At 63.6% G+C, this 57671-nt stretch carries 47 protein-coding genes (1 of these 47 running past the window's edge); 22 read left to right on the top strand and 25 right to left on the bottom strand.

The features are described 5' to 3' along the window. Window positions 1-524 carry the 3' portion of a LysR family transcriptional regulator gene (locus BCL93_RS09415; protein ID WP_112055030.1) on the top strand. Its footprint begins 370 nt before the window's first position, so 524 of the gene's 894 nt are visible here — the last part of the coding sequence; its start codon lies off the left edge, out of view; its stop codon occupies window positions 522-524. Between the two features lie 13 nt (window positions 525-537). Here the strand turns inward: BCL93_RS09415 and trmB are convergent, their stop codons facing one another. Continuing rightward, a complete protein-coding gene (trmB, locus tag BCL93_RS09410) occupies window positions 538-1224 on the bottom strand; it encodes a tRNA (guanine(46)-N(7))-methyltransferase TrmB (protein WP_112055029.1) in 687 nt (228 codons plus the stop codon). Between the two features lie 243 nt (window positions 1225-1467). Here trmB and BCL93_RS09405 point away from each other — a divergent pair, with 243 nt between their 5' ends. From BCL93_RS09405 to BCL93_RS09395, 3 genes are all read left to right on the top strand, one after another. Further along, window positions 1468-3384, top strand: coding sequence for a beta-ketoacyl synthase (locus tag BCL93_RS09405; RefSeq protein WP_112055183.1), 1917 nt, complete (start codon window positions 1468-1470; stop codon window positions 3382-3384). Between the two features lie 11 nt (window positions 3385-3395). Next, the gene (coaD, locus tag BCL93_RS09400) at window positions 3396-3875 is read left to right on the top strand and encodes a pantetheine-phosphate adenylyltransferase (RefSeq protein WP_112055028.1); all 480 of its coding nucleotides are present in this window, start codon (window positions 3396-3398) and stop codon (window positions 3873-3875) included. A gap of 67 nt (window positions 3876-3942) precedes the next feature. Beyond that, window positions 3943-4191 (top strand): YfhL family 4Fe-4S dicluster ferredoxin, encoded by a 249-nt coding sequence (locus BCL93_RS09395; protein WP_112055027.1) that lies wholly within the window; start codon window positions 3943-3945, stop codon window positions 4189-4191. Window positions 4192-4321: 130 nt separating this feature from the next. Here the strand turns inward: BCL93_RS09395 and BCL93_RS09390 are convergent, their stop codons facing one another. Further along, the gene (locus tag BCL93_RS09390) at window positions 4322-4660 is read right to left on the bottom strand and encodes a hypothetical protein (RefSeq protein ID WP_258396269.1); all 339 of its coding nucleotides are present in this window, start codon (window positions 4658-4660) and stop codon (window positions 4322-4324) included. Between the two features lie 181 nt (window positions 4661-4841). On the opposite strand from BCL93_RS09390, the gene BCL93_RS09385 reads away from it, so the two are divergent. The 3 genes from BCL93_RS09385 (at window position 4842) to BCL93_RS09375 (ending at window position 8312) form a co-directional block, all read left to right on the top strand. Continuing rightward, window positions 4842-6176, top strand: coding sequence for an MATE family efflux transporter (locus BCL93_RS09385; protein WP_258396268.1), 1335 nt, complete (start codon window positions 4842-4844; stop codon window positions 6174-6176). Window positions 6177-6293: 117 nt separating this feature from the next. Further along, window positions 6294-7604: a short-chain fatty acid transporter gene (locus tag BCL93_RS09380; protein ID WP_112055025.1), complete on the top strand. Its 1311-nt coding sequence runs from the start codon at window positions 6294-6296 to the stop codon at window positions 7602-7604. Between the two features lie 204 nt (window positions 7605-7808). Beyond that, on the top strand, window positions 7809-8312 hold the full coding sequence (locus tag BCL93_RS09375) for an acyl-CoA thioesterase (protein WP_112055024.1): 504 nt from the start codon (window positions 7809-7811) through the stop codon (window positions 8310-8312). A 120-nt stretch (window positions 8313-8432) separates the two neighbouring features. Here the strand turns inward: BCL93_RS09375 and BCL93_RS09370 are convergent, their stop codons facing one another. The 3 genes from BCL93_RS09370 to putA all read right to left on the bottom strand — a co-directional run bounded on the left by BCL93_RS09370 (window position 8433) and on the right by putA (window position 13432). Next, window positions 8433-8567: an entericidin A/B family lipoprotein gene (locus BCL93_RS09370; RefSeq protein WP_112055023.1), complete on the bottom strand. Its 135-nt coding sequence runs from the start codon at window positions 8565-8567 to the stop codon at window positions 8433-8435. A gap of 105 nt (window positions 8568-8672) precedes the next feature. Then, on the bottom strand, window positions 8673-9431 hold the full coding sequence (locus tag BCL93_RS09365) for a sulfite exporter TauE/SafE family protein (RefSeq protein WP_112055022.1): 759 nt from the start codon (window positions 9429-9431) through the stop codon (window positions 8673-8675). Window positions 9432-9766: 335 nt separating this feature from the next. Next, complete coding sequence (gene putA / locus BCL93_RS09360; protein ID WP_112055021.1) at window positions 9767-13432, bottom strand: bifunctional proline dehydrogenase/L-glutamate gamma-semialdehyde dehydrogenase PutA; 3666 nt, start codon at window positions 13430-13432, stop codon at window positions 9767-9769. Window positions 13433-13935: 503 nt separating this feature from the next. Between putA and BCL93_RS09355 the strand changes: the two genes are divergently transcribed. Next, complete coding sequence (locus tag BCL93_RS09355) at window positions 13936-14358, top strand: HIT domain-containing protein (protein WP_112055020.1); 423 nt, start codon at window positions 13936-13938, stop codon at window positions 14356-14358. Window positions 14359-14373: 15 nt separating this feature from the next. Here the strand turns inward: BCL93_RS09355 and BCL93_RS09350 are convergent, their stop codons facing one another. Next, on the bottom strand, window positions 14374-14919 hold the full coding sequence (locus tag BCL93_RS09350; RefSeq protein ID WP_112055019.1) for a hypothetical protein: 546 nt from the start codon (window positions 14917-14919) through the stop codon (window positions 14374-14376). Next, window positions 14916-15476: a hypothetical protein gene (locus BCL93_RS09345; RefSeq protein ID WP_146742481.1), complete on the bottom strand. Its 561-nt coding sequence runs from the start codon at window positions 15474-15476 to the stop codon at window positions 14916-14918. Before BCL93_RS09345 ends, BCL93_RS09350 begins: the two co-directional genes overlap by 4 nt. A gap of 234 nt (window positions 15477-15710) precedes the next feature. Between BCL93_RS09345 and BCL93_RS09340 the strand changes: the two genes are divergently transcribed. From BCL93_RS09340 to BCL93_RS17110, 3 genes are all read left to right on the top strand, one after another. Further along, window positions 15711-16865 carry a glycerate kinase gene (locus BCL93_RS09340; RefSeq protein WP_112055017.1) on the top strand — a complete coding sequence of 385 codons (1155 nt, stop codon included), beginning with the start codon at window positions 15711-15713 and terminating at the stop codon, window positions 16863-16865. A 200-nt stretch (window positions 16866-17065) separates the two neighbouring features. Further along, window positions 17066-17539 (top strand): Dps family protein, encoded by a 474-nt coding sequence (locus tag BCL93_RS09335; RefSeq protein ID WP_112055016.1) that lies wholly within the window; start codon window positions 17066-17068, stop codon window positions 17537-17539. A gap of 293 nt (window positions 17540-17832) precedes the next feature. After that, window positions 17833-18150, top strand: a complete 318-nt coding sequence (locus BCL93_RS17110; protein WP_146742480.1) for a hypothetical protein — start codon at window positions 17833-17835, stop codon at window positions 18148-18150. Window positions 18151-18349: 199 nt separating this feature from the next. Here BCL93_RS17110 and BCL93_RS09325 read toward each other — a convergent pair whose 3' ends face one another. Further along, window positions 18350-20764 (bottom strand): tRNA(Met) cytidine acetyltransferase TmcA, encoded by a 2415-nt coding sequence (locus tag BCL93_RS09325; RefSeq protein WP_258396264.1) that lies wholly within the window; start codon window positions 20762-20764, stop codon window positions 18350-18352. A gap of 23 nt (window positions 20765-20787) precedes the next feature. On the opposite strand from BCL93_RS09325, the gene BCL93_RS17470 reads away from it, so the two are divergent. Beyond that, on the top strand, window positions 20788-20916 hold the full coding sequence (locus BCL93_RS17470; protein ID WP_258396261.1) for a hypothetical protein: 129 nt from the start codon (window positions 20788-20790) through the stop codon (window positions 20914-20916). A gap of 238 nt (window positions 20917-21154) precedes the next feature. On the opposite strand, the gene BCL93_RS09320 is transcribed toward BCL93_RS17470, so the two are convergent. The 5 genes from BCL93_RS09320 to BCL93_RS09300 form a co-directional block, all read right to left on the bottom strand. Next, a complete protein-coding gene (locus BCL93_RS09320) occupies window positions 21155-21733 on the bottom strand; it encodes a Rossmann fold domain-containing protein (protein ID WP_112055014.1) in 579 nt (192 codons plus the stop codon). Between the two features lie 68 nt (window positions 21734-21801). Beyond that, on the bottom strand, window positions 21802-23154 hold the full coding sequence (locus tag BCL93_RS09315; RefSeq protein ID WP_112055013.1) for a TRAP transporter large permease: 1353 nt from the start codon (window positions 23152-23154) through the stop codon (window positions 21802-21804). After that, window positions 23147-23785: a TRAP transporter small permease subunit gene (locus BCL93_RS09310; RefSeq protein ID WP_112055012.1), complete on the bottom strand. Its 639-nt coding sequence runs from the start codon at window positions 23783-23785 to the stop codon at window positions 23147-23149. Before BCL93_RS09310 ends, BCL93_RS09315 begins: the two co-directional genes overlap by 8 nt. Then, window positions 23785-24870, bottom strand: a complete 1086-nt coding sequence (locus BCL93_RS09305; RefSeq protein WP_112055011.1) for a TRAP transporter substrate-binding protein — start codon at window positions 24868-24870, stop codon at window positions 23785-23787. Before BCL93_RS09305 ends, BCL93_RS09310 begins: the two co-directional genes overlap by 1 nt. A 287-nt stretch (window positions 24871-25157) precedes the next feature. After that, complete coding sequence (locus BCL93_RS09300; RefSeq protein ID WP_112055010.1) at window positions 25158-26552, bottom strand: sigma-54 interaction domain-containing protein; 1395 nt, start codon at window positions 26550-26552, stop codon at window positions 25158-25160. Between the two features lie 388 nt (window positions 26553-26940). Between BCL93_RS09300 and dauA the strand changes: the two genes are divergently transcribed. Together dauA and BCL93_RS09290 are read left to right on the top strand one after the other, a co-directional pair. Continuing rightward, window positions 26941-28689, top strand: a complete 1749-nt coding sequence (gene dauA, locus BCL93_RS09295; protein WP_112055009.1) for a C4-dicarboxylic acid transporter DauA — start codon at window positions 26941-26943, stop codon at window positions 28687-28689. Window positions 28690-28890: 201 nt separating this feature from the next. Further along, the gene (locus BCL93_RS09290; RefSeq protein ID WP_112055008.1) at window positions 28891-30600 is read left to right on the top strand and encodes an ABC transporter permease; all 1710 of its coding nucleotides are present in this window, start codon (window positions 28891-28893) and stop codon (window positions 30598-30600) included. On the opposite strand, the gene BCL93_RS09285 is transcribed toward BCL93_RS09290, so the two are convergent. Beyond that, entirely contained in the window at window positions 30553-31695 is a 1143-nt protein-coding gene (locus tag BCL93_RS09285; protein ID WP_112055007.1) for an ABC transporter ATP-binding protein, read from the bottom strand. The two genes, BCL93_RS09290 and BCL93_RS09285, sit on opposite strands and share 48 nt — an antisense overlap. 286 nt (window positions 31696-31981) lie before the next feature. Here BCL93_RS09285 and BCL93_RS09280 point away from each other — a divergent pair, with 286 nt between their 5' ends. After that, entirely contained in the window at window positions 31982-33010 is a 1029-nt protein-coding gene (locus BCL93_RS09280) for a Fe(3+) ABC transporter substrate-binding protein (RefSeq protein WP_112055006.1), read from the top strand. A gap of 291 nt (window positions 33011-33301) precedes the next feature. On the opposite strand, the gene BCL93_RS09275 is transcribed toward BCL93_RS09280, so the two are convergent. The 7 genes from BCL93_RS09275 to BCL93_RS09245 all read right to left on the bottom strand — a co-directional run bounded on the left by BCL93_RS09275 (window position 33302) and on the right by BCL93_RS09245 (window position 42402). Next, complete coding sequence (locus BCL93_RS09275; RefSeq protein WP_258396255.1) at window positions 33302-34459, bottom strand: HlyD family secretion protein; 1158 nt, start codon at window positions 34457-34459, stop codon at window positions 33302-33304. Between the two features lie 118 nt (window positions 34460-34577). Beyond that, entirely contained in the window at window positions 34578-36131 is a 1554-nt protein-coding gene (locus BCL93_RS09270) for a DHA2 family efflux MFS transporter permease subunit (RefSeq protein WP_112055004.1), read from the bottom strand. A gap of 600 nt (window positions 36132-36731) precedes the next feature. Next, window positions 36732-37058, bottom strand: coding sequence for a hypothetical protein (locus tag BCL93_RS09265; protein WP_112055003.1), 327 nt, complete (start codon window positions 37056-37058; stop codon window positions 36732-36734). A 384-nt stretch (window positions 37059-37442) separates the two neighbouring features. Further along, the gene (locus BCL93_RS09260) at window positions 37443-38147 is read right to left on the bottom strand and encodes a haloacid dehalogenase type II (protein WP_112055002.1); all 705 of its coding nucleotides are present in this window, start codon (window positions 38145-38147) and stop codon (window positions 37443-37445) included. A gap of 475 nt (window positions 38148-38622) precedes the next feature. Beyond that, window positions 38623-40158 (bottom strand): putative bifunctional diguanylate cyclase/phosphodiesterase, encoded by a 1536-nt coding sequence (locus tag BCL93_RS09255; RefSeq protein ID WP_181463071.1) that lies wholly within the window; start codon window positions 40156-40158, stop codon window positions 38623-38625. Continuing rightward, a complete protein-coding gene (locus BCL93_RS17105) occupies window positions 40139-40954 on the bottom strand; it encodes a hypothetical protein (protein WP_146742479.1) in 816 nt (271 codons plus the stop codon). The genes BCL93_RS09255 and BCL93_RS17105 overlap by 20 nt, the downstream gene beginning before the upstream one ends. Then, on the bottom strand, window positions 40951-42402 hold the full coding sequence (locus BCL93_RS09245; RefSeq protein WP_112054999.1) for an ATPase domain-containing protein: 1452 nt from the start codon (window positions 42400-42402) through the stop codon (window positions 40951-40953). Before BCL93_RS09245 ends, BCL93_RS17105 begins: the two co-directional genes overlap by 4 nt. A gap of 280 nt (window positions 42403-42682) precedes the next feature. On the opposite strand from BCL93_RS09245, the gene BCL93_RS09240 reads away from it, so the two are divergent. Continuing rightward, complete coding sequence (locus BCL93_RS09240) at window positions 42683-43213, top strand: helix-turn-helix domain containing protein (protein WP_258396252.1); 531 nt, start codon at window positions 42683-42685, stop codon at window positions 43211-43213. Between the two features lie 461 nt (window positions 43214-43674). Beyond that, window positions 43675-43968, top strand: coding sequence for a YkgJ family cysteine cluster protein (locus BCL93_RS09235; protein WP_112054997.1), 294 nt, complete (start codon window positions 43675-43677; stop codon window positions 43966-43968). Between the two features lie 99 nt (window positions 43969-44067). Here the strand turns inward: BCL93_RS09235 and polA are convergent, their stop codons facing one another. Beyond that, entirely contained in the window at window positions 44068-46857 is a 2790-nt protein-coding gene (polA, locus tag BCL93_RS09230; RefSeq protein WP_112054996.1) for a DNA polymerase I, read from the bottom strand. Window positions 46858-47038: 181 nt separating this feature from the next. Here polA and BCL93_RS09225 point away from each other — a divergent pair, with 181 nt between their 5' ends. From BCL93_RS09225 to speA, 4 genes are all read left to right on the top strand, one after another. Beyond that, the gene (locus tag BCL93_RS09225; protein ID WP_309251223.1) at window positions 47039-47392 is read left to right on the top strand and encodes a DUF2782 domain-containing protein; all 354 of its coding nucleotides are present in this window, start codon (window positions 47039-47041) and stop codon (window positions 47390-47392) included. Window positions 47393-47536: 144 nt separating this feature from the next. Further along, complete coding sequence (locus BCL93_RS09220) at window positions 47537-48484, top strand: homoserine kinase (protein WP_112054995.1); 948 nt, start codon at window positions 47537-47539, stop codon at window positions 48482-48484. A 258-nt stretch (window positions 48485-48742) separates the two neighbouring features. Beyond that, a complete protein-coding gene (locus BCL93_RS09215) occupies window positions 48743-50464 on the top strand; it encodes an ArnT family glycosyltransferase (protein WP_112054994.1) in 1722 nt (573 codons plus the stop codon). 76 nt (window positions 50465-50540) lie between these two features. Then, window positions 50541-52442, top strand: coding sequence for a biosynthetic arginine decarboxylase (gene speA, locus BCL93_RS09210; RefSeq protein ID WP_112054993.1), 1902 nt, complete (start codon window positions 50541-50543; stop codon window positions 52440-52442). Window positions 52443-52585: 143 nt separating this feature from the next. On the opposite strand, the gene BCL93_RS09205 is transcribed toward speA, so the two are convergent. The 3 genes from BCL93_RS09205 to thpD form a co-directional block, all read right to left on the bottom strand. Then, complete coding sequence (locus BCL93_RS09205) at window positions 52586-54559, bottom strand: acyl CoA:acetate/3-ketoacid CoA transferase (RefSeq protein ID WP_112054992.1); 1974 nt, start codon at window positions 54557-54559, stop codon at window positions 52586-52588. Between the two features lie 184 nt (window positions 54560-54743). Continuing rightward, entirely contained in the window at window positions 54744-55409 is a 666-nt protein-coding gene (locus BCL93_RS09200) for a fumarylacetoacetate hydrolase family protein (protein ID WP_112054991.1), read from the bottom strand. A 203-nt stretch (window positions 55410-55612) separates the two neighbouring features. Next, window positions 55613-56557, bottom strand: a complete 945-nt coding sequence (gene thpD, locus BCL93_RS09195) for an ectoine hydroxylase (protein ID WP_258396245.1) — start codon at window positions 56555-56557, stop codon at window positions 55613-55615. 853 nt (window positions 56558-57410) lie between these two features. Here thpD and BCL93_RS09190 point away from each other — a divergent pair. Then, window positions 57411-57671, top strand: a 261-nt coding sequence (locus tag BCL93_RS09190; protein WP_146742478.1) for a transposase, incomplete at its 3' end; no start/stop codon positions are given.

Raw genomic sequence — 57671 nt, 5'->3', positions numbered from 1 at the left:
AGCTGACGCTACTCTACGGCGCCCAGGGCGACATCGCCGGTTGGGTCGAGGATCGCACCGCCGACATCGGTATTCTGCTCAGCCAGCAGGCCCGAGGCCCGCTATTGGAAGGACAGCGCATCGCTCACCTGAAGCAGTTACTGGTGGTGGCCCGGGATCATCCGCTGGCCAGGCTGCCGGCGCCCGACCTCACTGACCTGGCAAGCCATCGCCAGCTGGTGATTGCCTCGCGCACCGGTAGCGCAGGGGGGCAAGCCACCAGCGCGAGGTTCTGGCGTCTGAACAGCTTTTACTCGATGGCGGAGCTCGCCACCCGCGGGCTCGGTTGGGCACTGGTACCGCAGCATATCGCCAGCTACCCGCCTTTTCGCGATCACCTGACCACATTGACCGGTGAGGCGCTTGGGGTAGCGCCGCGCATCGAGGTGGAGATGATCGCCCGCCGCGACAGCGCCCAGGGCCCAGTCGCGCGCTGGCTTCGTCAATCGCTGGGGCAGGGGTTTCGCGGGCGCGAGGACCGCTGAGTCAGCGGCGGTTTCAGGGTGTGGGCAGCAGCTCGAGAGCCAGCGGAAGCTCGACCTGAAGCCGCCAGAGCGACTGGCCACTGGCGTGATACTTGCGCTCGAAAGGCGTCAGGAAGTCACCGTCCGGCTGATGAACCTCAGCCTGCACGACCTCGCCGGTGGCCTGCTCGATGGCCAGCGCGAACTCCTCGACATACAGGCGCCAGTTGGAGCGCAGCTCGAGTCGTCCGCCAAGTGCCAGAATGGCCGGAAACACCGGGTGGCCGTGCCAGCGCATCTTGAGATGGGCGGCTTTGGGGTAGGGGTTCGGGTAGAGCAAGTAGTGGCGCGCTGGCTGCCAGCCCGACGCCAGCGCCAACCGCCAGAAGTCCACCAGATCGGCCCGTACCAGCAGAGCGTTGTCCGCTAGCTCGCCATGATCCCGCGACAGGCGATCGGAACTGCGATCGACACCGATCACCACATGATCGGGGAACTGTTCGGCCAGTTGACGAGTCGAGAGTCCCACGCCACAGCCCGCATCGAGAATCAGCGGCCGAGGCCGTGCTGACAGCCATGCGTCGGCCTCGGCGAAGGCGCTGCGCGTGTGCTCGGCAATCGGCTTCTTGAGCGGATGGGCAAGAGCACGGGAAACGCGGCGGGCGAGTTCCTGATGGGGGCCAGGCTGATTGGTAACGATGGCTCGGGAATTGGCGTGCATGGGCGTCCGGTAGCCGGGTGAACGAAGGAACCCGGTATTCTAGCAGGGCCGGTCGACCAGGCGCAGATTCAAACATCCGTTCATGACAAGAAGATGAAAACCACCGCCTGCGTAGCCAAGGCCCGCATGACGGGGTAGCGGCCGCGGTGATATTATCAACCGTAAATGAAGGAAACATGAGCGCCCAGGCGCCATCAGCACAATGAGGTAAGCGGCTTGTCACAGTTACCGGTGATCGTCGGCATGGGGGGAGTGAATGCTGCCGGCAGAACCTCGGGCCATCAGGCGTTTCGGCGCACGGTCCTTTCGGCCCTCGACGCGGACACCCAGGCCAGCACCCTGACCGGCTTGGCGGCGATGATGCGTCTGGTGAATACCGACGGCATTACGCCCTGGCAGGATACCAGCGGGCAGTCACTGGACGCCGATCAGATCGTCGCCCGCTACCAGCAGCAGGTCCTCGACCATACCCTGATCCGTCGCATCGAGGACCCGGTGTTCGGTGCCGATGGGATCCCAGCCAATCGCCAGGCCCAGCTGTCCATCGAGGCACCGCTGGTATTCCACGTGCGTCGCCGCCAGCTTCCCGAGCAGTTGCCCGAGACCTGGCAGGTGCGCGAGCTGGATCGTCGTCACGTCGAGGTCACGGTGCCGCCGGGCCAGTTCAACGTCATGCTGCCCGAGCGCCGCAGCGCTCAGGTGCGTGCCGCCGGCCAGCTGCCCAGCGGCTTCGAGCCCAGCAGCCTGTATCGCAGCGTCCACCATCCCCGCGGCTTATCGATGGCGATTTTCGGCGCATCGGACTGCCTCGGCCAGAGTGGCCTCGACTGGGAGACACTGCGCGACCGCCTCGACCCGGATCAGATCGCCGTCTACGCCGGCAACTCCATCGGCCAGCTCGACGATGCCGGCTGGGGCGGCCTGCTGAAAAGCTATGCCTCGGGCAATCGCGCCACCTCCAAGCAGATGCCGCTGGGCTACGGCCAGATGCCGGCCGACTTCCTCAACGCCTATGTGCTGGGCAGCGTCGGCGCGACTGGCGCCGTCCAGGGCGCCTGCGCGACCTTCCTGTACAACTTGCGTCTGGGCATCGAGGAAATCAAAAGCGGTCGCCGTCGCGTGGTGATGGTCGGCACCGCCGATGCGCCGATTACGCCCGAGATCATCGAAGGCTTTCGCACCATGGGCGCGCTTGCCGACGATGACAGTCTCAAGGCGCTGGACGCCCTGAGCCTGCTCACCGATGCCGACTACCAGCGCGCTTGTCGCCCCTTCGCCCGTAACTGCGGCTTCACCATCGCCGAGGCCAGCCAGTTCGTGCTGCTGATGGACGACGGCCTGGCGCTGGAAACCGGCGCCCAGGTGCTTGGCAGCGTGCCGGGAGTCTTCACCAATGCCGACGGCTGGAAGCGCTCGATTTCCGCACCCGGCATCGGCAACTACATCACCCTTGGCAAGGCCGTCAGCCTGGCGCGCGACATGCTCGGCGAGAAATCGCTGCGCACGCGCACCTTCCTGCATGCCCACGGCACCAGCACGCCGAAAAACCGCACCACCGAGTCCCATGTCTTCCATCAGGTGGCTACTGCCAACGGCATCACCTCCTGGCCGGTAGTCGCCGTCAAGGCCTTCGTCGGTCATTCTCAAGGCAGCGCCGCCGGCGATCAGATGGCCAGCGCCCTCGGCAGCTTCGCCCACGGCTGGCTGCCGGGCATTCCGACACTTGATGCCGTGGCCGACGACGTTCACGCCGAGCGCCTGCGCTTCTTCGCCGAACCGCAGGCCTTCGAGGCCGATGCCGCCTTCATCAATGCCAAGGGCTTCGGCGGCAACAATGCGACAGGCCTGGTGCTGTCGCCCGCGGTCACCGAGCGGCTGATGGTCAAGCGCCACGGCCAGGCCGCGGTCGATGCCTGGAAGGATCGCCGCGCGGCCATCCTCGAGGCCTCCCAACGCTACGAGGCGGGCGCCGACCAGGGCCACTTCCAGGCCCTGTATCGCTTTGGCCAGGGCGTGCTGGAAGGTCCCGAGCTCTCAGTTGAAGCCGGCCAGATCGGCATCCCCGGCTATACTCAGCCGGTGTCACTGGCCGTCGACAACCCCTTCGGCTCTCTCGACGACGCCCACCGCGACAATGACCATTCGGACATCAACAAATAGGTAGGCGCGCTATGAACATCGTGGTCTATCCCGGCACCTTCGACCCCATCACCAACGGTCACTTTGACCTGATCGAGCGTGGCGCCAGGATGTTCGACAAGGTGATCATCGCCATCGCAGCCAGCCCCGGCAAACAGCCGGCGCTGGATCTGGACACCCGGGTGGCATTGACCCGGGAGGTGGTGTCCAAGCTGCCCAACGTCGAGGTCACCGGATTCTCAGGCCTGCTCACCGAGTTCCTGGCCCAGCACCAGGCGCGAATCATCCTGCGCGGGCTGCGCGCTGTCTCGGATTTCGAGTACGAACTGCAGTTGGCCAACATGAACCGCGCCATGGCGCCGGATGTGGAAAGCGTCTTCCTCACGCCGGCACTCGAGAACTCCTACATCTCCTCGACAATGGTGCGCGAGATCGCCAAGCTCGGCGGCGATGTCTCGAAACTCGTTCACCCCAGGGTCGTCGAAGCCCTGAATGCTCGTTATAATAACTGAGCGTTTTACTCGGATATTAGCCGGCCCACGCTCCTGACCGAGCAGCCCCTTTCCTGGAGTAACCTTTATGTCCCTGATGATCACCGACGAGTGCATCAACTGCGACGTCTGCGAACCCGAATGTCCCAACGGCGCTATCTCGCCGGGGGAAGAGATCTACGTCATCGACCCCAGCCTGTGCACCGAATGCGTCGGCCACTTCGATGAGCCTCAATGCCAGCAGGTCTGTCCGGTCGACTGCATCCCGCTGGACCCGGCGCGCAAGGAAACCCAAGAGCAGTTGATGGACAAGTACCACACCATCACCGCCGCCTGAGCTTGCCCGAATTTATCTGACTTTCCCAAACGCCCTGCAGGCCCCGCCCTGCGGGGCGTTTGCGTTGTGGCAATGTGCCAAGGGCAATGCCCGGGGCGATGCCAGGGGCGATGCCAGGCTTCGTCACTGGCTAGAATTCGTCGCGCCGCTTGCTGATACGACACCCCAGACAGCGCCGGAAGGTCGCCTCGGCGGGCGTCAGTATCAGCGTCTTGGCCGCTTCATCCACGTTGCCGCCCAGCGCCGAAAACGGCAGCGACACCAGAAACACCGCGGCTCCGCCCACGGTGGCCACCGCCAGCAGCGGCCGGGCCACCAGCGCATCCGCGACCATCGCCCCGCCACTTGGCTGTTGCTCCAGGCGAGGCTCTACCGCCTGCGCCGCCTCGCTCCCAAGGATAGGGCCCAGCAGGAGTGCCAGGGCCATCACTGCGGGCATCACACCGGGTATCGTCCTGATCTTGTGCATGCTGAGTCGCTCCTCGTATCAGCCAGCGTTGCGAATGATAGAACCACCCGCAGTGTAGTACGGTTGCCCGCCTGACTAGCGGTCGAGATGGCCTGCTAACCACCAAGGTATGCTGTCAGGACTGAGGCATGCCAGCACCTGGGGTATGCTGCCGACCCACTGGTTCGATCGAGGAAACGGTTTGTCCACTCAACGCACCGCTGCGCCGCGCATCTGGCCCCTGGCCTGGCCGATCATCCTCTCCAACATCACCGTCCCGCTGCTGGGGCTGGTCGATACCGCAGTGGTCGGTCACCTGCCGGACTCCCGCTATCTGGCGGCGGTGACGCTGGGCGCCGCCCTGTTCAGCTTCCTTTACTGGGGCTTTGGCTTCCTGCGCATGGGCACCACCGGCATGACCTCCCAGGCGGTTGGCCGGGAAGACGATACCGAGGTGCGCACCCTGCTCGGCCAGTCACTGGTGATGGCCGCGGTGATCGGCGCGGGGCTGATCCTGTTCTCGACACCACTGATCAAGCTGGGCCTGATGCTGCTCGACGGCAGCGCCCAGGCCACCGCACTCGCCCACGAGTACGCGGGCATTCGCATCCTCTCCGCGCCTGCGGTGCTGGCCAACTACGCGATCCTTGGCTGGTTTCTCGGCCAGCAGAATTCGCGGGTCACCCTGATCCTGATGGTGCTGACCAACAGTGTAAATATCGCGCTCGACCTGTGGTTCGTGGTGGGGCTAGGCATGACCAGCGACGGCGTGGCCTGGGCCACGGTGATCGCCGACTACACGGCGCTGATCGCGGGCCTGTGGCTGGTGAGGGGCCAGCTCGGCGCCCTGGGCGGGCAGCTCGATCGTGCGCGGCTGGTCGCCCTCAGCGCCTATCAAGCGCTGTTCGCGGTCAATGCCCAGCTGTTTCTGCGCACGCTGGGCCTTTTGTTCGCGATGGCCTTCTTTACCGCCCAGGGCGCCAGCCAAGGGGATACGGTGCTGGCGGCCAATGCGGTCCTTTTGCAGTTCATCATGCTCACCTCCTACGGCCTGGATGGCTTCGCCCATGCCGCCGAGGCGCTTACCGGGCGTGCCGTAGGAAGGGCGCGCTGGGACGAGTTCGCCGCCGCGGTACGCAGCGCCGGGCGCTTTTCGCTGGCCATCGCCGCCGCTGCCATGCTGGCGTTCGCGCTGGGCGGCGAGGCACTAATCGCGCTCCTCACCGACCTGCCCGAGGTGCGGGCCACGGCGGCCACTTACCTTCCCTGGATGGTGCTGATGCCGCTGCTCGCAGTATGGAGCTATCTGCTGGATGGCGTTTTCATCGGCGCCACCGCCACCCGAGAGATGCGCAACAGCATCTTCGTCGGCCTCGCCGTCTACCTGCCGCTATGGTGGCTCACCCAGCCGATGGGCAATCACGGGCTATGGCTTGCCTTCAGTACCTTCATGCTGGTGCGCTCGGCCACTCTGGGCGCCTATTACCTGCATTACCGTCGCTATGTCTGGATCGCCGGGGGCGACCATAGTCGATAGTCCCTTCGCCGCCTAATCCGCTACCGTGGTGCACCTAATTCGCTAACTCACTGACTACACCCACTAACTGACTTCACCCACTAACTGACTACACCCACTAACAAGAAGACCACGATCATGCTCAAGTTTCTCTCGCGGCCGGCCGTCAAGCTGGTCGAGCGCTACCTGCCGGATCCGTATATCTTCGTGCTGCTGCTGACGCTGGTTGCCGCCGTAGCGGCCATCGCGGTCGAACGTCAGACACCTTTGGACGTGCTGCGCTTCTGGGGCGACGGCTTCTGGAACCTGCTGACCTTCTCGATGCAGATGCTGCTGGTACTGATCACCGGCTTCATGCTCGCCAACACGCCGCCGGTCAAGCGCGTACTGTCAGGGCTCGCCGGCAAGGCCAAGAACGCCGGCAGCGCCATCGTGCTGGTGACCGTGGTCTCGCTGCTGGCCAGCTGGATCAACTGGGGCTTCGGCCTGGTGGTGGGGGCGCTGTTCGCCAAGGAGCTGGCTCGCCAGGTCCGCGTCGACTACCGCCTGCTGGTGGCCAGTGCCTATTCGGGCTTTCTGATCTGGCACGCAGGGCTTGCCGGCTCGATCCCGCTGACCATCGCCACCGAAGGCCACTTCAGCGTCGAGCAGATCGGCGTCATCCCCACCTCCGAGACTATCTTCTCCTGGTTCAATCTGGCGATCGTCGCCGTGCTGCTGGTCAGCGTGCCGCTGGTCAACCGCCTGATGCTGCCAAGCGAAGACGAGAGCGTTTACGTCGACCCGGCGCTGCTGGAGGAAGAGCAGGAAACCCGCGTGCGCATCACTCGCCCGGCCGAGCGCCTCGAGAACAGCCGCGCCCTGGCCTGGCTGGTCGGCATTCCCGGGCTGCTGTTCCTGCTTGACCACTTCGTGCTGCGCGGCGGCGGCCTCAACCTCAACGTGGTCAACTTCCTGTTCCTGTTCCTGGCCATCGTGCTGCATCGCACGCCGCGCCGGCTGCTCGCCAGCCTTCAGGAAGCCATCAAGGGCGGCGCTGGCATCGTCATCCAGTTCCCCTTCTATGCGGGCATCATGGCGATCATGGTGCAGTCAGGCCTGGCCCAGACCCTGTCGGAAGCCTTCGTCTCCTTCGCCAGTGCCGAGACGCTGCCCTTCTGGTCGTTCATCAGCGCCGGCGTGGTCAACCTGTTCGTGCCTTCCGGCGGCGGCCAGTGGGCGGTTCAGGCACCGGTAATGCTGCCGGCAGCGGCGGCGCTTGGTGCTGATGTGCCGCGCATCGCCATGGCAGTGGCCTGGGGCGACGCCTGGACCAACCTGCTGCAGCCCTTCTGGGCGCTGCCGGTGCTGGCCATCGCCGGCCTCAAGGCCAAGGACATCATGGGCTACTGCCTGATCCAGCTGTTCATCAGCGGCGCCATCATCGCGCTGGGCCTCACCTACCTGTAGGAGCCACATAGGATCGCCACTCGCTAGGGCCCGCCCACCCTTGCCAAGGCCAAGGGCCAGGCTCGGTCGCTAGGCGTGCCAAGGGTGACCTACCTGTGCACGGGGGCAACACGCTATGATGGGAGGCAGAATAAGCATTCTGCCTCCCATCCCCTGGAGCCCACAGTGAGTCACAACGACCTACCCCGCCAGCACGAACTCTCGATGACCGTGCTGATGACCCCCGACATGGCCAACTTCAGCGGCAAGGTGCATGGCGGCGCCATCCTCAAGAAGCTCGACGAGGTCGCCTACGCCTGTGCCAGCCGCTATTCCGGCCACTATGTGGTGACCCTGTCGGTGGATCAGGTGAAGTTTTCCCAGCCGATCCACGTCGGCGAGCTGGTCACCTTCCTGGCGTCGGTCAACCACGTCGGCCGCTCCTCGATGGAAGTCGGCATCAAGGTGGTCGCAGAATCGATTCAGGAACGCCTGATCCGCCATACCAATAGCTGCTACCTGACCATGGTGGCCGTCGATGGCGACGGCAAGCCGGCCGAGGTACCGCCGCTACCGCTGGAAACCCCGATCCAGCAGCTGCGCTTCGAGAAGGCCGCACTGCGCAAGAAGCTGCGCAAGCAGGCCGAGGAAGAGGCACGCCAAACCCAGGAAAGCTATTACGCCGAGCGTCAGGCGGCCCTGAATGCTTCTCGTACGTCCGCTACGTAACCAGGTTTCCGATCCACACAACCAAGCGGGGCAGGTCCATGGCCTGCCCCGCTTGGTTGTCGCTCACCATGACGATCTCGCTCGCCGTCAGCGTCATGGCTATCGCTATCGATGCGTGGCCTAGCTTTCGGCCGCGTCCTCGATCGCCTGGCCACCCTGCTGGATGTCCTCGCCGGCACCGCGCATGGTGTTACAGCCGGCCAGCAGCGACACGGAAAACAGGGTCAGGAACGTCAGGGCAATCAATCGTGTCATCGTGATGTCCTCATCGAGTGGCATGGGTAAATTCGCAAGCTATCGCTACTACATTAGCACTCTTTGCAGCGCACGCCCCATACGACCGTGCTAGCCCCAACAGCGCTAACCAATCACCAGGCGCACAATGATGGCCCCGATCATCGCAAGCGTCAGCCAGCGGACCCATAGCGCCCCGCGAGGGCCCATGTTGACCCGCACCGCAAGCCAGGCACCACTCATGCTACCCACCGCCAACAGCAGGCCATAGCTCCAGCGCACCTGGTCGTGATACAGGAACAGCGCCAGCGCCGGCAGGGTGTAAATCAAGATAATGAAGACTTTGAAGACGTTGACCTGGGTCAGGTCGATCTTCAGCAGCCGGTAGAGCACGACGATGAACAGCACCCCCACCCCGACCTGGATGAAGCCGCCGTATACGCCGATCGCGAACATCGCCAGGTAGACCAGCGGCGTCAGACGTTCGCGGGTCAGTGGCCGGGTCTCGAGCTGCGGCTGGGGCAGCAGCATCATCAGGGCACTGGCCGCCATCACCGTGATCAGCACCGCCTCGAAGAGCGCATCGCTGACCTGCAGCGCCAGCCAGACGCCGAGCAGCGAGCCTACCACCGCAGGTACCGCCAGGCGCAGGCTGAGCCCTACCTGACTGGCCCCGGCGCGGCGAAAGTTGCCCACCGCCGAAAGACTCTGGAAGACGATCGACACCCGATTGGTGCCATTGGCGACCTGCGGCGGCAGCCCCAGGAACATCAGCAGCGGCAGCGTCAGCATCGAGCCGCCCGCCGAGAGCACGTTGATGAAACCGGCCAAACCGCCAAGGGCAATCAGGGCCAGGGCATCGTAAAGGCTTGGGAATGCCGTCATGTCACCTCCGCTGTGACGATCGCAGTGTCGTTAGGGGCTGTCCTGATGACATGTCTTGAGGAAAGGCCGTTAGGAATTATCGTCCCGAAATCTGGGCAAATGATGACACGAATCGACAAAGGAGCGTATCGCACTCAGACGATGCCGGCACCACCAGACAAACCGGCAGCGGTGGTCTGACCGGCGTGCTGAAACGCGTGCGTGGCAAGAGTGCCGGAGCCAGCAAGGCGCGCAAAAGCTCCCGTATGCGCCTTGGCGTCATACGGGAGCTTTTGGAAGGGAGAAATGCGTTGGGGGAAATGGGGCGACCCCAGCGGGCCGCCCCTGCTAGGTGGCTATTCGGCCGTCGCCAGCAGGCTGGCGTTACCGCCCGCAGCGGTGGTGTCGATGCACAGGTGGCGCTCCACCACGTAGCGTTCCGGCGCGATGGTCTGCGTCTCGAGCGTTACGATGGGGCCTTCACGCTGGGCAAGCGCAAGGCGCAGCTCGCGGTTCCAGTCGCTGGCACCGGTGGCGGCCACGGCCGCGATGCCCTTGACCTTGCTCAGCGTCTCGGCCGCGATGCTGCCGTCGAGCGCAGCGACGGGCACGCCGGCCTCTTTAAGCGCCTGCACGGCCTGCGTCGCGCCGGGTACCACGATCACCGCCGGACAGCCCACGCCGAGCGCCTGAACCGCCTGAGCGATGGCGATATCGAGGGTCGGCCCGAGACACAGCACCGGGCCCTTCGCATACATCGCCAGCCGGTTGCTCTCGCCTGTCGGCCCCGGCAGCGTCTGCGGGGTCATGTCCAGGGAAGCGGTCTCGGAGAGCGCCTTGCGGATCACGCCCCCCTTGCCGGAGAGCACCTTGCGCAGCACTTCGACCCGGTCGGGTCGCGCCGCCCAGTTACGCGCATCCAGGCCGTCGAGGGCCGACTGCAGCGCCCCGAGAGATACGGCCTCGCCCTTGGGTGCCTCAAGGCGCTCGGCGGCGGCCGTGCGGCGGAAGCGGTTGACATAGAGCGGGCCGCCGGCCTTGGGCCCAGTACCCGAGAGGCCTTCGCCCCCGAAGGGCTGGGAGCCGACGATGGCGCCGATCTGGTTGCGGTTGACGTAGACGTTACCGACCCGGATGCGCCCGACGATCTGCTGCACGCGGTCGTCGATGCGGGTATGCAGACCAAAGGTCAGCCCGTATCCCCGGTCGTTGATCGCGTCGACCACCTTGTCGATATCCCGCGCCTTGAACGTGGCCACGTGCAGGATCGGGCCGAAGATTTCGCGTTCGAGATCCTCGATGCCACCGACTTCGACGACCGCCGGGCTGACGAAGGTGCCATCGTTCGGCACCGGCAGCTTCTTGAGTACCTTGCCGGCCTTTTCCTGCGCGTCCAGATAACCGCCGATCTCGGCCTTGGCGTCGGCGTCGATCACCGGCGAGACGTCGGTGTCGGTGTTCCACGGGTCGCCGATAACCAGCGCATCCATGGCACCATCGAGCATCGACAAGAGCCGCTCTCGCGCCTCTTCCTGAACATAGAGCATCCTGAGCGCCGAACACCGCTGGCCGGCCGACTGGAAGGATGAAATCAGGATGTCGCGCACCGCCTGCTCGGTCAGCGCCGTCGAGTCGACGATCATCGCATTCAGGCCGCCGGTCTCGGCGATCAGCACCGCATCCGGGCCCGCGTTCTGCACCAGCGCCTTGTGGATAATCTGTGCCACTTCGGTCGAACCGGTGAAGCAAACGCCAGCGATCCGCGAGTCACTGGTCAGCGGCCCGCCGACCGTCGGCCCATCGCCCGGCAGCAGCTGTAGCGCCGCCTCCGGCAGGCCGGCCTCGCGCATCAGTTCGACGGCACGGGCGGCAATCAGGGGCGTCTGCTCGGCGGGCTTGGCCAGCACCGCGTTGCCAGCCGCCAGCGCTGCGGCGATCTGGCCGGTGAAGATGGCCAGCGGAAAGTTCCACGGGCTGATGCAGACGAAAATGCCACGTGCCTTGCCGGGCTCTTCCGCCTCCAGCCGTTCGCAGTCATTGGCATAGTAGCGCAGGAAATCCACCGCCTCGCGTACCTCGGCGATGCCATCGAAGATCATCTTGCCGGCTTCGCGGGTCGTGATGACGGTCAGCTCGGCGAAGTGTTCCTCGTAGAGATCGGCGGTACGGCGCAGCACGGCGGCGCGCTCGGAGGCCGGCCGCTCTGACCAGTCGCGGAAGCCGTCCTCAGCGGCGTCGAGAGCAGACGCCACCTCGTCCGGGGTCGCTTCATGCACCTGGCCGACCACACGCGACGCGTCGGCGGGGGACAGCGCATCGCGGCCAGGCCCCTGCGGCGCTGGACTGCCGGCAAGCATCGGCGCGGCGGTCCAGGTGGTATCGGCGAACGCCTCACGGCCCGCAATCAGCGACTGAATCGAGGCAGGCTCGTTGATGCGGAAGCCGCGTGAATTCTTGCGCTCGGGCGCAAAGAGTTCACCGGGTTGGCGAATCGACGGGCTGGCGATGGTCTCGCCCAGGCCCTGCATTTCGGCAACGGGGTCATTTGACACCTCGCTGGCGGGAATCGAGTCATCCACCACCTGGTTGACGAACGAGGAGTTGGCCCCGTTCTCAAGCAGGCGGCGCACCAGGTAGGCCAGGAGATCACGGTGGGCGCCGACCGGCGCATAGAGGCGGCAATGCGTGCCTTCCGACTGCTTGACGATGTGGTGCAGCGACTCGCCCATGCCATGCAGGCGCTGGAATTCGTAGCTATCCTTGTCGTCACCCGCCATGGCGACGATGGCGGCACAGGTATGCGCGTTGTGGGTGGCAAACTGCGGATAGATGCGGTCACGACGATCGAGCAGCAACTGAGCACAGGCCATGTAGCTGACATCGGTGTTGACCTTGCGGGTGAAGACCGGGAAGGTGTCGACGCCCATCTCCTGCGCCAGCTTGATCTCGGTATCCCAGTAGGCGCCCTTCACCAGTCGCACCATGATCTTGCGGTCGTAGCGCTCAGCCATCTCGTAGAGTGCTTCGATCACCGGCGCGGCACGACGCCCGTAGGCCTGCACCACGACCCCGAAGCCGTTCCAATCCTTGAGGCTCGGGTCGGCCAACAGCTCCTCGATCACATCCAGCGACAGGTCCAGGCGGTCCTGTTCCTCGGCGTCGATGTTGAAGCCGATATTGGCCTTGGCCGCTTGCCTCACCAGTTCCTGGGCGCGGGGCAGGAGCTCGGCCATCACCGTTTCACGGTGGGTGTATTCATAGCGCGGATGCAACGCCGAGAGCTTCACCGAGATGCCCGGGCTTCCGCGCACATCGCCCTTGGCCCGCTTGGCAATGGCGGCGATCGCGTTGGCGTAGGCCTTGTGGTAGCGCACCGCATCCTCGTCGGTACGCGCCGCCTCGCCCAGCATGTCGTAGGAGTAGGTATAGCCCTGCTTCTCGAGCTCGCGGGCATTCTTCATGCCCTCCTCGATGGTCTGGCCCAGCACGAACTGACGGCCAAGAATCTTCATCGACTGACCGACCGCCGTGCGCACCACCGGCTCGCCCATCCGGCGGACCAGACCGCGCAGGGCCCGCACCGGCCCCTTGGGATCATTTTCCAGCACCTTGCCGGTCAGCATCAGCGCCCAGGTGGAGGCATTGACCATCGATGAAGAGGACTTGCCCAGGTGAGCGCCCCAGTCGGACGGCTCGATCTTGTCGTGGATCAGATCGTCGATCGTCTCCGCGTCGGGCACACGCAGCAGCGCCTCGGCCAGGCACATCAGGCCGACGCCTTCTTCTGTCGAAAGGCCGTATTCGGCGAGGAACGCCTCCATCATCGAGGGCGACGTTTCCTTGCGCACCCGTTCCACATAGGTGGCACCGACGGCAGCCACCTTGCGGCGATCATCCTCCGACAACTTGATACGTTCGACCAGCCCGCCCAGCACGGCAGCCTCGTCGGCCGCATAGTGGGCACGGATGCGCGAGCGCAACTCGCTCACGTTACCGTCCTGGGGCGTTGTCACTTCATTCATCGTCGTTCTCCCATATCAGCCGCTGCGCAACGTCGACACGACAGCTCGGTTGTTTTCGTTTTTCAAAAGACCGTTAACTAGCTTAGGCGTCCCGACTCAGGTTGCGCACGCCGTTTACGCCACAGAGTTGTGACCTGCTCTTATCAGGTTACGGCCTTATCCCGGGAGAACGCCAGTCAAGTCTATTCCACTCATCGCCGCGGTAAGCCGCTCATCCGGTAGATAGCCAGCTCCATGACCAGGGTTTCACCGGCGCCATGACAGGCCGCGGGCTGCTTGAGAGCCCCTGGCGCTCGGCCAGCGTCAGGCGGTGATATAAAGGCGCATGCAGGCATCGGGTGACGTCGCCATTCAGGGCCGCCAGGGCAGCACCTGGATCACTTGATCGACATCGAGATACATGACAATCTCCGGCCGCTTGCGCGTGAGCCCGTCCAAGGCGGCATTCCCCGCCGTTGATCGCGGATGACGAATTCCGCCACCTCCACTGAATCGAGAGAGCGATGAGCGACTTCACCCTGCACCCGCGGCTTGCCGCCGACACTCTGCCCATCACCGACCTGCCGCTGTGCCAGGTGCGACTGATGAATGACGCCCGCTACGCCTGGCTGGTGCTGGTGCCACGCCGCGGCGATATCCGCGAGGTCTACGAGCTGTCGGCGGATGATCAGGCCCAGCTATGGAAGGAAGCGACCGCGCTGGGCAAGGCGCTGATGGCCGCCCGGAAAGGGGACAAACTGAACCTGGCCACACTCGGCAACATGGTGCCTCAGCTGCATCTGCACTTGATCGTGCGCCACCAAGGCGATGATGCCTGGCCGGGGCCGGTGTGGGGACAAGGCAGCGCCCTTGCCTATGACCCCACGCAGGAAGCGGCGATGCGAGCGTGCCTCGAGAATTGTCTGAAGGAAAGCGGACTGAGCTGAGCCGCGACATCGGGTTCAGCCGCCGAAGGACGAAGCGGTTTCAGGCCTCGGGCCGTCAAGCAATGGTACGCCTCTCGTGTCCGTGCCGCTGGGGTCAAGGCCGCTGGTCAGCGGCATGGCCAACGGTAACAGGAACTGAATATCCGCAGGCCGCCGCGCCTGCAACTTAGCCAACAGCTCGGCCAGCAAGGCATCGAGACTCTCGGGCGCCAGCGGCTGGCGGCCGCGGTAGCCACTGACCGACAGCCGGGTCGCGCCCTCACCATTAGCCAAGGCATCCAGACGCAGCCGATAGCCCGGCCAGGTCGCCAGCATCGCATCCAGGCGGCCAAGGTCCAGATCGGCATGGCGAATCACGAAACCGCGCTCGATCAGCACTGCCAGCCCCTCGGCTAGCACCTGCCGGGGCGAAGCGGCCACCACCACGTCGCGGGCCTCGGGTGGCTCGGGATAGCTGGCACAGCCGGCAAACGCCGCCATCACCAGAATGGCGATCAGCCGCCACCAGGGCGCCACATAACGCCTTGATCCATGGCCTTTCACCCCTTGGTCAAGGCTCATGGCGTGCGCTCCTCTGGTCTGAAGTCTGGCGGCTGGAAACCTGAAGGCTGAAGATCTGACAGGCGGTCGATGGCCTCATGCAGCGCGCGGCAGAACTCGTCGCTGGCGACCACCCGGCCACTGCGCAAACGCCCGTCGGCCTCGACGACCTGAATATCCCGTGTGGTCTTGACCTGGGCGTCGCGGGCGAGCACGGAGACGCGCTCGACCTGGGTGGGGTCGTCACCGAAGCTGCGATTCAGATTGATCGCCATGCCGGCGCTATGATGCCCTCCTCCCAGCCCGAAGAAGCCCGATAGCCCGAACGGCAGCGGCTGGTACCCGGGCATTCCATAACCGGCCAGTATTCGACTGCGCTGGGCGGTGACCAGCCCAAGCCGGGCCTCGGATTCGACGATCACGAAATCATCCGCCTCGAGGGCGGCAATCACCCGTCGCAGGTAGTCGAACGACCCCGCCTCGGGGGCCGTCCACTGGCAGGCCGCGGCGGGCAAGTTCGCGTGATCGGGCAGCCGGGGCGGGCCGCTCGCACAGCCGGCAAGCAGCATTGCTGCCATCCCGACCGTTCCTATGCTTTTCAATACACCTAGCCAACGTTTCCCCACACCTTGTCGCTCCATGCTCCGCACCTGCTTCGCCTTGTCCGCTTCGCCGTCTTGCTCCTTACAGTGTATGTCGCCAGATGGATTGCGTAGACAGCGCCGGCGACTGCCCGTCAACGGCTGGAGGGTGGCCTTTTACGCAAGCGTCGAGGATGATCAGAGGATCGTTCCGCCACTGCGAGAGCCTCGATGAAGATCCTGATCGCGCCCGACAGCTACAAGGATGCCCTGCCCGCCCGCGACGCCGCCGAGGCCATGGCCCGGGGCATTCTCAAGGCCCTGCCCGATGCCGAGACCCACTGTTGCCCGATGGGCGACGGCGGCGAAGGCACTCTGGATGCCCTGCTCGCCGCCACCGGCGCCGAGCGCCACCTGACCCGGGTACAGGATGCCCTTGGGCGGCCGCGTGAAGCGGCCTGGGGCTATCAGGCCGAGCACTGCACCGCCTTCATCGAGCTGGCCGAAGCCAGTGGCCTACAGCACCTGGAACGCCAGGAGCGCAGCGCCCTGCACAGCACCACCTTTGGCGTTGGCGAGCTGATCCTCGCGGCACTCGATGCTGGCGCCGAGCGGCTGCTTCTGACCATCGGCGGCAGCGCCACCAACGACGCCGGCGCGGGCATGCTGGCCGCCCTCGGCGCGCGCCTGCTGGACGCGCAGGACCAGCCCCTTCCCCCTGGCGGGGCAGCACTCGCTGAACTCGCCACCCTGGATCTGGACGGCCTGGACCCTCGACTGGCCGGGCTTGCGGTCGAGACCGCGGTGGACGTCGACAACCCGCTGCTCGGTCCGCGCGGCGCCAGCGCCGTGTTCGGCCCCCAAAAAGGCGCCAGCGACGTCGACGTACAAACACTGGATGCGGCGCTTGGCCACTTCGCCGACCTCACCGCCCGCCAGCTCGGTGACGATCATCGTGAGCTGTCAGGCGCCGGCGCCGCCGGCGGCATGGGCTTCGCTGCCCGCGCCTTCCTCGGCGCCGAACTGCGCCCCGGCATCACCCTGGTGATGGAACAGGTGGGCTTCAACGCCCTGCTCGACAACGCCGACCTGGTGATCACCGGTGAAGGCCAGCTCGACGGCCAGAGCCTGGCCGGCAAGACCCCGGTCGGCATCGCACGTGCCGCCCGCGCCAAGGGCGTGCCGGTGGTCGCGTTGGTAGGACGGCTTGGCGACGGCTGGCAAGCCGCTCATGAAGAGGGCATCAGCGCCGCCTTCGCCCTGGCCGACGGCCCGATGACCCTCGATGAAGCCCTGGCACGCACGCCGACGCTGCTCGCCGACCGCGCCGGCAGCCTGGCGTGCCTGTTGGCGGCCTGGCCAACGCCTCGGGCCGGCAATAAATAAGGGCGCTCTTTAGACCGTGCTTTGAGAGTGCATGAGAGGACTCACCGGCGAGTACATCAGCAAGACCTTGAAAAAGGCCGCCGTCGCCGGCATCTCATAGGGCAGCACTATGGTGATGATGGCGAGATTTCGTTATCGCGATACAGCGCGACATCATACGATGAAGCCAGACAAACTCATTTGAGATCAAGGAGGTATCCATGACCGATACCAATGCCATCGGGCTACACGAGAGCAGCGCCAGCCAGCTTGCCGAGCGCCTCAACGCCCTGCTGGCCAACTATCAGATCTTCTACATGAACGTTCGTGGCTATCACTGGAACGTAAAGGGTAACCAGTTCTTCGAACTGCACACCAAGTTCGAGGAGTACTACACCGACCTGCTGCTCAAAGTTGATGAAGTCGCCGAGCGCATACTGACCCTGGGCCACACGCCGGTGCACGCCTACAGCGACTACGTGAAGATGTCGGACATCGCCGAAGACAAGGACATCCACGATGGCACGTCCTGCGTGCGCGGCATTCTGCAGGGCTATCAGTCGCTGATCGGCCTGCAGCGAGAGATTCTCTCGTTGGCCTCCGATGCCGATGATGAAGGCACCGCCGCCCAAGTGGGTGACTACATCCGCGAGCAGGAAAAGACCGTCTGGATGCTCAACGCCTACCTTGGCTGATCCCTGCCGCCAGAGAGTCACATCGCAAGGCTAAACACACGCCGCCCCTATCGGGCGGCGTTTTTGTATGTGCACAGCTTTGTGTAGGTGAAAATTGTAGGTACAAAGCATGGTCGGCGGGGAAGGTGGCCCCACTGGCTCGTAGAAGGTAGGAATTGTGAAGAGAGCAAGGAAGCCGGCCATAGATTAGGAAACGCTGTTCGACTCGTCGGCGGGCGCCGATATACTGCGACTCAGGGAACCCTGCAGATAACTTAAGGGGAGCGCAGTTCCCCCACCCAGGAGTCGACACCATGCGCCATCCTCTCTTACTGACACTGACCCTTATGCTTGGCTTGAGCCTTGTCACTCCAGCCATGGCCGATCGCGAGCACCGCGGTCATCACCACCAGGGCCATGACCACCGTGGCCACGGCGGACATGGCGATAGGCATCACCATCGGCAACGGCAACGGCATCACCATGACAAACACTATCAGGCGCGCCGGCATCACGACCGTACCCGCGTGATCGAGCGACGGGTGATCGTTCGCGAGGAGCGTCACCACTCGGGCGGTGTACCACTGGTCACGGTCGACGGCTACCCGCTGGTCACTCTGGGCGGTCACTGAGCCCCAGGCGACCCCTCCACGCTGCTGGCACACCCACTCTCGACCAGCACATCCATCTCGTCGCTCTGCGCGACGTCTACCAGACAGGGCTGGCCATGGCCGGCCCTGTCTCGGTGTCGCTCTCGGTTTCGGTCTCAAAACAAGGCGCCACACGTGCCGCCGCCTGATCATCGTTCCCCGGCGTGTCGCACAGACCCTATTATCCCTTGGGCGGCGCAAACAGCAGGCGCCAGCGACCCAGCGTCTGGCGCAGGCGGGATTCGACCTGGCGCCGACCGGGCAAGCCGAGGCGTCGAGCCAGCCAAGCTGAGTCTCGGCCCTGAAAGAGTACGGCGACCAGCATCCAGGCATCCTCGTCAGCAGCTTCCGCAACGCCTTTCTCATCGAGCAGATCCGCTGAGGGGCGCGCGACCGCATCGCCGTCCTGACGTCGCAGCGCGAGCCCGCGACGCACCAGGGCCTGAAGGGCCGGGCGTGCCAGCGCCGGCGCCCGGTGCCCCAGCGCCACGTCGTCGATGTCCCTGAGCATGGCAACATCCAGCTCGGCCACCGGCCCTTCGGCCAGCAAGTCTGCCGCCAGGGCCGGGTCGAAATCCTTGAGCTCGAAGGCCAACAGGCTCGGCAGCAGCGCCTGGAAACTCGCGGCGAGACCAGAGAGCAGCTCATCGCCACGGGCGCTGGTGGCCCGAGCGACCATCAGCGCGTGCTCGCCGCTGGACGCCTCGCGAGTCAGGCCCAGGCGCACCGCACGAAAGCCGCTTTGCTGCCAGAAGGCCATCAGCCCCGCCTCGGCGCCGAAGCTGGCACCGAACAGATCGATATCCTCCTCGCTTGCCTTGGCAAGCTCAGCAGCCAGCAGCGCCCGGCCATGGCCGAGACGCCGAGCGCGGGGGTCCACGGCGATGCGCATCACGCGCCGAACCCGTGAGGTCAGCGCGCCTCGGCTGCCGGCGTGAGCCGCCAGGGATTGCGCCAGCAGGTGACCGCGAGGACGCCGTTCGCCGCGGGCCACCTGCTCGGCCAGATCAGGCGCAAAGCCGCCTTCGTCCACGGTCAGGGCCACGGCCCTAGTGTGCGGCTCACCCAGGCACACCACCCGGCCGCCGGGGCCGTCGAGCAGCCGGCGCAGGTCACTTGGCTGGGTGCGGTAATGGGCCTGGACCAGCAGGCCGAATAGCGCTCTGAGTCGCGACTCGTCAGCCGCCAGAGCGTCCCGGGAGCACTCGATGATCGACGATTCACCTGTTGCTCTCGAGCTGGCGTCAGGCTCGGCCTTGTCATCTGCCTCGTCAGGCTCGGCGTTGAGCATCAGCAGCCTGTCGGTGAGCCGCTCCAGGGGATCATCCGCGGCCCAACGGATCGGTGTCGCCAGATGCAGGCCCTGCCAGCCAGGGGTCTGGCGATCCAGATGCTCACGAAAACGCAGCGCGAAACCGCGGCCCGAGCCCTCGTAGCCGTGGACGGTGGTGGCGAAGGCGATGCGCGGGAAGGCGGCCAGCATCCGCGAAAGCAGCGGCGCGGGAATCGCCGCCGCCTCGTCGACCAGCAGCAGCGCGCCGGCCCCGCCCTGCTCGCCGGCCAGGGCCAATTCCACCAGGGCGTCCGGGGCGATAAAGCGCACGCAGGGCGAGTCCGCTGCCTCGTGTGCCGCCTCAAGTGCAAAGACGTTGGCCTGCCGCCGCCCACTGGGGCAGAGCACCGCCAGGCGCTCGAAGAGCGCCTCCACCGCCGCCGGGCGCGGCGCGGTGATCAGAACCTGTGTTTCACCACCGGCGAGCAGCCGGGCACAGGCGATGCCCAGCGCCGCACTCTTGCCCCGGCCCCGGTCGGCGGTGAGCACCAGTGGGCGCCGGCGCTTCAGCCGCATGAGACGCTCAACCGCTCTCGCCTGATCCGCGGTGGCGCAGTCGGCATCCTCTGGCGCCGCCTCGCTGGCATCACCGGTCGACGCATCCGTCCCTTTCTCCGTTGCTATCGCCGTTTCCATCGCCTGAGCCAGCGGCTCAGCAAGCTGCAGGCGGCCATCAGGCGGCCAGATCGCAATCTCCTGCGAGGCCGACAGTAGCCGGGCAAGGCGCGCCAGGTAGCGCGAACTCAGCTCCTCGGCCTGATAGGGATGCTCGGCGAGGCGGGCATAGTCGCCATCCGGCCGGGCGCCCCAGTCAGGCGGTGTCAGCAGCACCAATAAGCCGCCTGCACGCAGGGTGCCGGAGACCGCGCCGAAGGCCTCGGGGTCGAAGCCGGCCTGGGCAGAGACGGCATCGATCACCGCCAGGTCGTGCTCGCCGCCCAGCCGAGTGCGCGCCTTGGCGGCAGGCAGTGGGTCGATGCCTGCCGCCTCGAGGCTCGCCTGGGGCGCTCCCAGCCACAAGGGCTCGGCCCAGCCGAGGGACTGCCAAAGCGAGATGGCGCGGGAGACGGCAAGGGCCTGAGGCGCGGCTATCCACAGGAGGCCACGGTGGCGCCGAGCCGCGAGGTGGCCAAGCAGGGTCAAGAGCGTCTCACGGCTTGGCGGGTCGATAAGCGTCATGGGTTCAGTGGTGTCGAGCGGGATGGTCATGGCGCACAGCATGCGACAAGCGCCATCGCGGGGCCAGCCCTGGATGTGCGCCATGCCACTGTCTGGCCCTGGCCGTCATGATCAACGCGAACAGCGCCTCGGCGAGCGGCGCACCGCTGTTGCGCCGGGCACTGGCCACCACCGGCGTGGCGCTGGCCATCGGTGTGATCGGCTGGGCCTGGTGGCTGCTGTTCTGGGGCTGGTAGTGCGTCATCGCTGAGCGGTGATTAAGGCTAGACGATAGCGGCCGCTGTTCGGTCACCGCCGCCGAACGCCGGCACTACCAACAGCCAGCACTCAAGCAACGGCAACTCGAGACATCAGTTCAAGAAAGCAGTTCGAGAAAGCAACGGCCGGACCTGGCATGCCAGGTCCGGCCGTCTGTTCATAGGGGAGGTTGTGGAAAGCAATTGGGAAGAGGTTGAACAGTGGCCGGGGCGGCACTCAGGTATCCGACAGGCGCAGCACCTGGCCAGTAATGGCTCGCCCGGCGCCACCCGCCAGAAAGCGGGTGCAGTCGGCAACGGAGGCGCTCGAGGCGCCCCTCGGGCATAGCAGGTTGACGCGAATCGCCGGCCCTCCGCCATCGGCGAGGCGGCGCACCAGCGCCCCCAGGGCCTCACGCACCATGCTGGCCGCCTGGCTGTCGCCATCCGGTGCTACGGCGACCAGCCGACCGCCCCCACGGCTCTGCATCCAGGCCCTGGCGACCTGCAAAAGTCCCGAGGGGCCGACCACCTGCTCGTCGAGCTTGCGGGCCAGCGGCTCGCCGGGAGGCAGTGTGCGCGGGGCACAGACCAGCACATCGAGTCGCCCCAGCCGCCCCAGCAGCTCATCGAGGGCGCCCTCCCCGGCCACCAGGCCGAAGCGGTCGGCCTGCTCGCCACCCAGGCCGTCCAGCACCGACTCGAGGCTCGCCGCATCCGGCGTCAGCAGTGCCACAGTGGCGCCTTCCTCGAGGAAGACCCTCGCCAGGGCCTCGAGCATCTCGTCGGCGCCGGCGATCAGTACCCGCTTGCGCATGCAGTGTTCCTCAAAACCGCCCTCACGTCGCCCTCACACCCGCCCCACGCTCACCTGTGGGCTCAGGCTCAGGGCATCAGCCCCGGCAGCCACAGCACCAGCGCCGGGAAGACCATGCACAGCACCAGTCCGGTCACCTGCAACAGCACGAAGGGAATGATCGAGCGATAGATGGTCAGGATGCTCACCTGGCCCTCGGTGATGCCCTTGAGATAGAAGAGCGCATAGCCGAAGGGGGGCGTCAGGAAACTGGTCTGCAAATTGATGGCGACCAGGATCGCGAACCACACCAGCAGCCCCTGACCGGAGAGCCCGTAACCGAAGTCCAGCACCTCGACCACCGGGGCCACCAGCGGCAGCACCACGAAGCTGATCTCGATCCACTCGAGGAAGAAGCCGAGCACGAAGATCAGGCCCATGATCAGCAGCATCAACCCATAGGGGCCAAGGCCAGTGCCGGTGATCAGTTCTTCGATCATGTAGTCACCGCCCAGGCGCTTGAAGACCACCGAAAAGCAGGTGGCACCAATGACCACAAACAGGATCATCGCCGAGGTACGCGAGGTATCGCGCACCGCCTCGCGCAGGGTGGCGAAGTCCAGGCTGCGCATGGCCAGCGCCAGCAGAAGGCTGCCCAGCGCCCCGATGGCTGCGGCCTCGGTGGGCGTGGCGATGCCGGCCATGATCGAGCCCAGCACCACAAAGATCAGCACGAAGGGGCCCAGCAGGTCGCGCAGCAGCGCGATCGGCAGCGGCGTCGGGTCGACGTCGTTCATGTCGGCAAGCGGCGCCCAGTCGGGGCGGATACGTGCGGTGATCAGCAGATAGGCGATGTACAGCCCGCCGAGCAGCAGCCCCGGCAGCAGGGCGGCCTTGAACAGCGCGCCCACCGAGATCTGCAGGATCGAGCCCATCAGCACCAGCATGATCGAGGGTGGAATCAGAATGCCCAGGGTGCCCGAGGCGGCGATGACCCCACAGGCCATCTCGGCCCGGTAGCCCTGCTTCATCATCACCGGCAGCGCGAGCAGACCCAGCATCACCACCGAGGCGCCGATGATGCCGGTACTGGCCGCCATGATCACGCCAAGGATCGCCACCGACACGGCAAGCCCGCCGTGGGTGCGCCCGAAGAGTCGCTGCAGGGTCAGCAGCAGGCGCTTGGCCACCCCGGATCGCTCGAGCATCAGGCCCATGAACACGAACAGCGGAATGGCGATCATCAGCCAGTTTTCGATCACCCCGCCGAAGATCCGCGAGCCGACGGTGCCCAGAAACGGCACGGGTATGTCACCGATGAAGGCGAAGACGATGCCCAGGCCGCCGAGCAGGAAGGCAACCGGATAGCCGCTAAAGATCCCCGCCAGCAGGGTCACGACCATCAGCAGGGCGAGGGCGTATTCACTCAGGAATTCAGCCATGGGTCGCCCCTTCGTCGGCGATGGAATCCGAGGCGGCGCTGCGCGGGTCGAGGATCACAGCAAGCTTGGCGAAGACCTGACCCAGTGCGCCCACCGCCAGAAAGACGAGCCCGATCGGCAGCATGGCCTTGATCAGATAACGGTCGGTGAGACCGCCATAGTTGGATTGTTCGTTAGAGATATAGGACATGGTCACAAAATGCTTGGAGAGCCAGGCAATCAGCAGACAGAAGGGAATCAGCATCAGCAGATGCCCGATCACATCGATGATCGCGCGGCCCTGAAGAGACAGTCGTTGATAGACCAGGTCGACCCGCACATGGGTATCGTGGTGCAGGGCGTAGGTGCCACCGAACAGCGTCAGGATGCCGAAGAGGTGCCATTGCAGCTCGGTGATGCTGTTGATGGTCAGGGCATCGCCGAACAGCAGGATCTTGGTGTCCCAGTGGCCGATTTCATTGACGCCCAGGGCGTTGAGCAGCACGGTCGTGAGCACGGCCAACATCACCAGCATGACCAGCCAGCTGGAGAGTCGGCCCACCACCAGCCCCAGGCCGACCAGCGGTCGGCCCAGGGCGGCGCACACGGCCGCGCCACGCTCACGCCAGGGCGCGAGAGTGGCGCGTGTCATCAGCTATCCCCTTCGTCGAGCGGGATGATCGCCGGCATGGCCTGCAGCTCATACCATTCGTCGATCAGGCCGGCGTGCTTCATCAGCGAGCGATACGCCTTGGCGAAGGCCGGGTTGTTTTCCATCTCTTCCTTGCGCACCTCGACCCACGACTGCTGCAGGGCATCGAGCACCTCGTCCGGGAAGCGACGCACTTCCACGCCCTTCTCTTCCAGCGCATGGATGGTACGCACCTGCTCAGGCGGCGCTTCGGCCATGGCCCACTGCAGGGTGGAGCGACAGGCGGTTTCGAACTGTGCCTTGCGCTCATCGCTGTACTCATCCCAGACCGCCTGGTTGATTAGCAGTGAGAACCAGCTGGCGCTCTGGTGCCAACCCGGGAAGTAGTAGTACTTGGCGACTTCGTCGAAGCCCATGGCGGCATCGACCTGCGGCACCGAGAACTCGGTGGCATCGACACGGCCACGTTCCAGCGCCAGATAGATCTCGCCGCCCGGCACTAGCTGGGTGGATGCGCCGAGCCGGTTGAGCACCTTGGCGCCGAGGCCGGAGATGCGCATCGACAGGCCATCGAAATCAGAGGGGCTGTTGATCTCCTTGTTGTACCAGCCGCCGGTTTCCTGGGGCGAGATGAAGCAGGGCAGGACCTTGACGCCGTACTTGTCGTACTCGGTCTGCAGCAGTTCGGTGCCTTCGCCGGACCACATCCAGGACATGAAGGCTTCCGGAGACGGACCAAACGGCAGCGCACCGTAGAGGTTGGTGATCGGCACGGTGCCGGCCCAGTAGCCCATCCAGTCCCAGCCGGCCTGGATGGCGCCCGAAGACACGGAGTTGAAGACTTCGAAGGCCGGCACCAGGTCGCCCGGCTCGTGAACGCGTAGGCTGACGGCGCCACCGGTAGCGGTTTGCAGCTCCTCGGACAGGTGCTCGGCACCGGCCCCCAGGAAGTTCTTCGTCGAGAACGTACTGGCGACATCGAGGCGCTCGGGCCCGTCAGCCATGGCCGGCAGGGCGACCCCAGCGGTCATGGCTGCGGCGATGCCGGCAGCGAGCAGCGTACGTGGGAAGTTCGGGCTTGGCATGAATGACTCCTTGCGTTGTTCTTATTACAGGCGGTTATTCCAGCGGTGTCGCATGGAACCCTTGGCGTCGGAACCAGGCGCAAGATTGGCGCCATGGAAGACAAAACCTTTTATTTTCATAAATTTAAATACAACACCGAACGCTTTTCTTGACCAGGAGCGGCCGAAAGACGTCACATCACGGCCTGAGAGCGTCCGGCATTTCGGACGCTCTCAGGTTTCACCTCACGTAAAGGGCAGCTAATGGGTGTCCGCAAAACCGGACGACGTCCGAAAAACCGGACGCCTCAGTCGACCATCAGACCGTGGCGGGTCAGCTTTTCATAAAAGGAAGACTTGGCGATGCCCAGGCGCTTGGCGGCGCGGGTGCGGTTGCCGTCGCATTCGACAAGTGCCGCCAGCAAGGCCTCGCGTTCGGCCTGAGCCAGGGTGGCCTTGAGCGAGGCACCGAGCCTGGGTGGCTCACCGTGGCGCTGGCGTAAAGCCTCGGGCAGGTCGGCCACATCGAGATGATTGCCACCTAAATAGAAGGCCGCCTCCAGAACATTCTCCAGCTCGCGCACGTTACCGGGCCAGCTGTGGCAGGTGAGGCAATCCAGCGCCGCCTGACTGAGACTTGGACAGCGCCGCTTTCGGCGCTCGGCGAGCCTTGCCAAAAGGTGGCGCGCCAGCAGCGGAATATCGTCGCGCCGCTCGCGCAGCGGCGGGATCATCAACGGCACGACATTGATGCGATAGAAAAGATCCTCACGGAATTCGCCGCGCTCGATCAAACTCTCCAGCGGCCGATGCGTGGCGGCGATGACTCGCACATCCACCGGCACCAGGCTGGTCGCCCCTACCGCTTCGACCTCACGATCCTGGAGTACCCGCAGCAGCTTCACCTGCATGGCCGGCGGCATGTCACCGATCTCATCGAGAAACAGCGTGCCGCCATCGGCGAGCTGGAACTTGCCGGGCTTGCCGCCCTTGCGGGCACCGGTGAAGGCGCCTTCCTCGTAGCCGAACAGCTCGGCCTCGAGCAGCGCCTCGGGAATCGCCGCGCAGTTGAGCTTGATGAAGGGGCCCTTGGCCCGCTCGGAGAGGCGGTGCAGGGCGTGGGCGTAAAGCTCCTTGCCGGTGCCTGACTCGCCGCGAATCAGCACCGAGGCATCGCCCGGGGCCACCTTGCGGACTCGCGCATTGAGCGCCTGGACACCCTCGCTGTCGCCGATCACATCAGCCAGCTGCCAGCGCGTGCCCGGCGTCGCGCCCAGGGCGGCCGAACGGTAATAATCGACCTCGGCTTCCAGCGACTCGACCTGAGCGTTCATCTGCCGCCATTCCCAGGTGTCGTGATAGAGCACCGTACCGATCGCTCCTACCACCTTGCCGTCGACCCGCACCGGGTAGCGGTGGGCGATCATATGATGGCCGCGCACCATCTGCAGCTGCGCAAGCTCCGCCTGGCCTGATGCCACCACATCCGGCATGCGAGTGTTCTCGATCACCTCACGCACGGGCTTGCCGTACGCGGCCAGCGGATCGATCTCCAGGAAGGCGGCATAGGGCGCATTCAGATAGGCGATGCGGGACTCGGCATCCACCACCACCAGCCACTCGCCCATGGCATCGAGGCCACGCAGCAAAAGCGGCGAGACGAGCGGTCCGGCCAGTGCCTGGGGGAAGATGTCAGAGCCCATGGACGTCGTTCCCTTGCGAAGAATATTCCCCCAGCATTAACGCTGGGGGATACCGCAACAAGAGGACCTTGGGCGTAGAAGCCGCGCACCGTCGCGCCGCCAGCCGACGACTTGTGCGAGTCTTGCTTATGACGGCCAGCTTATGGAGATCGGCTTAGGCGCCTCCTGCGACAACTGATACAACTGAGACAGAAATGCGGCAAAAGGCCTCTTTTCCTTCACCGCCGATTTCCGGGATCATATATAAGGAAATCGTCTCATCGCACGCTCGGCAGGCGCACAATCTAGCTGGCGGCCCGGCTATCTGGTGGCCAGGCACGCCAGCCTGGCCAGGAGCTTGCCCTGCGCGCACTTGGCGACCCTCACTCATCTGCTTGAAGGATTTATTATGGCGCTCCCCTCTTCGCCTGCGCATCGCCCTCGCCTCGGCACCGGTCTGCTCGCCGCCTGGAAGGCGGGCTATGGGTTCGGGGACCTGCGCCATGACATCCTGGCCGGCCTGACCATCGGCATCGTGGCAGTGCCGCTATCGATGGCGCTGGCGATCGCCACCGGGGTGGCGCCCCAGCACGGGCTCTATACCGCCATCGTCGCCGGCATCGTGATCGCGCTCACCGGCGGTTCGCGCTTCAGCGTGTCGGGCCCCACCGCTGCCTTCGTGGTGATCCTGCTGCCAATCGTCCAGCACTATGGGCTTGGCGGGCTGTTGATTGCCACGCTGATGGCGGGAATGATCCTGGTCGGCCTGGGACTCGCCCGCCTGGGCGCGCTGATCCAGTTCGTGCCCTACCCGGTGGTGCTTGGGTTTACCGCCGGCATCGCGGTGGTCATCGCCACCCTGCAGGTGCCGGACTTCCTCGGCCTGGAGGTGGCACGGGGCGAGCACTTCACAGAAAGCCTGACGAATATCCTGGCCGCGCTGCCCGAGACTCGCCCTGCCGAGCTTGCTATCGGCGTGATCACCCTGGCGGTGCTGCTGCTGTGGCCGCGGTTGCGCTCGCCGGTGCCCGCGCCGCTGGTCGGACTGGTAGCCGGGGCACTGGCCGCCTACGTCGCCAATCACTGGCTGGGGGGCGACATCGCCACCATCGCCTCGCGCTTTCAATGGAACGCCGAGGGTGAGAGCGGCGTCGGCATTCCGCCAATCGCCCCGAGCTTCGCCCTGCCCTGGCATATGCCCAACGCCGAAGGCGAACCGCTGGCGGTGAGCTTCGACCTGATCCGCTCGCTGCTCGGCCCGGCCTTCGCCATTGCCATGCTGGCGGCCATCGAGTCGCTACTCTGTGCGGTGGTCGCCGACGGCATGACCCGCACCCGACATGACCCCAATGCCGAACTGATTGGCCTTGGGCTTGGCAACATTGCCGTACCCTTCTTCGGCGGCATCACCGCCACCGGCGCCCTGGCGCGCACCGCCACCAACATCCGCAGCGGCGCGCGCTCGCCGATCGCAGCCGTAGTGCATGCACTGGTAGTTTTGCTGGCGGTGATCGCGCTGGCCGGGCTGCTGGGGCTGGTACCGATGACCTCGCTGGCCGCGCTGCTGTTCATCATCGCCTGGAACATGAGTGAGGCACGGATGTTCGTACACACCCTGCGCTCATCTCCCTCGGGCGATGTGGCTATCCTCGCGATCTGCTTCGCGCTGACGGTGCTGTTCGACATGGTGCTGGCGGTATCGGTGGGCATGGGCCTGGCCGCTGCCCTGTTCATCCGCCGCATGACGCAGGTAACTCAGACCAAGGCTCGTCCGCTCGACCGCCACCCAGAGGTGCAGGACCTGCCGCCTCAAGTGGCGCTCTACGACATCAACGGGCCCATGTTCTTCGGCGTCGCCGAGAAGGCCCTGTCGTCGCTGCAGATGGTCGACCCCGACATCCGCATCGTGATGGTGGACATGCACGGCGTGCCGAGCATCGACGGCACTGCGCTCGTCGCCTTGCGCCGCATGGTCGAGGAGATGCGCCGCCAGAATGTCGCACTGATTCTGATCGGCCTGTCGCCCCGTCAGATCGTCAAGCTGCGCCGCGTTGGGATTCGCACCGCCGCCGGCGAGCTTACGCACTGCGCGAGCCTGGCCCGCGCCAGGACCGTGGCCCTGCGCTGGCTTGAGGAGCGCCGCCCCGCACAGGTCTGAGGCGACCGGCTTGCGGCCTGCCCAGCGTGACGATGCGTTCGCGGCAGGCTGCAGTGACAGACCCCAACTGATAGTATTCTCGCCCGTTACCATTCTCGCCCGTTGCTGGTCTCACTCGTGACCCCATCGCATTGGGCAGGTGACAGGGCTTCTTCCCGCAGGCCCTGACTGCCGGCCCAAGCACCGCAAGGAGTCCACCGCTTGTTCCGTTCCACCAGTTCTCGACCGGCCAGCCTGGCTCGTCGCCTATCGCTGCACTTCAGCGCCTGGAGCGTGCTGACCATCGGCATCGCGCTGATCGTGGCGCTGCCGGTGATCGTGGTGCTCGCGCATATTCTGGTGCCCACTGACGGCATCTGGCAGCACCTGGCCAGCACCGTGCTGGGTCGCTATCTCGGCAACACCCTGTTCCTGGTCGTGACGGTGGGGCTTGGCACCTTCGTGATCGGCACCGGCACGGCCTGGCTGGTGGTGATGTGCCGCTTCCCCGGACGACGGCTGTTCGAATGGGCGCTGCTGCTGCCGCTGGCGGTGCCGACCTATGTGATCGCCTACGCCTACACGGACTTCCTGCAGTACGCAGGCCCGGTGCAGACCTGGCTTCGCGAGGTCTTTGACTGGGGCCGCGGCGACTACTTCTTCCCCGATATCCGCTCGCTGGGCGGCGCCGCGACGCTGATCACCCTGGTGCTCTACCCCTACGTCTACATGCTGACCCGGGCGGCCTTCCTCGAGCAGTCGGTGTGCGTGCTGGACGTGGGCCGCACCCTGGGGCGCGGGCCCTGGCGGCTGTTCACCAGCGTGGCGATTCCGCTGGCCCGGCCGGCGATCGTCGGCGGCGTATCGCTGGCGCTGATGGAGACCCTCAATGAATTCGGCGCGGTGCAGTACTTCGGCGTCGATACCTTCACCACCGGCATCTACCGCACCTGGTTCGGCATGGGCGAGCAGGTTGCCGCCGCCCAGCTAGCGGCCTGCCTGCTGGCCTTCGTGATCATCTTCGTGCTGCTGGAGCGCTGGTCGCGAGGCAAGAGGCGCTACTTTCACACCTCGGGCCGCTATCAGCAGCTGCCCGAATTTCACCTGCGCGGCTGGCGGGGCGTGGCGGCCTGCCTCGCCTGCCTGGCGCCGATCATGGTGGGCTTCCTGATTCCCAGCGGTCTGCTGACCTATCTCTCGGTGCAGGGCGGGGATGACCTGTTCGGGGCCCAGTTTCTGGAATTCGCCGGCAACAGCCTGGTGCTGGCGACCATCGCCGCCCTGGTCGCGGTGGGCCTGGCGCTGGTGCTGAGCTATGGCGCGCGACTCAATCCGCGCCCGGTCACTCGTCTGGCCACCCGCATCGGCGCCATCGGCTATGCGGTGCCCGGCTCGGTGGTAGCGGTCGGCATCCTGATTCCCTTCTCGTGGCTCGATCAACGCATCAACGGCTTCATGGACGAGCAGTTCGGCATGATGGTCGGGCTCTTGTTTAGCGGCTCCGCCTTCATCCTGATCTATGCCTATGTGGTGCGCTTCCTGGCGGTATCCTTCAACGCCATCGAGGCGAGCCTTGGCAAGGTGACGCCGAGCATGGACGCCGCGGCCCGTACTCTGGGTCAGACCGCCGGCGGCACCCTGCGCAAGGTACACACGCCGATCATCCGCGGCAGCCTGTTGGCCGCCGCGATCCTGGTGTTCGTGGATGTAATGAAGGAACTGCCGGCGACCATCATCCTGAGGCCCTTCAACTTCGACACCCTGGCGGTGAGAGCGCACAACCTGGCGGCGGACGAGCGCCTCGCCGAGGCCTCCACCGCCTCGCTGACCATCGTGGCGGTGGGGATCATCCCGGTGATTCTGTTGAGCCTGGCGATCCGGGGCTCACGCCCCGGCAGCGGTGCCATCGGCGGGAAAGACAAAGACCTGTGACGGGTCGAGCTGGATGAGCACCGGCTGACCCTCTTCGGGCAGGAACACGCCCGGCACCCGGGCGTGGAGGTGGGCTTCCCAACCATCCGCGCCGTGGGCGCAGATATGTAGAAGGCTTGAGCGCCCCAGTAGCTTGGCCATCACTACATGGCTGTGGCCCTCATGGCTGTGGGAGGTCGCCGGCGGCTCGTCGAGGGTCACGATCTTGAGCGCTTCTGGGCGGATCAGCACCCGCACCTGACTGCCGTCGGCCATATCGTCCACCGGCACTTCGCCGACCGGGGTCGTCACCCGGCCACTTTGCACCTCACCGGCCATCTCGTTGACCTCACCGAAGAAGGTCACCACGAAGGGGTCCCGCGGCGCGCAGTAGAGCTCCAGCGGCGTGCCCATCTGCACGATGCGCCCATCGCGCATCAGCGCGATGCGATCGGCCATGAACATCGCCTCTTCCGGGTCGTGGGTGACCAGCAGGGCGCCTGCGCCGACCCGCTTCAGCACGTGCAGGGTATCGTCGCGGATGCGATCACGAAGCCGCGCATCCAGACTCGAGAAGGGTTCATCGAGCAGCATCAGTGACGGCGCCGGCGCCAGTGCACGGGCCAGGGCCACACGCTGCTGCTGGCCACCGGACAGGGTGTGCGGGTAGCTCTTGGCATAGCCTTCCATGCCTAATTGCTCGAGAAGCTCCATGGCCCGCGCCCGGCGCTGCTTGCCGGGCAGCGACTCGAGGCCAAAGGCGACGTTGTCGAGCACGGAGAGGTGCGGGAACAGCGCCGAGTCCTGGAAGGCCAGCCCCACATTGCGCTTCTCAGGGGGCACATGGGCCTTGCCGGGCCGGCCAATGGGGCGGCCGCCCAGATCGACGCCCCCTTCCTGCACGGTCTCGAGGCCGGCGACAATGCGCAGCAGCGTGGTCTTACCACAGCCCGAGGGGCCCAGCAGGCAGACGACTTCGCCCTGCTCGACGTAGAGGCTGACATCCTCAACCGCCTGGTGCTTGCCGTAGGCATGGCGGATGTGGTGCATGGCGAGGACGGGGGCCTCGTGGGAAACCTGGCGGTCAACGTCAGTCGGGATCGCTTGGGAGGTCATGGAAGCTCGTCGTCTCATCTCGTACGTCTACGGCCTGCGCCGCAGCGTGAAAGCGGGAATGCGTCCTAAGTGCATTCCAGTTTACTCGGTTTGTGGGCCCCTACGCACGCCATCGCCCCATGATCTGGGTCAGTCGCGCGTCGTGTTTTCCCGGATCGCGATCAAGGACGGCGCAAGACGGCTGCAATGTCAGTTGACGAAGCTTCCCCCAAGCGCTTCAATGGCAGCAGGTTAATGCAACGCATTATCATTCTATTTCAGGTTCTCGCTATCCACGAGGTGTCCGATGCCCCTGCAACGCCGTCACGTTCTGCCCCTTGCCGCCCTGGTGGCCGGTTCCGCCTTCGCCAGCCAGGCCCTGGCAGAGTCCGTGAACATCTATTCGGCGCGTCATTATGACTCGGATCAGGCGCTCTATGACGCCTTCACCGAGAAGACCGGCATCGACGTCAACGTGCTCGAGGGCAACTCCGACCAGCTGATTCAGCGCATCCTGCTGGAGAGCGAGGCCGGCCCCGCCGACATCATGATGACCGTAGACGCCGGCCGCCTGTGGCGCGCCGAAAAGGAAGACATCTTCGCCCCGGTCGACTCCGAGGTGCTCGACGAGCGCCTGCCCGCCTCCATGCACCACCCCGAAGGCAAGTGGTTCGGCTTCAGCCAGCGCGTGCGCGCCATCTTCTACAACCCGGACGCCATCGACCCAAGCGACATCTCGACCTATGAAGACCTCGCCGACCCGAAACTCGAGGGGCGAGTGTGCATGCGCTCCTCGAACAACATCTACAACCAGTCGCTGCTGGCCTCGATGATCGCTCACCACGGTGAGGACGGCGCCGAGGAATGGGCACAGGGCGTGGTCGACAACATGGCCCGCGACCCGGAAGGCGGCGACACCGACCAGCTGCTGGGCGTAGCCAGCGGCGAGTGTGACGTGGCCGTGGCCAACCACTATTACTACGTGCGCATGCTCGAGTCCGACAACGACGCCGAGCGCGAGGCCGCCGAGTCGATCAACATTCTGTTCCCCAATCAGGAAGGCCGCGGCGCGCATATCAACGTCGGCGGTGCCGGCATGATCAAGGGCGCTCCGCACCCGGAAAATGCCCAGCGATTCCTGGAATTCCTGGCCTCCGACCAAGCCCAGGAGATGTTCTCCAAGGGTAACCACGAGTTCCCGGTGGTCGACGGCGTCGAGATCGACGAGGTACTGGCCTCCTGGGGCGACTTCAAGCGGGATGACCTGAACGTCAGCGTGCTGGGCGAGAACAACCCCAAGGCGGTGCGGATCTTCGACCGCGTCGGCTGGCGCTAAGCCCCGGCCGGTTGACCTGACGCCATCATTCGGCTGACAGGTACCGCTATCGATACCAATGCGGACAGACCATAGTCGCAAGAAGGCCCGCAGCATGGCTGCGGGCCTTTGTGTGTTGGTGAAGCGTCCAGGTGGTAAAGCGTCTAGGTGAAGCGTTTCGATGAAGCCATCTCTCTACGGCACTCGCATGGCGCCCGTATCAAGCGCTCGTCTCAAGCTCGCGTCTCACACTCATGACTCAGACTCATGACTCACTCTCACCCATCAAACCCGGGCCGCTGAAGGCCCCGCTCAGCCGTGACGCGGGCCGGCGCCGCTCACGTCGATATCTACGTTCACCATCATGCCTGGCCCGATCAGGTCGGTGGGCCCCTCGTCGAAGGCAATACGCACCGGCAAGCGCTGAGTGATCTTGGTGAAATTGCCCGAGGGGTTGGGGTCCGGCAGCAGGGCGAACTGGCTGGTGGCCGCGCGCCCGATGTTGGTGATATGGCCCGAGAACGTCTCGTCCGGGAAGGCATCTACCGCAATCGCGACCGGCTGGTCGATGCGCAGCTCGCTGATGTCGGTCTCCTTGATTCGGGCTTCCACCCACAGCTTATCCGGATCATGCATCATCAGGATCGGCTGGCCGGCGCCGACATACTCGCCCTGATCGATGAGCGTCTTGTTGACCACACCGGCGATCGGGCTGGGCACCTGCAGATCGGCGATCCGCAGCGTTTCCTGGTTCAGCTTGGCCTTGGCCTGCGCCAGCTCCTTTCGTGCCACCTGGCGCTGGAAACGCAGCACTTCGGGGTTGGGCAGCGGCGCCTGCACGCCATTGAGAAAGCCAAGGTGGGCATTGTCGGCCTGGGCCTGATTGACCGCGACTTCCTGGCTGGCCTGGTGGGCTTCCGCCTGGGCAGCCTCAAGGGTGTAGTAGTCGCGATCACGCTGCTGCTGCGACACCGAATGCTGCTTGAGCAGTTCGTCCGAGCGCGTGTAGTCGCTTCGGGCCTGCTCCAGTCGCGCCTGAGCGGCTTGCTCGGCCGCCTTGCTGGCCTCGAGCTGCTGGTTGGCGATGTTCAGGCCGCCCTGAAACTGCCGGTTGGCCAGCGCCAGCCGCGCTTCCTGGTGATCCAGTCGTGCCTGCATGGCGTCGACGCTGGCCTGCAGGGTGGCAAGCTTCTGTTCATCGGGTTCGCTGTAGAGCTTGGCCACCGCATCGCCCCGCTCGAGGCGGTCACCTTCAATAATGCTGAAATCGGTCACCCAGCCCGACAGTCGGCTGCTGACGGTGACCTGATTGGCCATCACCCGAGCATCCTGAACGCTGACATGGCTGAGGCGATGCAGGATCGCCATGCCACCCCAGGCCAGGCAGAGCGCGACCACGACTGCCAGCGCGGCCAGCTTGAACGTGGCCCTGCCGGTGAGGCGGCGAGGCGTGGAAGTCGACGACGTCATGGGCATAAGTCCTTGAAAAGGTAATTGAAAAAATCATTGGATGAGGACTTGGCTGAGTCCTTGAATGAGTCCTTGAGTCAGCACTTCAACAGTCCTTCAAGCGGCCAGGTCAAAAGGCTCAAGTGTAGGGCGCGCGCTGCCAGCGGCTCAGCAGGATCGAGGGAATCGCGACCACCAGCAGACTGGCGACCAGCAGCCAGAAGCCGTCCTGATAGGCGAGGATTGAGGCCCAGATCGCCTCGACCCGGCCCGTCAAATAGCCGGCCATGGCCTGCTGGTGGTTGGCGGGCACGCCCAGGCGACCCACCAGTTCAACGAGCTGACTCATCTGCTGCTGGGCCATGTCGTTGCCCGCGGTAACGCCAGCGTTGAGTTGCTGGCCATGCAGCGCGGAGCGTCGGTCGAGCAGAATCACCAGGCCCGCGGTCCCCATGGCGCCGCCCAGCTGCATGGCAAAGTTGATCGCCCCTGAGCCATAGCCGGTGAGATGTCGTGGCAGGCCGGAGATCGCCTTCGACAGGGTCGGCGGCGGAAAGGACGCCATGCCCACCGACAGCACTGCCATCGCCGTGGCCAGATACGCGAAGGAGGTGTTCCAGTCCATCTGCGCCATCTGCCAGGCCGAAAATACCGTGCAGGCCAGCCCCGGCAAGGTGATCCAGTGCGGCGGGTAGCGATCGCTGAGCCAGCCCACCATCGGCACCAGGATGCCCAGCACCGCGGTGGAGGGCAGGAAGATCTGACCGGCGCTCACCGGGCTGTAGTGCAGCACCGACTGCACGAACTGGGGCAGCAAGTACATGATGCCGTAGAAGGTCCCGCCGAACAGAAACATCGCCAGGGTGCCGACCAGGAAGATGCGATAGCCAAATATCGACAGATCCAGCAGCGGGTGAGCGGTACGCTTCTGCCAGACCACGAAGACACCGGCACAGGTCAGCGAGAGCAGCACCAGTGCGGGAATACGTGGGTCGTACCACCCCCAGCGCTGGCCATTGGACAACGCCGTCAGCAGCGCGAACACCGCAGCGAATAGCAGCACCACGCCGGCCCAGTCAAAGGGCGGGCGCGGGCCTTTTTGCTCGCGGGCCGGCAGGAAAAAATACCCCATCACCGCCGCCGCAAGACAGATCGGCAGGGTAATGAAAAACACATAGCGCCAGGTGAAGCTCTCGACCAGCCAGCCGCCGATGACGGTGGCCAGGGTCAGCGGTAGCCCAAGGCACATGCCGTACATCGCCACGGCCATGCCCCGCTCCTGGGGCGGGTAGGCGGCGAACAGCGCCTGCATGGCCACCGGCCGGATCAGTCCTGTCATCGCGCCCTGCACGACCCGGGCGCCGATCAGCGCCATCATGCCCTGCCCCAAGCCACCCAGTATCGAGGCAACCATGAACACCACCAGCAGACCGATGAAGGTGGCGCGCTGACCAACCGCGGATACCAACCAGGGCGCGATCAACAGCGACACCGTGGTCGAGGCCAGAAAACCGGTGGAGAGCCACTGCACCTGGGAGTTGCTCATGCCGAAGGCGCCCTTGATGTAGGGAATCGCCACGTTGACGATGGTAATCGACATCCCCAGCGCCACCAGACCGAGCATCACGGTGAGGGTCACCCACAGCTTGTAGCGGGGACCATAGCGCTCGAACAGCAGGTCTACCTGGCTCATGGTGCCCCGCCATGGCACCGCCACGGCGCGCGAATGTCAGTGTCTTGTTCGAACAAGCGACGCTCCCCCTGTGGGTAATCAATGACATGAGTAATCAATAACGTGAGTAATGACGTGATAAATGACGCGCCGAATGCCGTGATCGCCGTCTTCATGGCGATCGAGCTGCCTGCTGTCATCGTTAGGCAGGCCCAACCTGGGCGCTCTAGCACCCCTGGAAGCACTTCCCGGCGCCTCGCATGACGCGGTTTTAGCGGTGTTAGCAGATGAAAAACGGCCGGCATCGCGCAGGCCGCAGAGATAGAAAAACACCGAAGGGGCCGGGTGGAACCGCATTCCCCGTGTGGGGCGAGCGGGGACGTACGCCCAACGCTAAAAATAGCGAGTATATAGTTTTCAGGCTAACAAGATAACCCACCACACCAAGTCGAATGCCTGCTCGGCGTGGCGCAAAGGTGACGATATCGACAGGTCACAGACACAAGAAGGCCCGTGGCAGTGCCACGGGCCTTCTTGTGTCTGTCTCGTTTTCGCCAGGTGACCTAGGTCAGAATCGAGCTTTCCCGCAACCTGCGACGAGCTTCGTCTCGACTAAATGATTCACTTGGGCATATCCGCATCGCGACCAGCACCAGGGAATGCCACGATCACATTGTCGCGAGTGACGAGCGCAGCAGGGGGCATTGTCGAGCCGGATGCAGCATCCATAGCCTGAAGCACTGCCTGGGCACCTGATCCATCGAAATTCTCCTCAAGAATCTCCATGCTATTGATTTCGCCGCACTCTTCACAATAACAGCGCACCGAATGGTGGTAAGGCGTGAACCGACGCCACTCACGCGGCTCCCGTGTTACCTCGATCGCACCACATGAGCACATGATGATATAACTTTCATGAGGCCCCGCCCCTAGCAAAACACGCTCCATGCGTCCCTCGTCTTATCTGACCTTATCTACATGGATTCAGCACCACGCGCGTGAATTCTCCGGGGCGGGCAGTGAAAGCATTAAAAATCCCTACTGCAGCATACCCTACCCCCTAAAAAGACCACTAGGGCAGGCTGTAACCATCATAACTACTGTGATTACCCCCAATCACACGACACCATGATCACGACGATCTCGCCTGCTTAGAGCGCAGGACAGACCTCGCATCCTTCATTTTCAATGCCAGACCACCAAAATGAACTGGCGGTAAAGAAAACAGCTGATTTATAGCACTGTTCCCATAGTAGCTATAGCCGAAAAGACGACAAGTTTTTTCTCGATAATCCTGCCATTGCTAATAAATTAGTCGACTATCTCGCAGGTTCAGCAGCCGAGCCGCTCCGCCAGGTCGATCAACGACGTGGTATGCAGGTCGTTATCGAGCGCACCAGATGCATCCTTGGAGGTTGCCACCCCGAACTCATGTGGGCGCTCCACGTAGGCCGCCCGCAGCCCCTGGCGACGTGCACTGTCGAGATCCTCTTGATGGGCTGCCACCATCATCACCGCCGCAGGCGGCACATCGAACACCTCGCCAACGCCAAGATAGGTAGCGGGATGCGGCTTGTACTGGCGGAACACCTCGGCAGATAAGATGCAGTCCCAGGGAAGCCCGGCACGCTTGGCCATGTTGGTGAGCAGGCCCAGGTTGCCGTTGGAGAGCGTACAGAGCGTAAAGCGACGTTTGAGGCGCGTAAGCCCTTCCACCGCATCGGGCCAGGGATCGAGCCGGTGCCATACCCGGTTGAGGTGGCGCTTGTCAGCTTCGGAAAGTGAGGTGATGGCGAAGCGCTCAAGCAGCTCATCGAGAATGCCACGATGCAGGTCATCCAGACGCGTCCAACCAAGCTCGCCAGACTGCACCCGCTGCATCGCCGGCTTGTAGCCTGCCCGCCAGGCCAGCGCAAACTCGCCGCCATCGACACCCAGCCCCAGCGCATCGACCTCGCGGGCGATGGAGCCATGCCAGTCGACCACCGTGCCGAACACATCGAAGGCCAGCACCTCAGTATCTTGTCCTGCTTCCATCACTGCCCCCTTTCATGATCCTCGTCGTTGATTGATATCCCTCGCCCCGTTATCACCCACAGTGGCCTAGCCGTCCAGCCGGGGCTCGACGTCGGCCTAGGTATCGTCACTAGCTCTATCTACCAGTCTAAAGAGGAAAAAGGAAAGCTCTGTTTCTCCGCCCACGTGATTAGGCACAGTTCAGATACAGAATTAGAGTTGGAGCATATGACAACAAGCTTGTTTAGGCCCGGAAATATCGTCTTGGAAAATGCTGCATGCTCCTTCATCCACGTTATGCATGCACAATGATTGGTGCCATCCTGCCAAGATATACATCCGCCCCCAAAACCAGCAGATTGGGGGTACGGATGACACGCTGCATTAAACGAAAACCTTACCGGAGTATTAAAACTTTCTGGGCATGGCAACGCGGATATAAATTGCACAATAACCAAGGCAGTGAATAACCATTGATCAGGCGGTCAGCCGAATATCAAAAGGGGACCATCTCATCCCTGGACGACAATCGAGCCCTGGCCTTTGCCAATCGCTCGAATTCGTGCGCTGGAATGGGAGGACTGAACCAGTACCCCTGCCCCCAAGCCTTTCCCGTGGACATGTCGAGCAACAGCTGACGCTGGTGTTCAGTTTCGATGCCCTCAGCGATGGTGTGAAGATTAAGGCTACTCGCCATCTGGTGAATGATGGCGACCAAGGCTTCGCCCTTGCTATCCGGCCGATCCAGCTCGTTGACGAAACTGCGATCAATCTTCAGAGACTGGAGAGAGAGGTGCTGTAACCGACTCAGTGAAGAATAGCCGGTACCAAAGTCGTCAATGGCAAGCTGAAACCCTTGGTCGTTCAGCGCTTTTAGCAATGCTTCGGTCTTTGCCGGATCTTCCATCAGGGCATTCTCTGTGACCTCCAAGTGTATCCAGGATGGGTCGACATAAGGTTTAACCAAGCCGGCGAAGTGTTCGGCATCTCCGTTCGGGTAGAGCTGATTGATGCTGAGATTGACCGCCATGCTCAGTTCTAACCCCTGATTATGCCAAGCGCGCAGCTGGCGGGCAGCCGTTTCCAGTACCCAGTCGCCGATGGGGTTGATCAACCCTATTTTTTCTACCAGTGGCATGAACGTGCCTGGCGACAGGACCTCACCATCGTCCTGGGGCCAGCGGATCAGTGCTTCGGCCGCAACAATTCGGCAGGAGCTGAGCTCGAATATCGGCTGGTAATAGAGCTCGAATTGCTGCTGCTCCATTGCCTGGCGCAGCCTTGTTTCCAAAGAGAAGCGTTGCTGATGACTGTCCGCGATATCCTTTGAAAACAAATAGCTTTGCCCACCTCCCTGGCGCTTCGCTTCATACATTGCCTTGTCAGCATTCTCGATCAGAAGGGTGGGATCACGGCCATGCTCCGGAATCAGGGTGATGCCCACGCTAGCGTTCAGATGATGAGTGTAGCCACCCACCGTCAGCGGTTCGCCCAAGTGGGCGATAATCCTGTTGGCTAGACGATGAGCGATATCGACAATCTTCACGAAATCCTGTTGGGGGCCATTGCGTACCGCACCGCTAATTACCACAAGGAACTCGTCACCACCTTGGCGGACCACCAGGTCGGAATCGCGCACCGAAGCTTGTAAGCGCTGGGCAAGTTGTCGCAGGACCTCGTCGCCCACCTCGTGACCCAAGGCGTCATTGATTGGCTTGAAGCCATCAAGATCGATGAACAGAATGGCGTATTCGGTCGCTCGTGTTTCAGGAGTCGATAAAATGTCATCCAGATAATGGATCAGATGGCGACGGTTGGGGAGTCCGGTTAACGCATCGGTATAGGCAAGATAGTGGATTTCGGCAGCCTGCTGTTCGCGGACACTATGAGTGCGCAATGAATCCAATCCGAACACGAGATTGGCGGCGAGACGCTCCAGCAACTGGCATTCTTTGTGGTCAAAGTGGTCCGTTCGATTGGAGTAGATGGTGAGGCAACCCGACGGGCCAGATTCAGTCTTCAACGGCAGCATGATGGCTGCAGCAAGCTGGTGCGTTATTGCGCGTTCGCTCAGGGGGGGAAAAGGGGAGCGTATCGGCAATATCATTGACAACATGAGTTGTGTTGGTGCGAATGCACCAAGAGATAGTGTCAGCGCATGGTGATGGCTTGCTCAGGTTCTGCCTTAAGTCTGGGACGAAAGCTCGAGAAGGGCCGGCCCAGGCACAGATTTCAAATGCAGAATCGCTCTGCTCGCCATTGAAACCAATCCACGCCAGGTTGTAACCATCCTCATCAACAATGGTTTGGCATAGGGACCTGATTAGCTCACTTTCGGATTCTGAGCGCACCACGATACTGTCGCAGGCACTCAGGGTCCGCAGGGCGCTGACCACACCGACTAATTGTCGTCTAGCGTCGTCCTGTTCTCTCGCCAGAGTCCTCAGGCGCAGCAGGTTGTTGATTCGGGCTTGCAACTCCACTTGGCTAGTAGGAATACGCAAAATGTCATCGACACTCTTGCCCAGTTCGTCGGCAACTTGAGGGTGGGGGGCTCCCCGGCTCTCGACCACCAGCAATACCGGCAGCACCATAGGATTGGCACGACGGCGAAGGTCACGGATCAGCTTGTAATGTTGCCGCAAGCATGCGACATCAATCACCACTAGATCTACCTCTTGAGCAAGAGATTCATGGCCTCCGAAGAAGCCGTGTTTCAGATGGAATGCCTGGCCCAGCAGCCGTTCGAGCAATTCTCCATTTGACGGATTTGCCAGGGCTACGGCGATTCGCGGGGACTCTTGATGAGAGCTATTAGGTGCAGTCACGTGGCATCCTGGGTGTTGGTCATCACTTCCGGCACGCCGCCCAGAATGCCCCGCAGCCCATGAAACGGCTGGCCGACTCTCAGTCCTTCAGGGGCAATTTCGAATTCGCGCAGAGTTCTTTCGAAACCGCCAGCGCGTTTCTTCAATACACCAATCGATTTGCGTAGTTCGCTATCAAGCTCGATGTAACGGAGCATGATGATATTGTCTGCGAGATAGCTGAGTCCGTACTCCGTCACCCGAGCCTGCTGGCCGGTAATCGCAAAGACCTCGTTGATCAGAAGTACGGTCACCCCCATGTTGACGAGGTAGCGACATAGGGCATGGACACGCTGCTGCAGTTCGTCACCCCGCACCGACTGTTGATAGCCGGAAAGGCTGTCGATCATCACCATGGTCGTGCCGAACTCTTCAATCTCGACACGTGCACGGGCGGCAAATTCGTCCGGGTTGTAATGCAGTGGTTCGACTGTTTCAAAGTTCAGGTGGCCAGCGGCGATCATTTCTTGCACAGGCAGACCAACTTGCCGGCATCGAGCAAAAAATGTCGAAGCGCCTTCGTCAAAGGAGTAGATCACCGAGCGCTCGTGGCGCTTGGCGGCTTCACTCATCAACTGGGCACCGAGAGTGGTCTTGCCCACCCCGGTAGGCCCTGACAACAGAGTTACTGTTCCCCGCTCAATCCCGCCGTGGGTGAGGGCATCAAATTCCGGCAGCCCAGATCCAAGAGGAGTATGTTCTACCTGCCGGCCATGATGGCTGGGCTCCAGGCGCGGATACAGCGTTATGCCCCCGTCACCCAGGCTAAAATAGTGCGCGCCATTGGCAAACGAAGAGCCACGCAACTTGGTAACCCGGCACTGACGCTCGCTTTCGGTTTGTTCCAGAGTAATGACACCGTCGCTAAGAAAAGCAAGAGTGTCATCATTGTCGCCTGGCTCTTGTTCCGAGGTGAACATTATCGTCGCCCCCTCAGCCGTAAGCTTTCGCAACAGTGACATAACCTGCTTGCGAAACAGGAAAGTATCGGCCGAGAGATAGCGCATCTGACTTAGAGAGTCGATCAGAATGCGTTTTGGCTGGTGCTCCTGAACGTAGCTTAAAATGCTGTCGTGGATACTATTGCCTTCCACGTCCCAGCTCTCCAGCAGGGTATACGTGTCGCCGGACTCCTCTTGTCCTGGCGAAAGGTCCAGCACATCCACGCCGTCCATCGACAAACCACTGCGCTTCGCGTTTTCGCGCAGCTGCTGCTCAGATTCGCCAAGACTGACGAACAGGCTGCCCGACTGGGAGTCATTGATCAGGAAGTGGAGGCCGAGAGTGGTTTTGCCCGAGCCAGGACCACCTCGGATCAGGTAGGTGCGCTGGGGGATCACCCCTCCCCGGAGAATTTCATCGAAACCTCGAACGCCAGTGCGAATGCGGCCATCAGTTAAGGGGGGCATGTCTTTCTCCCGCGTTGAAAGTCACTCTAATTGCTACCATCAAATTGCACTACATAAGTTAAGCCCCCTGATACAGGTCTTTCGCACGGCCCCCTAGCATTTCATGGTATGATTTATACTTTCGACCAGCCTAGAAACTATAGAGTTAAAAACCACCTCTGTGGTGATAAAAATAACACCTGAGAGAAAGGCCTTCAACATCGCGGCGTCATCCACCAATGATTAGGCGATCCTGAAGAAACCTGCTCTTGAAGGGCTACCCCATTGCAGAACGTTCAGTATGAAAAAAGACATTAGAGAAAAATCGGCACCCGAGGGCTCACACTCAGGCATGATATTGGAACTTGAGAGAGGGTTTTCGAAGCGCCTCAAGCAAGCGATTGGCAACCGCTCCATTCATTCCATCGCCAAGTCCTGCGGGATGAGTGACAGCCTGATCAGAAAATACCTCACCGGTTCGCTACCCGGCCTGGACAAAGCGCTCATTCTAGCCGTCGAGACGGGCGTCAGCCTGGAATGGTTGGCTACTGGCCAAGAGCTGCCTGAAAAACAACCAGAGTCCGTATCCGTCAAGCCCTCACTGGACGTCGAGCGGATGGAAGCTGTGATTGCCAAGACCCGGAGAAATTTCTTGGACCGGGGAATCAGCTTGTCACCAGAGGAAGAGGCGAAAATTATAAGGCTGATCTACGAGTTAAATTCCGAGGATGCTGAAAACTCGAAGAATCTCGGATTCGGCGACGGAAAGAGCGAAGCCATGGACATCCCCTTCTCTTCATTTGACGTCGCGAAACCTGACATTGCCGATTAAAGGGTCCCGGAGCCACGCCCACAGCTCCCCGACTCCTGGAAATCATCTTCCGGCTATACCAAATGTTAGGCGCCAGTTCTTTTCAGAAAAATTAACATTAAAAAACACATGTTATCTTCATGAACACCTATATAAAAACCAGCATTATAGTTTCTGACTGGAGCGAAAATGATAACCTGAATTTATACGGGGAAATAACTTGATCACGTCATCGTTAACACCAATAAAAAAATATCGTTGTTTTTTTCCATCTGGCAAATACCTAAAAAAACACTGGTGGCATACTGCCCTTCCACCGCTTCGCGGCTCCCGAATGTCACTTCTAGCCGAGAGCTGCTACTGCACTGGCATCCTGCAAGATGGCGTTAACGCCTTAGTCCCTTGCTGCATCGAACACGCAATAAAAAAGTCGAAAATATAGCGTATAATGGCTGAAGATCCCCCCCCCACATCGGATCTCCATGACGCCCATCGAAGCGAAAAATCTGCCGGTCTCCGAGGTCGCCTGCTCGAACTGTCAGGCCTGCTGCTGCCGGCTAGAGGTGGTCATCTTGACCGATACCGGCGTGCCGGAACGCTACATCGAGGTGGACGAGTGGGGCGGAGAGACCATGCACCGCCTGGAGGATGGCTGGTGCTCGGCACTCGATCGCGACACCTTGATGTGCTCAATCTACGAGAACCGGCCGCTGATTTGCCGGGAATTTGAAGTGGCGTCGGATGAGTGCCTTACCGAACGCGCGGCGAGCATGTAGCGAATTCAAGAACGGCTTATCCAGCCAAAGCTTCCCTCTTGCCCAAATCAGCCCGGCCTTGGCCGGGCTGATGCTTGTGGGCTGATACTTGCTATCGACTCAGTGGGCTTCATCCCAGTTGATGCCGCTTTCGGCCTCGACGATTAGCGGCACCCTCAAATCGGCGGCGTCACGCATGCGCGCCTTCACGGCATCGATGAAGTCATCGACCTGCTCGTCCTTCACCTCGAAGACCAGTTCGTCGTGCACCTGCATGACCATCCAGGCATCCATTTCGCCCTCCATCAGCCAGGCGTGCACGTCGATCATGGCGCGCTTGATGATATCGGCGGCGGTGCCCTGCATGGGTGCGTTGATGGCGGTGCGCTCGGCAGCCTGGCGGCGGCCTTGGTTCTGCGCCTTGATCTCGGGCAGGTAGAGCCGGCGGCCAGCCACGGTCTCGACGAAGCCGTCTTCTGCAGCCTGGGCGCGAATGCCCTCCATGTAGCGGGCAACGCCGGGATAACGGTCGAAGTAGCGGTCGATGTAAGTCTGCGCCTGGTTGCGCTCGATGTTGAGCTGCTTACCAAGCCCCCAGGCGCTCATGCCGTAGATCAGCCCGAAGTTGATCGCCTTGGCGCTGCGCCGCTGCTCGGTGGAGACCTTGTCGAGCTCGACGCCGAACACCTCGGCGGCAGTAGCGGCGTGAATGTCACGATCCTCGGCGAAGGCCTCGAGCAGGCCTGCATCCTCGGAGAGGTGCGCCATGATGCGCAGCTCGATCTGGGAATAGTCGGCGGCGACGATCTTGTAGCCTGGCCGGGCAATGAAGGCCTGGCGGATCTTGCGCCCTTCCTCGGTGCGGATCGGAATGTTCTGCAGGTTGGGATCGCTCGATGACAGCCGACCTGTGGCGGTGACTGCCTGGTGGTAGCTGGTGTGCACCCGGCCGGTGGCCTTGTTGACCAGCAGCGGCAGCTTGTCGGTGTAGGTCGACTTGAGCTTGGAAAGCCCGCGATGCTCAATGATCACCTTGGGCAGCGGGAAGTCCAGCGCCAGCTCCTCGAGCACCGCCTCGGCGGTGGAAGGCGCGCCCTTGGGGGTCTTCTTCTTGACCGGCAGCTTCTGCTCCTCGAAGAGGATCTCGGCAAGCTGCTTGGGCGAGCCCAGGTTGAACTCGCGGCCGGCGAGCTCGTGGGCGCGGGCCTCAAGCTCGCGGATGCGCGTCTCGAGCTCGCGACTCTGGGTGTGCAGGCGCTCGGCGTCCAGCGCCACGCCGGTACGCTCGATGTGCGAGAGCACAGGAATCAGCGGGCGTTCGAGGGCGTCCAGCACCTCGGCGACGCGCCCTTCCTGCTCGAGGCGCGGGCGCAGCTCGTGGTGCAGACGCAGGGTAATATCGACGTCCTCGCAGGCGTAGGGGGCGGCCTGTTCGAGAGCGATCTGGTTGAAGGTCAGCTGCTTGACGCCCTTACCGGCGATCTCTTCGAAGCTCACCGTCTTCTCGCCCAGGTATTTCAGCGCCAGGGAGTCCATGTCATGGCGGGTGGCGGTGGAGTTGAGCACGTAGGATTCGAGCATGGTGTCGTGCAGCGGCCCGGCCACCTTGATGTGGTAGCTGGCCAGCACCGAGATGTCGTACTTGAGGTTCTGCCCGATCTTGGCCTTGCTGGCATCCTCCAGCAGCGGCGTCAGCGCCTTGAGCACGGCCTTGCGATCGAGCTGGGCGGGAGCATCGAGGTAGTCGTGCGCCAGCGGAATATAGGCGGCCTCGCCGGCTTCCAGCGCCAGGCCGACGCCGACGATCTCGGCCTCCATGTAGTTGAGGCTGGTGGTCTCGAGATCGAAGCAGAACGCCTCGCTGGCCTCGAGACGCTCAAGCCAGGCATCGAAGTCGGCCTGTTCGAGAATCACCTGATCCACGCGCTGCGACGAGGGAGTGTCGGACTCGGCTTCGTCTTGGTCATCCCCCTGGTTTTCGTCAGACGCGCCCGAACCGGCGGTGGCCGATTTGCCTTCGCCAACCTCGTCCTTGCCTTCTAGCAGGTCGGAGAGCCAGGCCTTGAATTCCATCTCCCGGTACAGCTCAGTCAGCGCCTCGCGATCCGGGTGGGCGATGTCGAGATCATCAAGCCCCACCGGCAGCTCGCAGTCGGTCTTGATGGTGGCGAGCTTATGCGACAGGTAGGCCTCGTCGCGGTGCGCGTCGAGCTTTTTACCGAGCGTCTTGGCGCCGCGGAAGCTCAGCGTCTTGATGCGCTCCAGATCACCGTAGATGGTGTCGAGGCCGCCCTGCATGCCCTGCAGAAGACCAAGCGCCGTCTTCTCTCCCACCCCCGGCACACCGGGAATGTTGTCGACCTTGTCACCCATCAGCGCCAGGAAGTCGATGATCAGCTCCGGCGGCAGGCCGAACTTCTCGTTGACCCCGTCCACGTCGAGGGTCTCGCCCTTCATGGTGTTGACCAGGGTGATGTGAGCATTCACCAGCTGAGCCATGTCCTTGTCGCCGGTGGAGATCACCGCGTCGCGCCCGGCTTCGGTGGCATGGCGCGCCAGGGTGCCGATCACGTCATCGGCCTCGACGCCCTCGATGCATAATAGCGGCAGACCCAGCGCCTTCACGCAGTCGTGCAGCGGCTGCACCTGGCTGCGCAGGTCATCCGGCATCGGCGGCCGGTGCGCCTTGTACTGCTCGAACATCTCGTCGCGGAAGGTCTTGCCCTTGGCATCGAAGACCACCGCCATCGGGCTGTCCGGGTACTGCTTGATCAGGCTCTTGAGCATGTTGAGCACGCCCTTCACGGCCCCGGTCGGCTGGCCCTTGGAGGTGGTCAGCGGCGGCAGGGCATGGAAGGCGCGGTACAGGTACGAGGAGCCGTCGACGAGGACGATGGGCGGGGTGGCCATAAATACCGATTCCTTGAGCAAGATCACTGCCACCCATGATACGCAGCTCCCTGCATCACGTCAGGCTCGCCTGGCGCTAGCGAGCTGACCTACACTAGCGATAGAAACGTGAACACTGTTTCGCTAATAGTCTGCCAGTGCGCGTACTGCTACGTGTACTGACTTACGCGAGGAGCCCTCCATGCCCGCCATGTCACGTCGTTCGAACCTTTTTAACCTTGCTCTCAAACACGGCCACAAGATCGTCTCCGGCGCTGGACTGCCGCTGATGTTGAGCCTGTGCTTGTGTTTAAGCCTAGCCGCTGCGGCCCCGGCACTCGCCCAGTCCACCGATGTCGAACCGGACGTCACCATCCGCCAGCAGGAAGATCGCACCATCGAGGAATACCGGGTCAATGGCCAGCTCTATGCGATCAAAATCACGCCCAAGGTGGGGCCGTCCTATTTCCTGATCGATGAAGACGGTGATGGCAACTTCGCCCGCCAATCCGGCGATCAGGTCGCGATCCCCAGCTGGGTGCTGGTCGAGTGGTAGGTCGGCGCTCGGCACAGAACCTGTTGGCTTAAGAGCCTGTTTCAATCACAGGACTTGCCCCAGCCGAAGGACTGATGACGTGGGCCGTGCATCGCGCCGGCAAGCCGGTACAATGTTCCGTTTGGCATTCCGGGCGAGAGAGACATGGCCGTATTCACCCCGCTTGACGACGCGCAGGTCGCGGACTTCCTGACACGCTTCGAGGCAGGCTCCCTGACGGGGCTGAAGGGCGTGGCCAGCGGTACCGAGAACACCACCTATTTCGTGACCACCGACTCCCGTGAGCTGGTACTGACGCTGTTCGAGCAGGGCGAGCACGAGGAACTGCCGTTCTTCGTCGACCTGCTCGACTACCTGGACGAGCACCGCCTGCCGGTGCCCGGCCCGCTTCACGACCGCGATGGGGTCGCCTTGCAGAGCCTCGCCGGCAAGCCCGCGCTGCTGTTTCCGCGTTTGCCCGGCAAGCACCCCAGCGCGCCGAGCACCGCGCAGTGCAGTGCACTCGGCGATGCCCTCGGCCACATGCACGCCGTGTCGCGCCACTTTGAGGGACAGCGCCCCAACCCCCGCGACCTGCACTGGCTGGTCCCCATGCACCACCGGGTATTGGCCTACCTCTCTCCTGAAGACCAGACGCTGATGAGCGATGAGATCGACGCCTACCAGGTCTTCTTCGGCGATGCGCCCGACCTGCCCCAGGGCGCCATCCACGGCGACCTGTTCCGCGACAACACCCTGTTCGACGGCGAGCGGCTGGGTGGCCTCATCGACTTCTACAACGGCTGCACCGGCGACCTGCTCTTCGATCTGGCGATCGTCATCAACGACTGGGCCACCGACGACGACGGGCGCCTGAACAAGGAGCGCCACGACGCCATCCTCTCGGCTTATCAGGCCCGCCGAACGCTGACCAGCAACGAGCGGGATGCCTGGCCGATGATGCTGCGCATGACCGCACTGCGCTATTGGCTCTCGCGGCTGCTGGTGGTCTACGTGGACCCGCCGGCTCACGACCTCACGCCCCACGACCCCGAGCGCTTCCGCACCATCCTCGGCCAGCGCCTCGAGGGTGCCCTGCCGCTGCCGGCCTGATCGCACACCGGCGACGCACGAACTCGAGTCAGCCCCATGACGCCCGCCGACGGATTTGGCGGGCATCGTCGTTTGCGGCGTCACCCCCTCACCGCTCGGCATGCTGTCCGGAAAACGCTAAGGTTGCGTTAAGTCATGGCCGATAAGGTGTTTCGCCGCTTATCCAGGACGCCACGCCGTCACCCATGCGGCCCATGTCGAGTGCGTTACATATCGCATTGCATCGCGAACAGAGAGGCCTAGCGCCAAGGAGCCCTAATGACACGATCCCCCCAGCTTGGCAACGCGCTGACGCTGCTTGGCCTCTACCTGTTGGTGACGCTGGCCGCCCTCGCCCGGCCCTATATCCCGATCGATGAGACCCGCTATTTAAGCGTGGCCTGGGAAATGTGGGACAAGGGCCAGTTCCTGGTACCGCACATGAACGGCGAGACCTATTCCCACAAGCCGCCACTGCTGTTCTGGCTGATGCATCTCGGCTGGACAGTCAGCGACGTCAACGGCGTCTGGCCCAAGCTGATCATGCCGCTGGCGGCCCTGCTCGCTCACTTTCACCTCTATCGCCTGGCGCGGCGCATGGGTACCGCCGAGTTCGCCTGGCGCGCCACCCTGATTCTGGGGGCAATGCTGTTGTGGGTGACCTACAGCGGCGTGGTGATGTTCGATGTGCTGCTCACCGCCTGCATCCTGGGCGCCATCGTGCCGTTGATCAGCGCCGATGGCAGCGTGCCCGGTCGCAAGCAGTGGCTCACCGCCGGGATGTGGCTGGGGCTTGCGCTGCTGACCAAGGGGCCTGTGGCGCTGCTCACCTGGGGCATCGTGTTCCTCAGCGCTCCGCTGTGGCGTGAAAAGACGCCGGGAGGCTGGTGGCGCGGCGGCACAATGGCGCTTGGTGTAGGCATCCTGATGCTGCTGTGCTGGGCGCTGCCCGCCGCCTGGCAGGGCGGTGAAGCCTTTGCACGGATGCTGCTGTGGGGCCAGACCGCCGATCGCATGGTGAACGCCTTCGACCACGCCCGCCCCTGGTACTGGTACCTGTACTGCCTGCCGCTGCTGCTGTTTCCCGCCGTATTCTGGCAGCGCTTGTATCCGCGGCGTCGGGCCGCATCCACCTTGTCCGGCTCTCAATCACCCGATGCCGAGCCTGATACCGATTCGGCACCCACCACGGTCAGCCCGCGCCTGGCGCGCCTGCCCTGGCTGTGGGCGCTGGGCGGCTTCGCCATCTTCACCCTGATCAGCGCCAAGCAGGTGCATTACCTGATGCCGCTGCTGCCGGGGCTTGCCCTGATCGCCGCTCAGGCGCTGGGCCGCGCCAGCAAGGCGCCGACCCGCCTATGGGGGCTTGGCGTGGGCTGGGGCCTGTTGGCAGCAGTCGGCTTCGGGCTGTGGCTGTTCGGCAAGCCGCCGCTTAACGGGGATGTCGACCCGCTGGGCGCCGCTCTGCTGATGGCCATTGCCGCCGGCGCGCTGGCCTGGCGCTGGACGTCGCTCCAGGCGGCGCTGCGCGGCCTGGTGCTGATCAACGGCCTGGCCTTCGTGGCCACCGTGCATGTGATGCTCGCGCCGCTGTGGTCGGCCTACGATGTGGCCCCGCCCGCACGCCTGATCGCCGAATGGCAGGCCAACCGCGGCCCGGTGGGCGTGGACAACATGAGCTATCAGGCGACCTTCCAGTTCGCCGGACGCTTCACCGAGCCTCTCGAACAGCTCGACGACAAGGATATTCCCGCCTGGCGGCGTGCCCACCCCGATGGCCTGGTGGTGCTGCATATCCGCAACAAGGAGGATGCTCCCGAGCAATCGACGGTCTTCACCTACCGCGGCCACTACATAGCGCTGGAGCCGGCGACACCGCCCGACGAGGCCGCCGCGGCTGCCGAGCCCGTTGCACCCACGACAGGGACAGGGACAGGGACAAAGGCAACGACAACGACAACGACAACGACAACGACACCGGATGAGGCCGCAAGCCCCTGACAGTCGCGCTGCCCCGCGTCATAATGCGGCTCCGTTTCCGTCATCGCGCCGGCTCAGGCCAGCTCAGGAGAGCGACATGACCTCACCCGCCGCCAAGGCACGACGCACCTACAACATCGACCAGTGGGGCAGCGGCTATTTCGACGTCGATGACCAGGGCCATGCCCTGGTGCGCCCGCTGGGCAGCGAGGTGGAAGGCCCCAGCCTGCCGCTGGACGGCCTGGTCGACGAGCTGCGCGCGGCAGGCCTGCGCCTGCCGGTGCTGGTGCGCTTCACCGATATCCTTCACGACCGGGTCGAACAGCTCTGCGCGGCCTTCGACTCCGTGATGCAGGACGAGACCTACGGCGGCGGCTACACCGCCGTCTACCCGATCAAGGTCAACCAGCAGCGCCGGGTGGTCGAGGAGATTCTCGCCACCCAGGAGCGCGGGCGCGGCCGCGTCGGTCTGGAAGCCGGCAGCAAGCCAGAGCTGCTCGCGGTGCTCGCCCTCTCCGGCGACGGCCCCTCGCTGATCGTCTGCAACGGCTACAAGGATCGCGAGTACGTGCGCCTGGCACTGATGGGCGAAAAGCTTGGCCACAAGGTCTACCTGGTGGTCGAGAAGTTCTCAGAGCTGGAGCTGATTCTTGAAGAGGCTCGCCGCCTCGAGATCACGCCGCGCATCGGCCTGCGTGCCCGGCTCGCCTCGGTGGGCAAGGGCAAGTGGCAGAACACCGGCGGCGAGAAGTCCAAGTTCGGACTCACCGCCAGCCAGATCCTCGAGGTGGTCGAGCGCTTGCGCGAGGCCGACTCTCTCGAGAGCCTGCAGCTGGTGCACTTCCACCTGGGCTCGCAGATCGCCAACATCCGCGACATCCAGCGCGGCCTGCGCGAGTGCGCCCGCTTCTACCAGAGCCTGCGTGAGCTTGGCGCGCCGGTGGATACCGTCGATGTCGGCGGCGGGCTCGGCATCGACTACGAGGGCACCCGCTCACGCAGCGAATGCTCGATCAACTACTCGATGCGCGAATACGCCGGCAACGTGGTCGCCGCCTTCCGCCAGGCCTGCGATGCCGAGGGCCTGCCCCACCCGCACCTGATCAGCGAATCAGGCCGCGCCCTGACCGCCCACCACGCGGTGCTGATCACCAACGTGATCGGCGAAGAGCGCATCGGTGAAGCGCCCCCGGCGTCGCGCACGTCTCAGGACGGCGAAGTGCAGGAGCTGTGGCGAGTGCACGACCAACTGGCGGCCAGCCAGGAGCCTCGTGGTCTGGTCGAGGCCTACCACGACCTGGTGCAGGCGATGGCCGAGCTGCAGGACCGCTTCGTGCTGGGCCTTGCTGACATCACCGCCCGCGCCGAGGGCGAGGCCGTCTACTTCGCCGCCTGTGGCCGGCTGCGTGGCCAGCTCGATGCCCGCAACCGCGCCCACCGGGAGATCCTCGACGAGCTGGCAGAGAAGCTCGCCGACAAGCTGTTCGTCAATTTCTCGCTGTTCCAGTCGGTACCCGACGTGTGGGGCATTCAGCAGATCTTCCCGGTGCTGCCACTCTCGGGGCTCGACCGGGAACCAACCCGCCGCGCCGTGGTGCAGGACATCACCTGCGACAGCGACGGGCGCATCGACAGCTACGTCGACGGCCAGGGCGTCGAGGCCACCCTGCCGCTGCCGGACTGGCAGCACGACGACGAGAAACTGCTCGGCTTCTTCCTGGTCGGCGCCTATCAGGAAATCCTCGGCGACCTGCACAACCTGTTCGGCGACACCGACTCGGTGGATGCCGCACTGGACGCCAACGGAGACTGGGTGCTCTCCGAGCCGATCCAGGGTGACGACGTGGCCAAGGTGCTCGGCTACGTCAACTTCGATGCCGAGGTGCTGCGCCGCCATCTGAGCCGCCAGCTCGAGGCCAGCGACCTACCTGAAGCGCAGCGCCGCGCCTTCCTCGACGACCTGCATGCCGGGCTCAAGAGCTATACCTATCTGGGCTGATCGCCGTTCAGCCCCCGCTTGAGCGACTTGCCCATATCAGACCATCGCAAACGACACCGCCCCGCCAGTGGCAGCTCACTGGCGGGGCGGTGTCGTGTTGGCCGGGCCCTACTCTCCTCTGGTCCCCTCTGGCCGCCTCTCAGCTAGGGCTTCAGGTGCGCCCGGGCCTCCTCGGCGCTTTCGTAGATATGCGCGGCGACCGAGCGCGCCTCGAAGGCATCGCCGAGTTTCATGCGCAGGAATACGCTGGTGGTGTAGCGGGTAACCTTCGAATAGAAGCGCGCCTCCAGGTCGCTGACCATCTCCGTGTAGGCGCCCAGCAGGTCCTCGTCGATGCGGAAGTGGTCGTAATTGACGATGGCATAGACCTTGCGCTGAAGCGGTGTCAGCCAGGCTTCGACGGTCTCGCGGATGGCGTCGATGTCCGCTTGAGCGCTGATCTTCAGGTTCTCGAAGTTGATGAAGAACACCTCTTCTGCCGCATCGAAGGTGAAGCGCTGGGCCAGCGGCTGATCCAGAAGGTACTCGCGCAGGCCCATTGCCTCGTCACGAAAGATGCGCGCATCCATCAGCCGCGGCGGCACCGGCATCAGCGGCTTGAAGTCCATCAACGCCAGCACGTCCCGCTCGAGATCCACCCCGGGGGCGATTTCATCGAGCACCAGGCCCTCGGCGGTCAGGCGGAACACGCAGCGCTCGGTCACGTAGAGCACCGGCTTGGACTCGGCGGCGGCCAGCGCGCCGCTGAAGGTGCGCTGCTCGACGCTTGCCACGAACTTCTTCACCCCACCCTCGCCGACCCTCACCTCGCCATCGACGATGGCAAGCTCCTCGACCGCCGCCACGAAGGTGCCCATGAACACCACCCGGCGGGCGTTCTGGCTGATGTTGATGAAGCCGCCGGCGCCGGCCAGCCGGGGCCCGAACTTCGAGACGTTGACGTTGCCCTGGCCATCGACCTGCGCCATGCCCAGAAAGGCGATATCCAGGCCGCCGCCGTCGTAGAAGTCGAACTGAGCCGGCTGGTCGATGATTGCCTGAACGTTCAGCGCCGCGCCGAAGTTGAGCCCGCTGGCGGGCAGTCCGCCGATCACACCGGGCTCGGCGGTCAGGGTCATCAGCTCAAGCACCCGCTCTTCGCTGGCCACCGGGCCGACGCCCTCGGGCATACCGATGCCCAGGTTGACCACGCTATTAGGCTTGAGCTCGAAGGCCGCGCGGCGGGCGATGATCTTGCGAGCCGACAGCGGAATCGGCTCGGGGGCGGCCATCGGCGCCTTGATCTCGCCCGAATAGGCCGGGTTGTAGCGGGTGCCGAACGTTTGCCAGTGGTGCTCCGGGTCGTCGCAGACCACCACGCAGTCAACCAGGATGCCGGGGATACGCACGCTCTGCGCCGGCAGGGAGCCACGCTTGGCCAGCCGCTCGACCTGCACGATCACCAGGCCACCGGAGTTGTGCACCGCCGTGGCGATAGCCAGCGACTCCATGATCAGCGCCTCGCGCTCCATGCTGATGTTGCCAAGGGTGTCGGCGGTGGTGCCGCGCAGCAGGGCCACCTGCAGCGGCAGGGCCTTGTAGAACAGGTATTCCTCGCCATCGATGGGCAGCAGCGACACCCGCTCCTCGGTGGTCACGTCGTTGATACGCCCACCGCCCAGGCGCGGGTCGACGAAGGTGCCGAGACCCACCCGGCTCAGCGTGCCCGGCTTGCCGGCGGCGATGTCGCGAAACAGATGAGAGATGACCCCCTGAGGCAGATTCCAGGCCTGAATGCGGCCCTCGATGGCCAGCTTCTGCAGCTTGGGCACCAGCCCCCAGTGGCCACCGATCACCCTGGCCACCAGTCCCTCGTGCCCCAGATGGTTGAGCCCGCGGTTCTTGCCGTCGCCCTGGCCGGCGGCATACATCAGGGTGAGGTCCCGCGGCTGGCCGGTCGTCACGAAGCGCTCCTCCAGCGCCACCGCCAGATGCTCGGCAAAGCCGATGCCGACGAAGCCACCAGTGGCCACGGCATCGCCATCGCGAATCAGGTTCACCGCCTCCTGGGCGGAGACGACCTTGCCCTTCTCAGTAAAGGGACGGTTGGAGAGCAAGGGGTGGGTCTGGTGGGGCATCGGTTAGCCTCCTGCGTGACGGTCTCGACAACCTAGCACAGCCCCTTGGCGGCACATGTCACGCAGCGCCGACGCGGCCAGGCCTCCTTTCAGCGACGCGCCCCGCCGGCTGCGGCGGGGCGCTGTCATTATCCTGTGCCGGGCACGGTCAGCACGACTTCGGCGCCATCGGCACGGGCGAGCCTCAGGGCGCGACGCGAGTATCGAGCTCGAGCCAGCCGTTGAGATCGAAATGCAGATCGGCATCGCGGGGCAGCCGACCGACGCCTGCCGGGGTGCCGGTCAGCACCACATCGCCGGGCGAAAGTGTGAAGTGGCGGCTCATCTCGGCCAGCAACTCGGGGATCGGAAACAGCAGGTCCGCGGTGTCGCCGGTCTGGCGGCGCTCGTCGTTGATATCCAGCGAGAAATGAAGGCTCGACCAGTCCAGCGGGCCGTTAAGGCGCAGGAAAGGCGACAGCGGGCAGGCCCCGTCGAAGGCTTTGGCGATCTCCCAGGGGTGGCCCTTTTCCTTGAGTCGGCTCTGCACGTCGCGCAGGGTCAGGTCCAGCGCCAGGCCGATGCCGGCCACCGCCTGCTCGGCTTGCTGGGGGCTCGCCTCGGTGAGTGACTCGCCGATCAGCAGCGCAAGCTCGGTCTCGAAATGCACCTCGCCGCGCGACAGGGCGATATCGATCGGCTCCTTCAAGGGCACCGCCGCCGTGGCCGGCTTGATAAACAACAGCGGCGAACTCGGCACCGGGTTATCCAGTTCCTTGGCATGCTCGGCGTAGTTGCGCCCCACGCAGACGATCTTGCCGAGTGCATGGGGAAAGTCCTGACCGTCGCTGAAACGGGGCACGAAATGCATGGGGACGATTCTCCTTACCAGGGCCAGCGCATGGCGCGTAGTAATGACGCGTCGATGACGATGAGAAAGCAGCGAGCGATGCCAGCAATGCGCACCCCTCGCAGTGACTGAGTGTCGTCAGTCTACGTCACCCATGCCCTGGTTAGGTGGCCCGCCACCAAAGAACTAGGCGCTATGCCATCGTTCTAGGTATGAGCCCAGCCTCAGTGCTGCTGAGCGCTCCAGCTTTCTCCCGGGCGATGCGCCAGGAAACCCGGGCGCTTGCGCTTCGCCGCATAGGGCTCGCCACAGGCGTTGTCGCGGCGGTTGTAGACGAAGAAAGCGTTGCTGCGCGGGTCAGGCGACATGTTGGCGTTGGAGCCGTGCAGGGTGTTGCAGTCAAACAGCAACAGCCCGCCCGCAGCACCGGTCGGCGCCTCGATGCCGTGGCGCTCGATCAGCCGGGTCAGCGCCTCGCGGCTCGGCACGCCGAATTCCTGTGTTTTCAGCGACTGCTTGTGGTGATCGTCCGGCGTCTCGCCAAGGCAAGGCACGAAGACCCGATGCGAGCCGGGAATCAGCATCAGCGGGCCGTTGAAGGTGTGGTTGTCGGTGAGCACGATCGAGGCACTGACAGCGTTCATCGCCGGCATGCCGTCCTCGGCGTGCCAGGTTTCGAAATCCGAGTGCCAGTTGAAGCCCTTGCCCTGGAAGCCCGGCTTATAGTTGATGCGTGATTGATGCACGTAGGGCTCGCCGCCGAGAATCTGGCGGGCGCGGCCCATCAGTCGCTCGTCTTCGGCGAGCCTTGAGAAGCGCTCGGAGAGAAAGTGCACCGCAAACAGCGAGCGGATCACCTGGCTGCCCGGCTCAGTGATACTGAAATCACGCCCGGCGTAGTCTTCGTTTTCCAGCAGCGCCTTCAACTCGTCGCGCAGCTCATCGAGTTCGCGCCCAGAAAGAAAGTTTGGTTCGAACAGAAAGCCTTCGCGCTCGAAGCGCTCGAGCTGACCCGGGTCCAATGGGCCATCCTCGGCGCGGCCCTTCACCACCGGCTCCTGACGCTTCAGCCAGGGCATGTCCAACGGCTTCGCTAAGCGCGTGGGATAGGGATCACGCGGCGCGTTAGTGGCTTGTGTACCTTGGCGGGTTGCGGTCTGTACTGACACTAAATCACCTCCATCACTTCTGAAAAAAGCGTCTGTGAAATAGGTTCAGATCCAGCCCGGCACTTGGCCTTGGGTCGGTTCTTCTTGTGATGTGGATCCGTGATTGTTCGCCGCCCCGGCGATGCCATGGGGCAGCCAGCTTAGATGTGCGAACGGGTGCGAGTATTTCAAGGGTCGTTGCATCACCAAAGCGTGGCGTTAGGTGGAGACCACCCGCCCAAGCCTGGCTATAGACGGCACTCACAGGGCGACATAAGGCGCTACGGGGCAAATCGTCCACAAGGAGGTTTGACGCTAGGCGGATGTGGATAGATGAGGCTCTAGGGGGAGTTTTTACCACGCTCACAAAAAAGCCGCCTCGATGGGCGACCTCTTCATATCTAACTACTTGTGTGCTGCTCTTAATGGTGCCGGCACCAGGAGTCGAACCCGGAATCTACTGATTACAAAACTCTATCTGTAAAAGCTGCTTCAGCTCACACCATGCAAAATCAATGCGTTAGAACGCCATCTCCGCTCAATCGCGCAGGGTGCAGCATCCTCCCGTAGACACAATGTGGAAACCACCCCATCATTCCCACAGTTAGGGTTCCCAAGCCTCTATTTCCTCACTTCCAGTGTAGTTCATCACTAATGCAACGCTTTGTTTTGCTCTAGTAACAGCAACATAGAAGCTTGCCGCTGATGTGGGCTTTAGTGGAACACCTTTGCAGACAAGCTCTTTTATAGGATTTGTTGGAATTATCAACACCCTCTCAAATGTCATACCCTTACATGCCCCCTCTGTCAGCCTAGTTGTCCAGTTGGCGATTTTGCCTGAATCCACATCAGAGTGGGCGGCATAGGATTGTTCATGCCACGTTATTCCGAGGAACGTAAGGCCGCGGTGCTAAAGAAGCTGCTACCGCCTGACAACCGCAGTGTGGCGTCGGTGGCCGCCGAGGAAGGCATATCGGATGCGACCCTGTATGGTTGGCTGAAAACATGCCGCCGACAAGGAGTGCCTGTGCCAGGGAACCGTAAGACCGGAGATGATTGGTCAGCTGACGCCAAGCTGGCTGTGGTGATTGAAACGGCTTCTCTATCAGAGACCGAGCTTGGCACGTATTGCCGG

Origin of the sequence: Onishia taeanensis (assembly GCF_003268885.1) — a bacterium.
In the GTDB taxonomy this organism is placed as follows: Bacteria; Pseudomonadota; Gammaproteobacteria; order Pseudomonadales; family Halomonadaceae; genus Onishia; species Onishia taeanensis_A.
This window is presented reverse-complemented; position numbering and strand designations above follow the sequence as displayed.

Bases quoted from the DNA above. Each gene is read 5' to 3' on its own strand.
- trmB (WP_112055029.1), bottom strand. From the start codon at position 1,224: ATGCACGCCAATTCCCGAGCCATCGTTACCAATCAGCCTGGCCCCCAT.
- BCL93_RS09405 (WP_112055183.1), top strand. From the start codon at position 1,468: ATGGGGGGAGTGAATGCTGCCGGCAGAACCTCGGGCCATCAGGCGTTT.
- coaD (WP_112055028.1), top strand. From the start codon at position 3,396: ATGAACATCGTGGTCTATCCCGGCACCTTCGACCCCATCACCAACGGT.
- BCL93_RS09395 (WP_112055027.1), top strand. From the start codon at position 3,943: ATGTCCCTGATGATCACCGACGAGTGCATCAACTGCGACGTCTGCGAA.
- BCL93_RS09390 (WP_258396269.1), bottom strand. From the start codon at position 4,660: ATGCACAAGATCAGGACGATACCCGGTGTGATGCCCGCAGTGATGGCC.
- BCL93_RS09380 (WP_112055025.1), top strand. From the start codon at position 6,294: ATGCTCAAGTTTCTCTCGCGGCCGGCCGTCAAGCTGGTCGAGCGCTAC.
- BCL93_RS09375 (WP_112055024.1), top strand. From the start codon at position 7,809: ATGACCGTGCTGATGACCCCCGACATGGCCAACTTCAGCGGCAAGGTG.
- BCL93_RS09370 (WP_112055023.1), bottom strand. From the start codon at position 8,567: ATGACACGATTGATTGCCCTGACGTTCCTGACCCTGTTTTCCGTGTCG.
- BCL93_RS09365 (WP_112055022.1), bottom strand. From the start codon at position 9,431: ATGACGGCATTCCCAAGCCTTTACGATGCCCTGGCCCTGATTGCCCTT.
- putA (WP_112055021.1), bottom strand. From the start codon at position 13,432: ATGAATGAAGTGACAACGCCCCAGGACGGTAACGTGAGCGAGTTGCGC.
- BCL93_RS09355 (WP_112055020.1), top strand. From the start codon at position 13,936: ATGAGCGACTTCACCCTGCACCCGCGGCTTGCCGCCGACACTCTGCCC.
- BCL93_RS09350 (WP_112055019.1), bottom strand. From the start codon at position 14,919: ATGAGCCTTGACCAAGGGGTGAAAGGCCATGGATCAAGGCGTTATGTG.
- BCL93_RS09345 (WP_146742481.1), bottom strand. From the start codon at position 15,476: ATGGCAGCAATGCTGCTTGCCGGCTGTGCGAGCGGCCCGCCCCGGCTG.
- BCL93_RS09340 (WP_112055017.1), top strand. From the start codon at position 15,711: ATGAAGATCCTGATCGCGCCCGACAGCTACAAGGATGCCCTGCCCGCC.
- BCL93_RS09335 (WP_112055016.1), top strand. From the start codon at position 17,066: ATGACCGATACCAATGCCATCGGGCTACACGAGAGCAGCGCCAGCCAG.
- BCL93_RS17110 (WP_146742480.1), top strand. From the start codon at position 17,833: ATGCGCCATCCTCTCTTACTGACACTGACCCTTATGCTTGGCTTGAGC.
- BCL93_RS09325 (WP_258396264.1), bottom strand. From the start codon at position 20,764: ATGGCGCACATCCAGGGCTGGCCCCGCGATGGCGCTTGTCGCATGCTG.
- BCL93_RS17470 (WP_258396261.1), top strand. From the start codon at position 20,788: ATGATCAACGCGAACAGCGCCTCGGCGAGCGGCGCACCGCTGTTGCGC.
- BCL93_RS09320 (WP_112055014.1), bottom strand. From the start codon at position 21,733: ATGCGCAAGCGGGTACTGATCGCCGGCGCCGACGAGATGCTCGAGGCC.
- BCL93_RS09315 (WP_112055013.1), bottom strand. From the start codon at position 23,154: ATGGCTGAATTCCTGAGTGAATACGCCCTCGCCCTGCTGATGGTCGTG.
- BCL93_RS09310 (WP_112055012.1), bottom strand. From the start codon at position 23,785: ATGACACGCGCCACTCTCGCGCCCTGGCGTGAGCGTGGCGCGGCCGTG.
- BCL93_RS09305 (WP_112055011.1), bottom strand. From the start codon at position 24,870: ATGCCAAGCCCGAACTTCCCACGTACGCTGCTCGCTGCCGGCATCGCC.
- BCL93_RS09300 (WP_112055010.1), bottom strand. From the start codon at position 26,552: ATGGGCTCTGACATCTTCCCCCAGGCACTGGCCGGACCGCTCGTCTCG.
- dauA (WP_112055009.1), top strand. From the start codon at position 26,941: ATGGCGCTCCCCTCTTCGCCTGCGCATCGCCCTCGCCTCGGCACCGGT.
- BCL93_RS09285 (WP_112055007.1), bottom strand. From the start codon at position 31,695: ATGACCTCCCAAGCGATCCCGACTGACGTTGACCGCCAGGTTTCCCAC.
- BCL93_RS09280 (WP_112055006.1), top strand. From the start codon at position 31,982: ATGCCCCTGCAACGCCGTCACGTTCTGCCCCTTGCCGCCCTGGTGGCC.
- BCL93_RS09275 (WP_258396255.1), bottom strand. From the start codon at position 34,459: ATGACGTCGTCGACTTCCACGCCTCGCCGCCTCACCGGCAGGGCCACG.
- BCL93_RS09270 (WP_112055004.1), bottom strand. From the start codon at position 36,131: ATGAGCCAGGTAGACCTGCTGTTCGAGCGCTATGGTCCCCGCTACAAG.
- BCL93_RS09265 (WP_112055003.1), bottom strand. From the start codon at position 37,058: ATGGAGCGTGTTTTGCTAGGGGCGGGGCCTCATGAAAGTTATATCATC.
- BCL93_RS09260 (WP_112055002.1), bottom strand. From the start codon at position 38,147: ATGGAAGCAGGACAAGATACTGAGGTGCTGGCCTTCGATGTGTTCGGC.
- BCL93_RS09255 (WP_181463071.1), bottom strand. From the start codon at position 40,158: ATGCTGCCGTTGAAGACTGAATCTGGCCCGTCGGGTTGCCTCACCATC.
- BCL93_RS09245 (WP_112054999.1), bottom strand. From the start codon at position 42,402: ATGCCCCCCTTAACTGATGGCCGCATTCGCACTGGCGTTCGAGGTTTC.
- BCL93_RS09240 (WP_258396252.1), top strand. From the start codon at position 42,683: ATGAAAAAAGACATTAGAGAAAAATCGGCACCCGAGGGCTCACACTCA.
- BCL93_RS09235 (WP_112054997.1), top strand. From the start codon at position 43,675: ATGACGCCCATCGAAGCGAAAAATCTGCCGGTCTCCGAGGTCGCCTGC.
- polA (WP_112054996.1), bottom strand. From the start codon at position 46,857: ATGGCCACCCCGCCCATCGTCCTCGTCGACGGCTCCTCGTACCTGTAC.
- BCL93_RS09225 (WP_309251223.1), top strand. From the start codon at position 47,039: ATGCCCGCCATGTCACGTCGTTCGAACCTTTTTAACCTTGCTCTCAAA.
- BCL93_RS09220 (WP_112054995.1), top strand. From the start codon at position 47,537: ATGGCCGTATTCACCCCGCTTGACGACGCGCAGGTCGCGGACTTCCTG.
- BCL93_RS09215 (WP_112054994.1), top strand. From the start codon at position 48,743: ATGACACGATCCCCCCAGCTTGGCAACGCGCTGACGCTGCTTGGCCTC.
- speA (WP_112054993.1), top strand. From the start codon at position 50,541: ATGACCTCACCCGCCGCCAAGGCACGACGCACCTACAACATCGACCAG.
- BCL93_RS09205 (WP_112054992.1), bottom strand. From the start codon at position 54,559: ATGCCCCACCAGACCCACCCCTTGCTCTCCAACCGTCCCTTTACTGAG.
- BCL93_RS09200 (WP_112054991.1), bottom strand. From the start codon at position 55,409: ATGCATTTCGTGCCCCGTTTCAGCGACGGTCAGGACTTTCCCCATGCA.